This window comes from Pseudomonas sp. S3_A09 (genome assembly GCF_054668065.1).
In genome coordinates this window covers 4,903,670-4,958,523 of the sequence record NZ_CP162752.1, presented here as the reverse complement: position 1 = coordinate 4,958,523, position 54,854 = coordinate 4,903,670, and the positions used below count along the sequence as shown (strand labels likewise).

At 62.6% G+C, this 54,854-nt stretch carries 54 protein-coding genes and 1 pseudogene (2 of these 55 running past the window's edge); 19 read left to right on the top strand and 36 right to left on the bottom strand.

The window, feature by feature from the left end:
• The 3 genes in view from gspL to gspG are tightly spaced (at most 8 nt apart) and all read right to left on the bottom strand, a layout consistent with a single transcriptional unit that may run on beyond the window.
• On the bottom strand, window positions 1–1,032 hold the 5' portion of the coding sequence (gene gspL, locus AB4N92_RS23340; protein ID WP_042571537.1) for a type II secretion system protein GspL. It extends 30 nt beyond the left edge of the window; only the first 1,032 of its 1,062 coding nucleotides appear in the window; it begins with the start codon at window positions 1,030–1,032; its stop codon lies off the left edge, out of view.
• On the bottom strand, window positions 1,029–1,898 hold the full coding sequence (gene gspK / locus AB4N92_RS23335) for a type II secretion system minor pseudopilin GspK (protein ID WP_029529173.1): 870 nt from the start codon (window positions 1,896–1,898) through the stop codon (window positions 1,029–1,031). The genes gspL and gspK overlap by 4 nt, the downstream gene beginning before the upstream one ends.
• Window positions 1,899–1,906: 8 nt before the next feature.
• Window positions 1,907–2,356, bottom strand: a complete 450-nt coding sequence (gspG, locus tag AB4N92_RS23330; protein WP_010211155.1) for a type II secretion system major pseudopilin GspG — start codon at window positions 2,354–2,356, stop codon at window positions 1,907–1,909.
• 148 nt (window positions 2,357–2,504) lie between these two features.
• Between gspG and gspI the strand changes: the two genes are divergently transcribed.
• Window positions 2,505–2,870 (top strand): type II secretion system minor pseudopilin GspI, encoded by a 366-nt coding sequence (gspI, locus tag AB4N92_RS23325; RefSeq protein ID WP_069672682.1) that lies wholly within the window; start codon window positions 2,505–2,507, stop codon window positions 2,868–2,870.
• On the opposite strand, the gene AB4N92_RS23320 is transcribed toward gspI, so the two are convergent.
• Complete coding sequence (locus tag AB4N92_RS23320; protein ID WP_010211157.1) at window positions 2,857–3,288, bottom strand: type II secretion system protein N; 432 nt, start codon at window positions 3,286–3,288, stop codon at window positions 2,857–2,859. The genes gspI and AB4N92_RS23320 overlap by 14 nt on opposite strands.
• A 93-nt stretch (window positions 3,289–3,381) precedes the next feature.
• Between AB4N92_RS23320 and gspH the strand changes: the two genes are divergently transcribed.
• Together gspH and AB4N92_RS23310 are read left to right on the top strand one after the other, a co-directional pair.
• A complete protein-coding gene (gspH, locus tag AB4N92_RS23315; protein WP_010211158.1) occupies window positions 3,382–3,834 on the top strand; it encodes a type II secretion system minor pseudopilin GspH in 453 nt (150 codons plus the stop codon).
• Window positions 3,831–4,442, top strand: coding sequence for a type II secretion system protein GspJ (locus tag AB4N92_RS23310; protein ID WP_010211159.1), 612 nt, complete (start codon window positions 3,831–3,833; stop codon window positions 4,440–4,442). The genes gspH and AB4N92_RS23310 overlap by 4 nt, the downstream gene beginning before the upstream one ends.
• Here the strand turns inward: AB4N92_RS23310 and AB4N92_RS23305 are convergent.
• Genes AB4N92_RS23305 through AB4N92_RS23295 form a run of 3 tightly spaced genes read right to left on the bottom strand, consistent with a single transcriptional unit; the run spans window position 4,439 to window position 6,589 of the window.
• Window positions 4,439–5,365 (bottom strand): FecR family protein, encoded by a 927-nt coding sequence (locus AB4N92_RS23305; protein ID WP_154973654.1) that lies wholly within the window; start codon window positions 5,363–5,365, stop codon window positions 4,439–4,441. The two genes, AB4N92_RS23310 and AB4N92_RS23305, sit on opposite strands and share 4 nt — an antisense overlap.
• Before the next feature lie 37 nt (window positions 5,366–5,402).
• Window positions 5,403–5,948, bottom strand: coding sequence for an RNA polymerase sigma factor (locus AB4N92_RS23300; protein ID WP_010211161.1), 546 nt, complete (start codon window positions 5,946–5,948; stop codon window positions 5,403–5,405).
• Window positions 5,945–6,589, bottom strand: coding sequence for a TonB family protein (locus AB4N92_RS23295; RefSeq protein WP_154973684.1), 645 nt, complete (start codon window positions 6,587–6,589; stop codon window positions 5,945–5,947). Before AB4N92_RS23295 ends, AB4N92_RS23300 begins: the two co-directional genes overlap by 4 nt.
• A 217-nt stretch (window positions 6,590–6,806) precedes the next feature.
• Here AB4N92_RS23295 and AB4N92_RS23290 point away from each other — a divergent pair, with 217 nt between their 5' ends.
• Window positions 6,807–7,106, top strand: a complete 300-nt coding sequence (locus tag AB4N92_RS23290; protein WP_047542697.1) for a hypothetical protein — start codon at window positions 6,807–6,809, stop codon at window positions 7,104–7,106.
• 131 nt (window positions 7,107–7,237) lie between these two features.
• Here the strand turns inward: AB4N92_RS23290 and AB4N92_RS23285 are convergent, their stop codons facing one another.
• Complete coding sequence (locus tag AB4N92_RS23285; RefSeq protein ID WP_236266780.1) at window positions 7,238–8,305, bottom strand: NAD(P)-dependent alcohol dehydrogenase; 1,068 nt, start codon at window positions 8,303–8,305, stop codon at window positions 7,238–7,240.
• 147 nt (window positions 8,306–8,452) lie between these two features.
• Here AB4N92_RS23285 and AB4N92_RS23280 point away from each other — a divergent pair.
• From AB4N92_RS23280 to AB4N92_RS23270, 3 genes and pseudogenes are all read left to right on the top strand, one after another.
• Window positions 8,453–9,348: pseudogene (locus tag AB4N92_RS23280) on the top strand (VOC family protein).
• Window positions 9,345–10,736: an alginate export family protein gene (locus AB4N92_RS23275; RefSeq protein ID WP_044286993.1), complete on the top strand. Its 1,392-nt coding sequence runs from the start codon at window positions 9,345–9,347 to the stop codon at window positions 10,734–10,736. The pseudogene AB4N92_RS23280 and the gene AB4N92_RS23275 overlap by 4 nt, the downstream one beginning before the upstream one ends.
• A gap of 87 nt (window positions 10,737–10,823) precedes the next feature.
• Window positions 10,824–11,642 carry an alpha/beta fold hydrolase gene (locus tag AB4N92_RS23270; protein ID WP_010211168.1) on the top strand — a complete coding sequence of 273 codons (819 nt, stop codon included), beginning with the start codon at window positions 10,824–10,826 and terminating at the stop codon, window positions 11,640–11,642.
• A 55-nt stretch (window positions 11,643–11,697) separates the two neighbouring features.
• Here the strand turns inward: AB4N92_RS23270 and AB4N92_RS23265 are convergent, their stop codons facing one another.
• Both AB4N92_RS23265 and AB4N92_RS23260 read right to left on the bottom strand, forming a co-directional pair.
• Window positions 11,698–12,084 (bottom strand): DoxX family protein, encoded by a 387-nt coding sequence (locus tag AB4N92_RS23265; protein WP_021493319.1) that lies wholly within the window; start codon window positions 12,082–12,084, stop codon window positions 11,698–11,700.
• Between the two features lie 101 nt (window positions 12,085–12,185).
• Window positions 12,186–13,061: a LysR family transcriptional regulator gene (locus AB4N92_RS23260; RefSeq protein WP_010211170.1), complete on the bottom strand. Its 876-nt coding sequence runs from the start codon at window positions 13,059–13,061 to the stop codon at window positions 12,186–12,188.
• A 112-nt stretch (window positions 13,062–13,173) separates the two neighbouring features.
• Between AB4N92_RS23260 and AB4N92_RS23255 the strand changes: the two genes are divergently transcribed.
• Together AB4N92_RS23255 and AB4N92_RS23250 are read left to right on the top strand one after the other, a co-directional pair.
• Window positions 13,174–14,406, top strand: coding sequence for a YbfB/YjiJ family MFS transporter (locus tag AB4N92_RS23255; protein ID WP_236266781.1), 1,233 nt, complete (start codon window positions 13,174–13,176; stop codon window positions 14,404–14,406).
• Window positions 14,403–15,401 (top strand): NAD(P)H-quinone oxidoreductase, encoded by a 999-nt coding sequence (locus tag AB4N92_RS23250; RefSeq protein ID WP_021493320.1) that lies wholly within the window; start codon window positions 14,403–14,405, stop codon window positions 15,399–15,401. The genes AB4N92_RS23255 and AB4N92_RS23250 overlap by 4 nt, the downstream gene beginning before the upstream one ends.
• Window positions 15,402–15,475: 74 nt before the next feature.
• Here the strand turns inward: AB4N92_RS23250 and AB4N92_RS23245 are convergent, their stop codons facing one another.
• From AB4N92_RS23245 to AB4N92_RS23235, 3 genes are all read right to left on the bottom strand, one after another.
• Window positions 15,476–16,600, bottom strand: coding sequence for an alkene reductase (locus AB4N92_RS23245; RefSeq protein WP_236266782.1), 1,125 nt, complete (start codon window positions 16,598–16,600; stop codon window positions 15,476–15,478).
• A gap of 79 nt (window positions 16,601–16,679) precedes the next feature.
• Entirely contained in the window at window positions 16,680–17,357 is a 678-nt protein-coding gene (locus AB4N92_RS23240; protein WP_010211175.1) for a type 1 glutamine amidotransferase domain-containing protein, read from the bottom strand.
• Complete coding sequence (locus AB4N92_RS23235; RefSeq protein WP_236266783.1) at window positions 17,354–17,983, bottom strand: TetR/AcrR family transcriptional regulator; 630 nt, start codon at window positions 17,981–17,983, stop codon at window positions 17,354–17,356. Before AB4N92_RS23235 ends, AB4N92_RS23240 begins: the two co-directional genes overlap by 4 nt.
• A gap of 173 nt (window positions 17,984–18,156) precedes the next feature.
• Between AB4N92_RS23235 and AB4N92_RS23230 the strand changes: the two genes are divergently transcribed.
• A complete protein-coding gene (locus AB4N92_RS23230; protein ID WP_010211178.1) occupies window positions 18,157–19,095 on the top strand; it encodes a GlxA family transcriptional regulator in 939 nt (312 codons plus the stop codon).
• On the opposite strand, the gene AB4N92_RS23225 is transcribed toward AB4N92_RS23230, so the two are convergent.
• The 3 genes from AB4N92_RS23225 to AB4N92_RS23215 are packed head-to-tail and all read right to left on the bottom strand — an operon-like array spanning window position 19,082 to window position 23,313.
• Entirely contained in the window at window positions 19,082–20,503 is a 1,422-nt protein-coding gene (locus tag AB4N92_RS23225; RefSeq protein ID WP_021493322.1) for an aldehyde dehydrogenase family protein, read from the bottom strand. The genes AB4N92_RS23230 and AB4N92_RS23225 overlap by 14 nt on opposite strands.
• Window positions 20,500–21,795, bottom strand: coding sequence for an omega-aminotransferase AptA (aptA, locus tag AB4N92_RS23220; RefSeq protein ID WP_045792289.1), 1,296 nt, complete (start codon window positions 21,793–21,795; stop codon window positions 20,500–20,502). Before aptA ends, AB4N92_RS23225 begins: the two co-directional genes overlap by 4 nt.
• 12 nt (window positions 21,796–21,807) lie before the next feature.
• Window positions 21,808–23,313 carry a serine hydrolase domain-containing protein gene (locus tag AB4N92_RS23215; RefSeq protein WP_010211182.1) on the bottom strand — a complete coding sequence of 502 codons (1,506 nt, stop codon included), beginning with the start codon at window positions 23,311–23,313 and terminating at the stop codon, window positions 21,808–21,810.
• 141 nt (window positions 23,314–23,454) lie between these two features.
• Between AB4N92_RS23215 and AB4N92_RS23210 the strand changes: the two genes are divergently transcribed.
• A complete protein-coding gene (locus tag AB4N92_RS23210; RefSeq protein WP_010211184.1) occupies window positions 23,455–24,333 on the top strand; it encodes a GntR family transcriptional regulator in 879 nt (292 codons plus the stop codon).
• A gap of 170 nt (window positions 24,334–24,503) precedes the next feature.
• Here AB4N92_RS23210 and AB4N92_RS23205 read toward each other — a convergent pair whose 3' ends face one another.
• The 6 genes from AB4N92_RS23205 to AB4N92_RS23180 form a co-directional block, all read right to left on the bottom strand.
• Window positions 24,504–25,742, bottom strand: a complete 1,239-nt coding sequence (locus tag AB4N92_RS23205; RefSeq protein WP_370737453.1) for an OprD family porin — start codon at window positions 25,740–25,742, stop codon at window positions 24,504–24,506.
• A 155-nt stretch (window positions 25,743–25,897) separates the two neighbouring features.
• Window positions 25,898–27,526, bottom strand: coding sequence for an ABC transporter ATP-binding protein (locus tag AB4N92_RS23200; protein ID WP_176332109.1), 1,629 nt, complete (start codon window positions 27,524–27,526; stop codon window positions 25,898–25,900).
• A gap of 2 nt (window positions 27,527–27,528) precedes the next feature.
• The gene (locus AB4N92_RS23195) at window positions 27,529–28,383 is read right to left on the bottom strand and encodes an ABC transporter permease (protein WP_010211188.1); all 855 of its coding nucleotides are present in this window, start codon (window positions 28,381–28,383) and stop codon (window positions 27,529–27,531) included.
• A complete protein-coding gene (locus AB4N92_RS23190) occupies window positions 28,380–29,321 on the bottom strand; it encodes an ABC transporter permease (protein ID WP_010211189.1) in 942 nt (313 codons plus the stop codon). The genes AB4N92_RS23195 and AB4N92_RS23190 overlap by 4 nt, the downstream gene beginning before the upstream one ends.
• A 13-nt stretch (window positions 29,322–29,334) precedes the next feature.
• Window positions 29,335–30,891 (bottom strand): ABC transporter substrate-binding protein, encoded by a 1,557-nt coding sequence (locus AB4N92_RS23185; protein ID WP_010211190.1) that lies wholly within the window; start codon window positions 30,889–30,891, stop codon window positions 29,335–29,337.
• Between the two features lie 256 nt (window positions 30,892–31,147).
• Window positions 31,148–31,654 carry a GNAT family N-acetyltransferase gene (locus AB4N92_RS23180; RefSeq protein WP_010211191.1) on the bottom strand — a complete coding sequence of 169 codons (507 nt, stop codon included), beginning with the start codon at window positions 31,652–31,654 and terminating at the stop codon, window positions 31,148–31,150.
• A 180-nt stretch (window positions 31,655–31,834) separates the two neighbouring features.
• Between AB4N92_RS23180 and AB4N92_RS23175 the strand changes: the two genes are divergently transcribed.
• Window positions 31,835–32,704, top strand: coding sequence for an undecaprenyl-diphosphate phosphatase (locus AB4N92_RS23175; RefSeq protein ID WP_236266784.1), 870 nt, complete (start codon window positions 31,835–31,837; stop codon window positions 32,702–32,704).
• A 74-nt stretch (window positions 32,705–32,778) separates the two neighbouring features.
• Here AB4N92_RS23175 and AB4N92_RS23170 read toward each other — a convergent pair whose 3' ends face one another.
• The 5 genes from AB4N92_RS23170 to AB4N92_RS23150 all read right to left on the bottom strand — a co-directional run bounded on the left by AB4N92_RS23170 (window position 32,779) and on the right by AB4N92_RS23150 (window position 37,316).
• Complete coding sequence (locus tag AB4N92_RS23170; RefSeq protein WP_029529177.1) at window positions 32,779–33,735, bottom strand: Dyp-type peroxidase; 957 nt, start codon at window positions 33,733–33,735, stop codon at window positions 32,779–32,781.
• 50 nt (window positions 33,736–33,785) lie between these two features.
• Entirely contained in the window at window positions 33,786–34,604 is an 819-nt protein-coding gene (locus AB4N92_RS23165; RefSeq protein WP_021493329.1) for a sugar phosphate isomerase/epimerase family protein, read from the bottom strand.
• Window position 34,605: 1 nt separating this feature from the next.
• Window positions 34,606–35,805, bottom strand: coding sequence for an NAD(P)/FAD-dependent oxidoreductase (locus tag AB4N92_RS23160; RefSeq protein WP_176332107.1), 1,200 nt, complete (start codon window positions 35,803–35,805; stop codon window positions 34,606–34,608).
• Between the two features lie 2 nt (window positions 35,806–35,807).
• A complete protein-coding gene (locus AB4N92_RS23155) occupies window positions 35,808–36,128 on the bottom strand; it encodes a MocE family 2Fe-2S type ferredoxin (RefSeq protein ID WP_010211196.1) in 321 nt (106 codons plus the stop codon).
• Window positions 36,129–36,221: 93 nt separating this feature from the next.
• Window positions 36,222–37,316, bottom strand: a complete 1,095-nt coding sequence (locus AB4N92_RS23150) for a fatty acid desaturase family protein (protein WP_010211197.1) — start codon at window positions 37,314–37,316, stop codon at window positions 36,222–36,224.
• A gap of 162 nt (window positions 37,317–37,478) precedes the next feature.
• On the opposite strand from AB4N92_RS23150, the gene AB4N92_RS23145 reads away from it, so the two are divergent.
• Window positions 37,479–38,528 carry a LacI family DNA-binding transcriptional regulator gene (locus AB4N92_RS23145; protein WP_010211198.1) on the top strand — a complete coding sequence of 350 codons (1,050 nt, stop codon included), beginning with the start codon at window positions 37,479–37,481 and terminating at the stop codon, window positions 38,526–38,528.
• Window positions 38,529–38,538: 10 nt separating this feature from the next.
• Here the strand turns inward: AB4N92_RS23145 and AB4N92_RS23140 are convergent, their stop codons facing one another.
• On the bottom strand, window positions 38,539–40,503 hold the full coding sequence (locus AB4N92_RS23140; RefSeq protein ID WP_010211199.1) for a sigma-54 interaction domain-containing protein: 1,965 nt from the start codon (window positions 40,501–40,503) through the stop codon (window positions 38,539–38,541).
• A 186-nt stretch (window positions 40,504–40,689) separates the two neighbouring features.
• On the opposite strand from AB4N92_RS23140, the gene AB4N92_RS23135 reads away from it, so the two are divergent.
• From AB4N92_RS23135 to AB4N92_RS23125, 3 genes are read left to right on the top strand one after another with little or no spacing between them, the layout of a single operon-like run.
• A complete protein-coding gene (locus AB4N92_RS23135; RefSeq protein WP_460128340.1) occupies window positions 40,690–41,694 on the top strand; it encodes a Gfo/Idh/MocA family oxidoreductase in 1,005 nt (334 codons plus the stop codon).
• Window positions 41,691–42,470 (top strand): TIM barrel protein, encoded by a 780-nt coding sequence (locus tag AB4N92_RS23130; RefSeq protein WP_047542720.1) that lies wholly within the window; start codon window positions 41,691–41,693, stop codon window positions 42,468–42,470. Before AB4N92_RS23135 ends, AB4N92_RS23130 begins: the two co-directional genes overlap by 4 nt.
• Window positions 42,471–42,489: 19 nt before the next feature.
• Window positions 42,490–43,416: a sugar ABC transporter substrate-binding protein gene (locus AB4N92_RS23125; protein ID WP_010211202.1), complete on the top strand. Its 927-nt coding sequence runs from the start codon at window positions 42,490–42,492 to the stop codon at window positions 43,414–43,416.
• A 114-nt stretch (window positions 43,417–43,530) separates the two neighbouring features.
• On the opposite strand, the gene yghU is transcribed toward AB4N92_RS23125, so the two are convergent.
• Together yghU and AB4N92_RS23115 are read right to left on the bottom strand one after the other, a co-directional pair.
• Window positions 43,531–44,364 carry a glutathione-dependent disulfide-bond oxidoreductase gene (gene yghU / locus AB4N92_RS23120; protein ID WP_021493334.1) on the bottom strand — a complete coding sequence of 278 codons (834 nt, stop codon included), beginning with the start codon at window positions 44,362–44,364 and terminating at the stop codon, window positions 43,531–43,533.
• Window positions 44,365–44,455: 91 nt separating this feature from the next.
• Window positions 44,456–45,679: an MFS transporter gene (locus AB4N92_RS23115; protein WP_029529179.1), complete on the bottom strand. Its 1,224-nt coding sequence runs from the start codon at window positions 45,677–45,679 to the stop codon at window positions 44,456–44,458.
• Between the two features lie 65 nt (window positions 45,680–45,744).
• On the opposite strand from AB4N92_RS23115, the gene AB4N92_RS23110 reads away from it, so the two are divergent.
• Together AB4N92_RS23110 and AB4N92_RS23105 are read left to right on the top strand one after the other, a co-directional pair.
• Entirely contained in the window at window positions 45,745–46,743 is a 999-nt protein-coding gene (locus AB4N92_RS23110) for an AraC family transcriptional regulator (RefSeq protein ID WP_010211206.1), read from the top strand.
• A gap of 140 nt (window positions 46,744–46,883) precedes the next feature.
• Window positions 46,884–47,480: a glutathione S-transferase gene (locus AB4N92_RS23105; RefSeq protein ID WP_021493337.1), complete on the top strand. Its 597-nt coding sequence runs from the start codon at window positions 46,884–46,886 to the stop codon at window positions 47,478–47,480.
• Between the two features lie 143 nt (window positions 47,481–47,623).
• Here AB4N92_RS23105 and AB4N92_RS23100 read toward each other — a convergent pair whose 3' ends face one another.
• Window positions 47,624–48,391, bottom strand: a complete 768-nt coding sequence (locus AB4N92_RS23100; RefSeq protein WP_010211208.1) for an SDR family NAD(P)-dependent oxidoreductase — start codon at window positions 48,389–48,391, stop codon at window positions 47,624–47,626.
• A gap of 137 nt (window positions 48,392–48,528) precedes the next feature.
• Here AB4N92_RS23100 and AB4N92_RS23095 point away from each other — a divergent pair, with 137 nt between their 5' ends.
• Window positions 48,529–49,677 carry an aldose epimerase family protein gene (locus AB4N92_RS23095; protein WP_010211209.1) on the top strand — a complete coding sequence of 383 codons (1,149 nt, stop codon included), beginning with the start codon at window positions 48,529–48,531 and terminating at the stop codon, window positions 49,675–49,677.
• Window positions 49,678–49,730: 53 nt separating this feature from the next.
• On the opposite strand, the gene araH is transcribed toward AB4N92_RS23095, so the two are convergent.
• The 5 genes in view from araH to AB4N92_RS23070 are tightly spaced (at most 37 nt apart) and all read right to left on the bottom strand, a layout consistent with a single transcriptional unit that may run on beyond the window.
• Window positions 49,731–50,699 carry an L-arabinose ABC transporter permease AraH gene (araH, locus tag AB4N92_RS23090; RefSeq protein ID WP_010211211.1) on the bottom strand — a complete coding sequence of 323 codons (969 nt, stop codon included), beginning with the start codon at window positions 50,697–50,699 and terminating at the stop codon, window positions 49,731–49,733.
• A gap of 9 nt (window positions 50,700–50,708) precedes the next feature.
• The gene (gene araG, locus AB4N92_RS23085; RefSeq protein ID WP_044286982.1) at window positions 50,709–52,211 is read right to left on the bottom strand and encodes an L-arabinose ABC transporter ATP-binding protein AraG; all 1,503 of its coding nucleotides are present in this window, start codon (window positions 52,209–52,211) and stop codon (window positions 50,709–50,711) included.
• The gene (locus AB4N92_RS23080) at window positions 52,208–53,212 is read right to left on the bottom strand and encodes a substrate-binding domain-containing protein (protein WP_010211214.1); all 1,005 of its coding nucleotides are present in this window, start codon (window positions 53,210–53,212) and stop codon (window positions 52,208–52,210) included. The genes araG and AB4N92_RS23080 overlap by 4 nt, the downstream gene beginning before the upstream one ends.
• Before the next feature lie 37 nt (window positions 53,213–53,249).
• Window positions 53,250–54,113 carry an SMP-30/gluconolactonase/LRE family protein gene (locus AB4N92_RS23075; RefSeq protein ID WP_236266785.1) on the bottom strand — a complete coding sequence of 288 codons (864 nt, stop codon included), beginning with the start codon at window positions 54,111–54,113 and terminating at the stop codon, window positions 53,250–53,252.
• 36 nt (window positions 54,114–54,149) lie between these two features.
• Window positions 54,150–54,854, bottom strand: partial view of an aldehyde dehydrogenase (NADP(+)) gene (locus AB4N92_RS23070; protein ID WP_236266786.1) — the end only. It continues 876 nt past the right edge of the window; the window shows 705 of its 1,581 coding nt (coding positions 877–1,581); the start codon falls outside the window, past its right edge — the gene reads right to left on this strand; the stop codon is at window positions 54,150–54,152.

Genomic DNA, 54,854 nt, shown 5'->3' with positions numbered 1-54,854 from the left:
CGCAGCCTGCGCCGGGCCAAGGGTCCAGGCATGGCCATCGCGGCTGGCAGTGAAGCCGGCCTGGGCCAGTGCGGCCTGCCATTCACCCTCGGCCGTCGGGTTACGACTGTCGGCGAGCAATTCCACGTGCAAACGGCCCTGTTCAAAGCTCAGGTTGTCGACACTGCCCACCATGAACGGCAGGTTGCTGCCAGCCAGTTGCAACAGGCTGGTGAAGCGTTGGCCTGGATCGGCGGCAGCGCCGGTCTGGCGGGCGGCCACCTGTTGTCGGGCTTGTTGCAAAGGGTTGAGCACCACCGGCAATTGTGGAAATGCCTGACGCACCTGCTGGCTCATCAAGGCCTTGAGTCGCTGGCCTTCCTCCACCTGACGTGCGGCGTACAGGTTGAGGCCGAGGGTCCAAAGGGCGGTGGCGAACGCAACACAGGCGAGCGCCCTGCCCCATCCAACGGTCGAGGGTCGCCGCAGACGCCCGTGCAAACCCCAATGGGGAACACCCCCACTCCAACGCTGCGCCGCGTCTACCAGTTGCACATCCAGCGCCTGCAAGCCGAGCGGATGCACCGCGCCTTGTTGCAGGCTGTCGCGCGTCAACAGATAGCCGTCATCCAGCGCCGCGGCGCCCACCGGCAAGGCGAAGGGTGCCGGGTACAGACCGCGCAGCTTGAGTGGCAGCTGCGCGAGCCGCTCCAACCCGACCTTGGGCACCCAGGCGACCTGCACACGCCCATCGCTTTCGCGCGGGCCGTGAGCCACCTGCATCTGTTCCACTGGTCCCAAGATCAACGCCTGCGCAGCGCAGGCCACGGCGGCTGCGGTTTTCGCGGCGGGCAGCGGCGGCAACTCCAGGCTGGTGAGCAGGCTGTCGCGAGGGTGTAGAAAACACTCTACTGCCTGACGGTTCCTACCCACCTGCGCCAAGCTTTCATAACCCTCTTCAATCACCACACCACGGTCCAGCCAGGCAAATTTGACCTGGCTCTCAGCGGTCAATTGATCAAGCGGCGGCAAGCCTATGCGCAAGCGTTTCATACGCCCACCCGCGACCAGATCACCCGAGGCTCGCGGTCTTCGGGGCGATGCAACAACGCATCAACCGTCACCCGCCGCTGCTCACGGCGAGCCTGGCCCTGCAGGCGAAACCACTCACTGGTAATGCCCACCTGCACCGCGTCCACCGCCACCTGCGGCAAGCGCAGGCGATTGACGAAATCCCCCCGGTTGATAAACCAATGCCCGCTGTCACGCTCGGCCACCAGCCCATGGGCCTGGGACAGGCTGAGCTGCGGCACCACCGCACTGAGCACTTCGGCGCTGGCGGTGTTGCCGTTGACCCAGGTAGGACCGGGCAATACGCTGATATAGGCCTGCATGCGCTGCAACAGGTTGGGGTCGAGGCCTTCGATCCCGCTCAAGTCATCCAGGCTGCGCAGCATCGGGTATTTGGCGGGCGGTTCATAGGAGGCGATCACCCGCTGGCTGATACGCCGGCTCACCGTCGGATCGACACCTATCAGTCGGCACAGTCGCTCAAAACTCTGCAATTGCTCGCTGTCCACCTGCTGGCGATTGACCAGATTGCGCAGGTTGAACTTGCCCTGCTCGTCCACAATCCGCCCCTCAAATGCGCCACCCTGGGCACGCGCCCAGGGTTGATCGAGGCGGGTCAGCACGTCCTTCTGGCGCGCGTCCCAGAGCATCTGGCGGCTGCGTTCAAGGCCACCCTGCAACAGCCACTGGCCCTGGATGCGCAACTGCTCGGCTTCCAGGCTGCGGGTGAACACGGTCTGGCGCGTGAGCATGGCACCGGCCAGCACCGCCACCACCGCGGCGATCAGCAAGGCGCTGATTATCGCCATGCCGCGCTGCTTCGCCGCTGGGGGCGAATACCGTTTCATGGCCGGCCTTACAACTGCCAGGAGCCGATATCGGCATTTACGCCATCGCCATCCGGCTGGCCGTCGGCGCCCAGCGAGAACACATCCACTTCGCCGTTGGCGCCTGGGTTGAGGTAATGATAGGGCTTGCCCCAAGGGTCGTTGGGCAAGCGCTCCAAGTAAGCGCGCCAGTTGCTGTTCTTCGCATCCGCCGGGCGCTCCACCAAGACTTTCAACCCCTGGTTCATGCTCGGATAAGTGCCGTGGTCAAGGCGATAGAGCTTCAACGCCTGCATCAACCCGCCGATATCCTGTTTCGCTGCGGTGGCCCGTGCCTGGTCCGGCCGATCAAGCACCTTGGGCACCACCATTGCCGCGAGGATTCCGAGGATGACCACCACCACCATGATCTCGATCAAGGTAAAGCCACGCTGCCCGCGAGGGCCTGGCAATGGGGACGTTAGGCGCGCGATATCCATCTCGACATTCCTTGGCTTGAGTGCAATTCGTGGCGCAGTGTTGCAAGAACACATGTCAGTCGTATTGAAAATCCTCGGGAGTTTCGGTCGCCAATCGGTCAACTGCCGGCGCTAGTCTGCGGGCCTGTTTCCCGGCTTTGAGAGCGCCATGTACGGCCGTCGCAAGGAGCAAGGTTTTACCCTGATTGAAGTGCTGGTGGCGCTGGCGATCATCGCCGTGGCCATGGCCGCTGCCGTGCGCGTGGCGGGGCTGATGACCCAGAGCAACGGCTTGTTGCGCGACAAATCCATCGCGTTGCTGGCGGCGCAGAGTCGCCTGGCGGAATTGCGCCTGGAGGGGCACCTGCGCAGCGGCAAGCGGACCTTCGAGTGCGACCAGGGCCGCTTGAAACTGCGTTGTGAGCAGAGCATCAACGCCGATGGCCGCCTGTTTCAAGTCAACCTGCAGGTGCTCGACGCCCGCCGCGAAGCGCCACCCCTGGCCCGCCTGGACACCCAGGTCATGGCCGAGTGAGGCGCGGCAACGCGGGCCCCTCCGGCAACGTGTCGAGGTTGACGTGCAGCTTCTCGCCACCGCGCTCGATCTCCACACCGTCGCCTCTGATGGCCGTCAGCCGTACGCCTGGGCTGAGGCGTTCACCCAGCAGAAAGCTGCGCGGCGGGCCGTCATTCAGGCTGAGGATCGCCACCGCACCCCGGGCACCAGCCAGCACGCCAGTGACTTTGACCTGCAGCGCCGTCGGCGTATTGGAAAACCATTGCAACGCCGGGTTATCGCTGCGTGCCGCCAATGCCTGGGGGGTCGCTTGGGGCGTGTGGGATTCGGCGCTGGTGAGGAGCAGCGGCGTCCAGACCGCCACACCCGCCAAGGCGGCCAACACACCCAGCGCCTGCACGCCATGAGCCAGGGTGAAACGATGGGCGAATGTCATCGGAGGGACCTCCTGTTTGTCCGTGGCACCAGCCTACAGGTCAATTCGCACGCTTTTATTTCACAGACTCGCCAGTTCTCCAGGAAGCCCGTGATGAAACAGCAAGGTTTTACCCTGATCGAGTTGATGGTGGTGCTGGTGATTATCGGCATCGCCAGCGCCGCCATCAGCCTCACGATCAAACCTGACCCACTGCACCTGCTGCGCAAGGACGCCGAGCGCCTGAGCCAACTGCTGCAAGTGGCCCAGGCCGAAGCCCACGCCGATGGTCGCCCCATCACCTGGCGCGCCGACGCCAAGGGCTTTCGCTTCAACCGTCGCAGTGATGATGGGGTGCATGTGGAATCCTTCCAGGGCGACAGTCAACTGCGCCCGCGCCTCTGGGAAAGCACACCGATGCAGATCAACATCGAACCGCGCCAGACCCTGGTACTGAATGCCGAATGGATCAGCCCGCCGCTGCGGGTAGTGCTCTCCGATGGGCAACACAGTCTCAGCCTGCAACGCGACGCCGCCGGTTTGATGCGCGTGGAGCGCCTGCCATGAATCAGTCCCAGCAGGGCTTCACGCTGATAGAAGTGATGGTGGCGATCATGCTCATGGCATTGGTCAGCTTGATCGCCTGGCGCGGCCTGGACAGCGTTACCCGCGCCGATCAGCACTTGCAGGCCAGTACGGAACAGACCGAGGTGCTGCTGAGGGCATTGAACCAGATGCAGCGGGACATCAGTTTACGGGCCAGTGTCGAACTCACCCTCCCCAGCGCGCCGGAAGACGGGGCGGCTAAAACCGAGGGGCTGGCGGCAGTCACGGTGCGCAGTTCCGACAGTAAGGGTTTTCGACTGGACGTGATCCGCAGCGCCCCGGTCGCAGGCGATGGGCTGCAACGGGTGCGGTGGTGGCTCAAGGGCGATTCGCTGTATCGGGCAGCGGCCCCAGCGCGGGACCGCTTTCCTCTGCCGGCGGCAAAGGATGGGGTGGTGGTGTTAACCGGCGTCAGTGATTTGCAGGTGCGGGTTTGGGAAGCCGATAAGGGGTGGCGACAGTTGAGCGGTAACCGTCGCGAGGATCCACTGGGATTGGAGATCAGCCTGGTGCGACAGACGCCGCAGGGGGTGGAACGGTATCGACAGGTGGTGGGGCCGTTGAACTAACTCAACAACACCACCCCACCCGGCAATTCCGTACACTTGGCGCCATACGCATCGCGAATCAACAACGCCACCCCGGCCAGCTGTTGCAGGCTGAACCGCGCCTGCACGCGGCGCTGGCCCAGCTCGTTGTTCAGCAACACAAGCATCCCCGGCCGGTAGCGATTGATCTCATCCACCACCTTCGCCAGCGTGGCGTTGTTGAACACCAGCACCTGCTCACGCCAGGCCACCACTGCCTGGGTATCCACCGTGATCACTTCACTGACCCCGGCGCTGCCATAGGTCAGTTGTCGACCACTGCCCAGGCTCACACTGTTGCCGGCAACGTCCACCGACAGCGAACCCTCGATACAGGTGACACAGACCGTGTGATCGGTATGACGCACATTGAACCGCGCCTGCGCCGCACTCACCCAGCCCTCGCCGGCCTGGACCTTGAGCGGTTGTGCAACGTGGGTAACCACCTCGACTTCACCTTCGAGCAATTCAATGCCCTGCCCCACCCGACTGATGCGGGTCTGGGTATTGAGTTCCAGGCTGATCCCTTCGCTCAACACCACTTGGCGTTGCTCGCCGACTTCGGTGCGGTAGTCCGCCGTAAGCCCGGCAAAGCCACCGGGTACGCCGACTCGCACCATCACCACGGCCGCCGATGCGGCGATCGCACCGCCCAGGAAGGCGCGACGACCAAAGCTGCGCGGTGGCGAGACGTGCTCCAGAGCCGGGGCCAATTGCTGCCACAGCGCCTTGGCCTGCTCGAATGCCTGGGCATGTTCCGGGCTCTGCGCGCACCAGGCTTTGAGCGCCTTGGCATCAGCCACGGTGGCACGCCCCGAGGTCAACAGGACCAGCCACTCGCGGGCTTCATCGTGCAGGGGGCTGGCGGCGGATGGCCGGGCGGTGGAGAGGTTAAAAATATTCAAGCGCGCACGTACTCACGGATTTATCAGGGACTCGACACTAAGACGGTTTTCCGGCACCGGGACCGAACCGCTGAATCACTTTTCTTTCCAGGCGCTTGGCACAGTGGCCCAGGGCGGCCTTGATTTCCTTCTCGACCATACGCGTGGAAATGCCAAAACGCTGGGAGATTTCCAGGTGCGGCGCCTCTTCCAGGCGGGCGGCGATGAGGATTTTGCGGCGGCGTGCCGGCAGTTCATACAGCGCCTTGACCAGGGATTGGATTTCTTTCTGGCCGCCCACCACGCGTGACGGGTCCTGGGCTTCGTCGGCGCTTTGCAGCAGTTCTTCGACCTCGCTGCCAGTGAGCAAACGCGCGTCGGCCTGGCGGCGGTCGGCGGCGATGTTCAAGGCCATGCGGTACAGGTACGCGTTGGGTTGCGCCAGGTTTGGCGGCACTTCCATACGATCGACCCGCAGGTAGGTCTCGTGCAATACGTCATTGGCCAGGTCCTCCGAGCCCAGGCGCTTGCGCAAACGCACCTTGAAGTCTTCGTAGGACGCCAGGAACAAGCTGACCATCGTACTGTGCCCGGTGTCTTTCATCCGCCCCAGGCTCCTTTTGCTGCTCTGCATTCCATGCGCGTTCCTGTTGTGTCAGGCATCAAAAGTAAAGTCACCGGTTGGCGCAGCGAGCTGGGTGCCGGGCGTTCGACCCGGGCCGCACTCAGGCTGCGCACCAGTGCTTCATCGCGTTGTTCATCGCCGGAGGAACTGACCAGCCGACTGTGTTCGATCACTCCGTCCGGGTTGACCCAGACCTGCACCAGCGCACGAAAACTGCCGGGCCGGGTCAGCGGCGAACGGCACAAGCTGGTCTCAATGGCTTGCTGTAACGCCGACGCGTAGCTGTTGTTGATCCGCGCGGCGCTGCGTGCCGCCGCACCACGTGAAGTGGTCGGCGGGCTGACTTGCGGTGCCTGCAAGGTAAACGCATCGCTGCGTGCATAACGTGCCATCAGGCCACTCCCTGTCAGCAACATCGCCAATGCCTCTTGCGCGGTAAAGCGCCCGCGCACCCCGATGGAACGCCGGCCCCGCGTCAACTCACGGTCCACCAGCACTGCCATCCCGGTGGCGCGGCTGTAGGCTTGCAGTGCGTGTTCCAGGTCTTGCGCCGGCAGATTCAACGACAGCAGCGGTGACTCTGCCTGCGCCGGACGACCGCCGGCCAGCAGCAACAGCAAGACCAGGGCGCACGCGACGCGCCTCCAGGCCCCCTGTTCACCCCCTGCTTTGCATCGCTGCACGGCCGACGCGCCCTAGAAAACCGTCATCCTGAGGCCAGTTTATGAATCTGATGTTACGGTGATAGCAAAAAAAACATCACGGTGATGAGAAGCCTGCTGCACTACACTTTGCAGCCTTATCGGCCCACTCCTTCGGGCCCGCCAGGAGGCCCTGATGAAAGCGTTACCGTCCCTTGTCAGCCTGTTGCTGTGCGCCGCTCTGCCCTTGCTCGCCCATGCCGACAATTGCGCAGAGGTCACGGTGGATGGCTATAAGGCGCCCGACTATGGCTGCCTTAGCCAACAGATGGGTAATGACACGAATGCCACAAAGGCGACGCAGAAAAACCGCGAGGCGCAGAATATTTCCATCGAGAAGCGCCCGCCCAATAAGGTCGGTTTAGCCACCCCGGCGGCGACCAGCGTGCGTATGGGCAACACGTTCGGTACGTCGGTGAAGCCGCAGCGGCCTTGAGCCGTGAATAGACATATAAAAAATATGGGAGGGAGCTTGCTCGCGAATGCGGTGGGTCAGTTACACATACGTTAACTGACACCCACCCTTCGCGAGCAAGCCCGCTCCCACCTTTGGACACGCAGTGTGTATCAGGCCGCGTGGCTTTCCTTCTTCAAGCTGTCCATATCAATCACAAACCGATACTTCACATCGCCCTTGAGCATCCGCTCATACGCCTCGTTGATGCCCTGGATGTAGATCATTTCGATGTCCGAGACAATCCCGTGCCTGGCGCAAAAGTCCAGCATGTCCTGGGTTTCCTGGATGCCGCCAATCAGCGACCCGGCCAGGCTGCGGCGCTTGAAGATCAGGTTGAACACCGTCGGCGACGGGTGCGGGCTGTCGGGGGCGCCGACCAGGGTCATGGTGCCGTCACGCTTAAGCAGGTTGAGGAAGGCATCGAGGTTGTGCGGAGCGGCGACAGTGTTGAGGATGAAATCCAGGCTGTTGGCGACCTTGGCCATTTCGTCCGGGTTCTTTGACACCACCACTTGATCGGCGCCCAGGCGCAGGCCGTCTTCACGTTTGTTCGGCGACGTGGTGAACAGCGTGACGTGCGCGCCCATCGCATGGGCGATCTTCACGGCCATATGCCCAAGCCCACCAAGGCCTACCACCCCGACCTTTTTGCCGGGGCCGACCTTCCAGTGATGCAACGGCGAATAGGTGGTGATACCCGCGCACAGCAACGGCGCCACGGCGGCCAGGTTGGAATCATCGTGGGAGATGCGCAGCACGAACTTCTCCTTGACCACGATGCTGTCCGAATAGCCGCCAAAGGTATTTTCACCGCCGAACACCGGGCCGTTGTAGGTGCCGGTAAAGCCGTTCTCGCAGTATTGCTCCTCGCCCTCGGCGCAGGACGCGCAGTGCTGGCAGCTGTCGACCATGCAGCCGACACCGGCCAAATCACCGACTTTGAACGTGCTGACATTGGTGCCCACCGCCGTGACACGGCCGACGATTTCATGGCCGGGCACAGAGGGGTACAGGGTGTTGTTCCATTCGTTGCGGGCGGTGTGCAGATCGGAGTGGCACACGCCGCAATAGAGAATATCGATTTGTACGTCATCCGCCCCCGGCGCACGGCGCTCGAAGGTAAAGGGCTTGAGGGAATCCTTGGCATTCTGGGCGGCGTAGCTGTAAGTCTTGGCCATTACGTTCACCTGTGTAATCGGATGCTTGAAGTCAGATGACTAGCATAGACGCTGAATCGTTCAATCAAGCACGCCTGTACAATTCGCACCGCCGCCTCGTCCCTAAGCTCATGGCTTCGATCCGATAGACAGTGCTGGAGAGTGGGCATGTGTAAACGAGTGATGAAGGTTTCCCTGGCACTGACGCTGCTGGCCGGCCAAATGATGGGCAGTGCGTTCGCGGCAACGCCCGCAGTGGCCGTGGCACCGCAATACGACACCAGCCATGTTTACGTAGCGCCGGCCGATGTCGACCGTTTTGCCCAGAGTTTCCTGGCCACCTTCGGCGGCAAAAGCACCCCCAGGTGGTAGTAAATGTACTGCCGGTGCCGAGCAGCACCACCTCGCAATTGCTGCAAACCCCGGCGGGCACGGTGTCGTTGTTTGGTTTCACTACGCCGATCCCGCACCCGTTCGGCCAGGAGCGCAACGGTTACCTGGTCAAGGACATGGACCTGGCACTCAAGGCGGCCCGGGAAAACGGTGCGGCGGTGATCGTCAGCGACTTCCCGGATCCGATCGGGCGTGACGCGGTGGTGCAGTGGCCAGGCGGCGTGAACATGCAGCTCTACTGGCACACCAAGACCCCGGATTACGCCGCGTTCCAGACCGTGCCGGAAAACCGCGTGTACCTCAGCCCCGACCGTGCCGACAGCTTTATCAAGTCGTTCCTGGGCTTCTCCCACGGCAAAGTCCTGGCCGATGACAAACACGCGCGTGGCGTGGATATCGGTCAAGCCAGCGGCAGCTATCGTCGTGTCGACATCGAGTCGCCGTTCGGGCGCATGGCAGTGCTGGTCACCAACGGGCAACTGCCCTACCCGTTCGGCCATGAAACCACCGGCTATCAAGTGGCTGACCTGACGGCCACCTTGGGCAAGGCCACCGGCTCCGGCGCCAAAGTGGTGGTGCCCGCCTTCGACAGTAAAGACCGTCGCAGTGCGTTGGTCGAGTTCCCGGGCGGTTACGTCGCCGAGATCCATCAACTCAACGCGGCAAAATGACCCGTCGCACAGGCTGGGGCCTGGCCGTGCTGTGGCCGCTGCTCGCCGGCAGCGTCCACGCCGATGAGCAAGCGACACGCCCGGCCATCAAGGCCAATCGCTGGCAGGAAGACTGGTCGGTACTGCAAAACCCGGCGCTGCGCACGCAACCGCTGGACAGCTTGAAGTACATCCCGTTGTCAGGTGCCAACCCGTTTACCTACCTGTCTCTGGGCGCGACCCTGCGCGAGCGCTTCGAGATGAACGATGCCAGTGGTTTCGGCGTGCGCGATGTGAAGCGTGATCGCTACCTGATCCAACGCTTCCAGGTGCATGCCGACCTGCATCTGAACGAAAACTGGCGAGTGTTCACCCAGCTCGAAGATGTGCGTGCGTATGACAAGACGACGATCGGCGGCGCCGACCAGAATCGCGTCGACCTGCGCCTGGCCTTTGCCGAGTACGTCAATGCCTTCAGCAGCGGCATGCTGAAGGCACGTGTCGGGCGTCAGGATTTCGCCTTCGACCTGCAGCGCTTCATCTCATCGCGGGACGGCCCGAATGTGCGGCAATCCTTCGACGCGCTGTGGGCCGACTGGGAGACATCCAACTGGCGCTTTATCGGGATTGCCAGCCAGCCGGTGCAGTATCAGGACGGGCGGCATTTCGACGACAAGTCCAACAGCGACGCGCGCTTCCACATGGTGCGGGTCGAGCGCCTGGTGGGCGGCAAGAACGAGTTGTCGGCCTACTACGGCGTGTATGAACGCAGCGCGGCGCATTACCTGGACGCAGACGGCGACGAAACCCGCCACCTGTTCGACGCACGCCTGGGCGGCGCGGCCATGGGCTTTGACTGGGACGTCGAAGCGATGCTGCAAAGTGGTTCGGTGGGCAACAAGGATATCCGCGCCTGGGCCGGCGGCAGTCGCACCGGCTATACCTTCGACAGCCTGGCCTGGAAACCGCGCCTGGGCCTGCAACTGGACATCGCCTCGGGCGACCGTAAGACCGGGGATGGCACTGTCGGTACGTTCAACCCGCTGTTCCCCAACGGCTACTACTTTTCCCTGGCGGGCTACACGGGCTACAGCAACCTGATTCACGTCAAGCCGTCGATCACCGTCAAGCCGATCGACAAGCTCAGCGTGCAAACCGCCATCGGCCTGCTCTGGCGCCAAACCACCAGCGATGCGGTGTACACCCAGCCCAACTTGCCGGTGGCCGGCACCGCAGGCCAGGGTGATCGCTGGACCGGTGCCTACGCGCAATTGCGCACCGACTATGTGTTCAGCCCCAACCTCACCGGCGCCGTCGAGGCCGTGCACTACGACGTCGGCCAGACCCTGCGTGATGCCGGTGGTGATGACAGCAATTACCTGGGGGTCGAGCTGAAATTCAGCTGGTAGGCCCAACCAAGCACACCCGTACAAGCCCCGCGTACGGTTTACACCAATAGTGACGCTGAGCTTTTTTCGCTACCCAAGGAGTTTTCCATGAGCACTTTTGTTGCCAAAGACGGTACCCAGATCTACTTCAAGGACTGGGGCAGCGGTAAGCCCGTGCTGTTCAGCCACGGCTGGCCACTGGACGCCGACATGTGGGAATACCAGATGGAATACCTCAGCAGCCGTGGCTTTCGCACCATCGCGTTCGACCGCCGTGGCTTCGGCCGCTCTGACCAGCCGTGGACCGGTAACGACTACAACACCTTCGCCGACGATATCGCGCAGTTGATCGAACACCTGGACCTCAAGGACGTGACCCTGGTGGGCTTCTCCATGGGCGGCGGCGACGTGGCGCGTTATATCGCGCGCCACGGCAGTGCTCGCGTTGCCGGCCTGGTGCTGCTGGGTGCGGTCACGCCGATCTTCGGCCAGAAACCAGACTACCCGCAAGGCGTGCCCAAAGACGTGTTCGACGGCATCAAGGCCGGCCTGCTGAAGGACCGTGCGCAATTTATCAGCGATTTCAACACACCGTTCTTCGGCATCAACAAGGGCCAGACGGTCTCTGAAGGCGTACTGACCCAAACGCTGCAAATCGCGATGCTGGCGTCCCTCAAATCGACCGTGGATTGCGTCACCGCCTTCTCCGAGACCGACTTCCGCCCGGACATGGCCAAGATCGACGTACCGACCCTGGTCATCCACGGGGACGGCGACCAGATCGTACCGTTCGAGACCACCGGCAAAGTCGCCGCGGCCTCGATCAAAGGCGCCGAACTGAAAGTCTACAAAGAGGCGCCACACGGATTCGCCGTGACCCATGCCCAGGCCTTGAATGAAGACCTGCTGGCGTTCCTGAACCGCTGAAATACCTGTACCACCCTCTCCTTATTTCGGCCGGGCTTGCCCGGCCTTTTTTTGCTCAAGAGAAACGTTGGCTCAGTACCAGCCGCCCCGGCCCGGCAATCAGTACACTGGTGAAGATGATCAACAGCAACCAGCCGAATTGCCCCTCAAACAACGTCCACTCCGGGTGCACCACCAGCATGGCGATCAACAGCACCGCCAGGATCGGCAGGCACGCCAGGCGCACCATCACCCCCGCAACGATCAACAAAGGGCACAGCACTTCGGCGAAAATCGCCAGCAACAGCGTGACGTGCGCCCCCAAGTGAAACGGGTCTTCGATCACCTTCAGCTGTTCGCTGTAGTTCAACACCTTGGGCAAACCGTGTACCCAAAGCAGGAACAGCGCCCCGCTGCCCCGCAGAAACAACAGCCCAATATCCTGAGTTTTTGATTCGTTCATAAGCGACCTGCCTGGGTGAACACCGCCGGCACCTGCGCGACGGTGATATCGGAGGCGATTGTGGGCCCGCCACACCACAGGAAATTGCAAGCCTGTGCTGACTACTCCCCCGTGCCCGCAAATGCCGCGACAATTTCATCGATCACCACCCGCACCCGTGCGGTATGGCGCAGGTCGGCGTGGGTCACCAGCCACACGTCATACGGCAAGGGCCGCGTGCGCTCGGGCCACAGACGCACCAGCCCATCACGTTCGCCGGTGTACACCGGGATCTCGCCGACGCCGATGCCGGCCGCAATGGAGCGGCGCACCAGCAGGCTGGAACTCAAGGCCGCGACAATGCGCCCGCGCCCCGGGGGTTCAGCGACCAGGGTCATGTCCTTCTGGCTTTGCAGGTAGGGTTGGTAGACGACCAGGTCATGGCCTTCGAACAGGCTTCCCTGCTCCGGCACGCCGTGGCGGTCGATGTAGTCCTGAGAGGCAAACAGCCCTACCGGCCAGCGTGCAATGCGCCGGGCGATCAGGTCGGGGTTGTCCGGGCGGGTGTTGCGCACGGCGATATCGGCTTCGCGCTTGGCCAGGCTGAGGATCTGGGTGGAGGCATCCAGTTGCACGCGCACGTCGGGGTGTTTGTCGTGCAGGCGTGCAATCGACGGAATCAGGAAGTCGATGGCCAGGGAGTCGGTGGTGCTGACCCGCACGGTGCCGGTCAGGCGGTCATCCAGGCCCTGGATCTGGCGCTCCAGGTCGAGGGCTGAGCGTTCCATTTTCTCCACCGAGAGCAACGCGGCTTCGCCTACTGCCGTGAGTGCGTAACCTTCGGACGTGCGCAGAAACAAGGTGGCGCTCAAGGACTTTTCCAGCGCGTTGACCCGCCGACCCACCGTGGCCTGATCCACGCCCAACACCCGTGCGGCGCCGCGCAGTGTGGATTCGCGGCAGACCGCCAGAAAGACCCGTGCATCATCCCAATTCATGCCTGCTCCTCGTGATGCATATATGCATCGGTGGGCCGTTTAATCGCAGCATTATTGCATCAGAAAACCCGGATATGCTGGGCGCCAGAGAAAAATACCCGGGACCGCCATCATGCTCGACACACACGCCCCACCCCGCAGCTCAGTCTGGCTGCCCATCTTTGCCGGCCTCTGCGCCAGCCTGGTCAGTATCGGCCTGGCGCGGTTCGCCTATACGCCGTTGATCCCGACCTTGATCCAGGCGCAGTGGTTTTCCGCCAATGATGTGGTCTACCTCGGCGCCGCCAACCTGGTGGGTTACCTGATCGGCGCGCTGCTCGGCCGCCCCATCGCCCAGCGCACCTCGAACAAGACCGCGCTGCGCATGATGATGGTGGCGGTGACCCTGGCGTTCTTCGCCTGTGGCTTCCCGTTTTCGGTGGTGTGGTTCTTCGCCTGGCGGCTGCTGTCGGGGATTGCCGGTGGCGCGATCATGGTGTTGGTGGCGGCGACCGTGTTGCCCCACGTACCGGCGGCACGCCGTGGCTTGGCCAGCGGCGCGATCTTCCTCGGTATCGGCCTGGGCATTGCTGGCTCCGGCACCCTCGTACCGCCCTTGTTGAACCTGGGTTTGCAACAGACCTGGTTTGGCCTGGGCCTATTGGCGCTGGTGTTGACGGGCGCCAGCTGGTTCGCCTGGCCCACCGGCACACTGCATGAAGCAGCGGCCCCCACGGGCACTTCAGCGCGGACACCCTCCGGCGTGTACCTGCTGTTTGCCCAGTACGCCTTCATGGCCGCGGGCCTGGTGCCGGCGATGGTGTTCCTGGTCGACTACGTGGCCCGAGGCCTGGGTGACGGTGCGCATATCGGCGCAATGATCTGGGTAATGTACGGCCTGGGCGCGATTGTGGGGCCGGTGACCTATGGGTTCCTCGCCGACAAACTCGGTGCCCGCTTGAGTATCCGCGTGGTGCTGGTGGTGCAGGCGATTGCGGTCGGCCTGTTGCCGTTTACCGGCTCCTTTACCGCCCTGGCGGTGCTCGCGGTGGTCCTCGGTTCCTTCCCGCCAGGTATCGTGCCGCTGGCACTGGCGCGGGTGCATGAACTGCTGCCCAACCATCATCAGCAACACGTGGCGTGGAGCCGCGCCACGGTGTCCTTCGCGACGTTCCAGGCGCTGTCCGGGTTTGCCTACTCGGCGCTGTTCAACAGCAGCGGCGGCCAGCATGCGCTGTTGTTCATGATCGCTGCCGGGGCCATTGTGGTCGCATTGGCACTGGAACTCGGCATGATTGTGCTGAACCGTCGGCCGCTCGACACGGTCCCAACCCATACGCTCATCGCTGCAGGTAATCTGAAATGACGCTTCCTCAAGAAATGACCCTGATCGAAATCACCACCCCCGGCGGGCCTGAGGTGCTGCAACCACGCCACGCCGAGGTGCCTGTCGCAGGCCCCGGCGAGATCCTGATCCGCGTGCATGCCGCCGGGGTCAACCGGCCTGACGCCCTGCAACGCGCCGGCAAGTACCCGATGAAACCGGGCTTCAGTCCGATTCCAGGGTTGGAAGTAGCCGGTGAAGTCGTGGCGCTGGGCGAAGGCGTGAGCGAATACCAGTTGGGCGACAAAGTCTGTGCTCTGACCAACGGCGGTGGCTACGCGCAGTTTTGCAGCGTGCCGGCCAGTCAGGCCCTGCCCATTCCTGAAGGCATGGATTGGATTCAAGCTGCTGCGGTACCGGAAACGTTCTTCACCGTATGGGCCAACCTGTTCGGCCTCGGCGATGCGCACACCGGCCAGCGCGTGCTGATCCATGGCGGCACCAGCGGTATCGGCACCACCGCACTGATGCTGTGCCGCGAGTTCGGCATCCAGGCCTTCGCCACCGCTGGCAGCGCCGATAAGTGTGCAGCGATTGCCAAGCTGGGCGCCGAGCCCATCAATTATCGCGAGCAGGATTTTGCCGACGTCATTGCGCAGCAGACCGACAATCAGGGCGTCGATGTGATCCTCGACATCATGGGCGCCTCGTACTTCAACAACAACCTCAAGGCCCTGGCCATGGACGGTCACCTGGTGATGCTGGGGTTCCTGGGAGGCGGCAAGGCCAATGATGTCGACCTGCTGAGCATCCTCGCCAAACGTGCGGTGATTACTGGCTCACTCCTGCGGGCACGCAGCAAAGACGAAAAAGCCGCCATCGCCGAGCAACTGCGCGAATACATCTGGCCGGTGCTGGCCGCCGGGCGTTGCTTGCCGATTATCGACAAGGTGTACGCCTACACCGACGCCGCCCAGGCCCATGCACGGATGGAGGGTGGGGATCATATTGGGAAGATTGTGTTGCGGGTGGAGTAACGCTGATCGTGGCCTTGTGAAGATCCAGTGTGGGAGCAGGCAAGCCAGCTCCCACATGGGTCAGCTTTGCGGGACTACTCGGCGTATACCGGGTAATCGATGTACCCCGCTGCCGTCCCGCCATATAAACCCTCGGCCTTCAGCGGATTCAACGGCCATCCGTTGAAAATCCGCTGCGGCAGGTCTGGGTTGGCAATGAACGGCCGCCCGAACGCGATCAAGTCCGCCAGCCCGGCTTCGACCAAATCAGCGCCGCGTTCAGCGGTGTAGCGGCCGGCATAGATGATGCGCCCACTGAAGGTTTCGCGCACTGCGCGGCGGAACGATTCGGGCAATACCGGGGCGTTATCCCAGTCGGCTTCGGCAATGGACACATAGGCGATGCCCGACGCCTCCAGCACCTTGATCGCTTCGAGGTAGGTGTGGTGCGGGTCGTCTTCCACCAGGCCGATATACACCCGGTCCTGATCAGTGCCGCTGAACAGCGGTGAGAAACGCACCCCCAGGCGCTCTGGCCCGACCACTGCGCTGACGGCTTCGACGATCTCGCGCAGAAAGCGCAGGCGGTTGTGCAGCGAGCCACCGTATTCATCGTCACGCTGATTGGCGTGGGCCGAGATGAACTGGTTGACCAGGTAACCATTCGCCGAATGGATCTCGACCCCATCGAACCCGGCATCCAGCGCATTGCGCGCCGCCTGGGCGTAGTGCCAAACCAGTTCCTCGATCTCCAGGGTGGTCAAGGCACGCGGCACAGGCGGTTGCTTCAACTCACCCTCGCCCGGTGCCGTTTCGATGAAGGCCTTGGCCTGCAGCGCCTGGATTGCCGACGGTGCGACAGGTGCCGCGCCGTCTGGCTGCAAGGCGTTATGGGACACCCGGCCAACGTGCCACAGCTGGGCGAAGATCACCCCGCCTTCGGCGTGCACCGCGTCGGTGACCTTGCGCCAGCCGTCAATCTGCGCCGGGGTGTAGATGCCTGGCGTCCAGGCATAACCCTGGCCACGCGGTTCAATCTGTGTGCCTTCGCTGACCATGAAACCGGCACTGGCACGCTGGCGGTAATAGTCAGCCATCAAGTCGGTGGCGATATCACCCGGCTGGGCACTGCGCTGGCGTGTCAACGGCGGCAACACAATACGGTTGTTCAGCGTATGGTGACCCAGCTTTACTGGGGTATTAAGCACATTGTCAGTCATTCAATAATTTCCAAATTCTGGACGTGCTAAAGCATTGGCGACTTATAAAAGTCGCCAATGCCGTAAGCGGTTAGTTAAGTTAAGCGGTGAGTGTCAGCAGGGCTTTGGCGACGTCACTGGAACTACCAGGGTTTTGCCCGGTTACCAATAAACCATCGGTAATGACAAAGGATTGCCAGTCAGCACCTTTCTCATAAAGGCCGCCCAACCGCTTGAATTCATCTTCAACCAGGAACGGCACTACATCGGTCAGTTCCACCGCTGCCTCTTCCGAGTTGGAGAACCCGGTAACGCGACGCCCCTTGACCAACGGTTGACCATTGACCGCCTTGACGTGACGCAAGGCGCCCGGTGCATGGCAGACAAAGCCGATCGGCTTGCCAGCGCGCTCGAAGGACTCGATCAGGGCGATCGACACCGGCGACTCCGCCAGGTCCCACAGCGGGCCGTGGCCGCCTGGGTAGAACACGGTGTCGAAGTCATCGGCGTTGACCGAATCCAGCTTCAGCGTGGTCGCCAGGGCCTGTTGCGCAGCCGTATCGGCGGCGAAGCGGTGGGTCTGTTCGGTCTGGAAGTCCGGCTGGTCGCTTACCGGATCCAGAGGCGGCTGGCCGCCGGCCGGTGAAGCCAGCACAATCTCGGCACCGGCGTCCTTGAACGCGTAATAGGGGGCGGCAAACTCTTCGAGCCAGAAGCCGGTCTTGCGCCCGGTATCGCCGAGCTGGTCGTGAGAGGTCAGTACCATTAATACTTTCATTTTCCAGTGCCTCGATAAGTGTGGTTGTCAGTCTGTTCAGGCTGCCCCAACAACTGCCGGGTCAACCCCAGTGCCTCGTCGAAAGGCGCCGCTGTGCGGGTGATCTTGCTCATGACGCTGGTCCCCAGCCACAACGCATACAGGCGCTGGGCCAGGCTTTCGGGGTGTTGCGTAATGATGACCGAACCGTCGTCGACGCCCTGCTGCAAGGCCTCGGCGAGCAAGCCGATGGTGCGTGCGGTGCCGCGCTGCAGGGCCAGGCGCATCGGCTCTGAAAGGTCTGACACCTCGGCACCGAGTTTGACGGCAAGGCATTTGCCTGCATCGGTACAGCCGGTCTGGTTGTCGATCCAAGACTGCCAATAACGCATCAACTTGGCGTGAAGGGTTAAACCCGGCTGGTCGAACAATTGCTGCATGCCGTGCACGTAGTGGTCGAAGTAGTGGTCGAGCAATACGACGCCGAACGCATCTTTGGAGGTGAAGTAGTGATAAAACGAACCTTTGGGTACTTGGGCGGCTTGCAATATTTCGTTCAGGCCTACCGCAGAAAATCCTTTGCGACCGACAAGACGTTGCGCGGTATCCAGAATGGTCTGTTTTGCACTTTTGGTTTCGCTGTTCATGCTTCATCCCGTCCGATTAGACCAGTCGTCTAGTTCGTTGAGGGAATCTTAGGAGGCTGTCCAGACCCGCACAATGTCAGATCCGCAAGGATTCCGGACATGACGCGAAGGCAGTTGCCGTTTACCCGGCACGCGCCGACAATCCCCCTTCCCGCGCCCTTTGGAGAATGACGATGCACAGCGTTGCGCTGATGGTTTACCCGAACTTCCAATCCCTGAGCCTCAGCCTGGGTTCGGTGTTCGAGTGCGCGAACCTGCTGCGCGGCGAGCCGGCCTATGAATTTCATCTGGTCTCGGAGAGCGGCGGCGCGGTGATGACGTCCCAAGGGTTCTCGGTGAACACCACGCCGATCCGGCCGGAGGGTTACGACACCCTGATCGTCAGCGGCTACCTGGAATTCCGCCTGCCGGAAGCCAACCTGCTGGAACTGGTCAAGGCCGCCTCGGCCCAGTCGCGGCGCGTCGCCTCATTGTGCATGGGCATTTTCGTGCTGGCCGAAGCCGGCCTGCTGGAAGGCAAGCGCACCACCACCCACTGGATTCACGCCCCGGCCTTTCGCAAGCGCTACCCGGACATTCGCCTGGAAGAAGACAAGCTGTTTATCGTCGACGGCCACGTGTGGACCGGCGCCGGCATGAGTGCCGGCGTCGACCTGGCCTTGGCCATGGTGGAGAACGACTTGGGCAGCGACCTGGCACGCCGCATCGCGCGCAAGCTGGTGATCGCCCAGCGGCGCGGCAGTGAGCAATCGCAGTTGTCGGCGCTATTGGAACTGGACCCGAAATCGGACCGCGTACAACTGGCCCTGGCCTACGCCCGCGAGAACCTGACCCACGATCTGTCCGTGGAAGCCCTGGCCGATGTCGCCCGCCTGAGTCCGCGCCAGTTCAGCCGAGTGTTCCGTGAAGAAACCGGGCAAACGCCGGCCAAGGCCATCGAGTCCCTTCGGGTAGAAGCCGCACGGGCGATGATGGAGACCAGTCGCCACCCGGTTGAGGTGGTGGCCCGCGAAACCGGGTTTGGGGATCGCGAGCGCATGCGTCAGGCGTTTTTAAGGGCGTTTGGGCAGCCGCCGCAGGTGATGCAGCAGGCGCTGTTTATCCCAGGTTAGGCTGATAGCCAAACAGCGATTTCACTTCCAGATAGTCCTCCAGGCCAAATACCCCCCACTCACGGCCATTACCGGACTGCTTGTACCCGCCAAAGGGCGCGCCGTTATCCGCCTTGCTGCCATTGAGATGGACCATCCCCGTGCGCAGACGGCGGGCGACCCTGCGCGCGCCTTCCAGCGTGCCGGCCGTGACGTAACCCGACAGGCCATAGGGGCTGTCATTGGCGATGGCAATCGCCTGTTCTTCGCTGTCGTAGGGAATGATCACCAACACCGGCCCGAACACCTCTTCGCGGGCAATCGGCAGGTCGGGGTGGACATCGGCAAAGACCGTGGGCCTCACGTAGAAGCCGCGGTTGATGCCTTGCGGCCGCCCTGCACCACCGCATACCGGTGGGATGTCCACGGCCGCCAACAGCGCCTGCACCCGTTCGAACTGCGCCTGGTTGGCCAGGGGGCCCATGGCAGTCGCTGGATTGCTATCGTCAAAGCAGACCTGCGCGGCAATCTCCTGGGCGATCGCCACCGCCCGCGCTTGCAAGGCCCGGGGCACCAGCAGGCGCGTCGGCGCATTGCAGGACTGGCCGCTGTTGCGAAAACAGCTGCTCACACCGTGTCGCACGGCAGCGTCCAGGTCCGCATCGGCAAGAATCAGGTTGGCCGACTTGCCGCCCAGCTCCTGAGAGACACGCTTGACCGTGTCCGCTGCCGCCTTGGCCACAGCGATGCCCGCGCCGGTGGAACCGGTAAACGAGACCATATCGATCCCGGCATGCCGGGCGATGCCGTCGCCCATCGTAGGACCGTCGCCATTGACCAGGTTGAACACGCCCTTGGGCACCCCGGCATGGTCCAGGATATCGGCCAGCAGCATCGCCGACAGCGGCGCCTTTTCACTGGGCTTGAGCACCATCGTGCAGCCCGCGACCAGGGCCGGCGCGAGCTTGCAGGTGAGTTGGTTGAGTGGCCAGTTCCACGGTGTGATCAGGCCGCACACCCCTATCGGTTCGCGGCTGATCAGGGTGCTGGCGTGGGCGTATTCGAAGGCATATGTCTTGAGCACGTCATACGCACGCTGCAAGTGGCCCAACCCCGCGGGCACATGGGCACTGCGCGCCAGCGAGAGCGGCGCGCCCATTTCCTGGTGCACGCATTGCGCCAGGGCTTCGCTGTGCTGGCGATAGCCATCGATGATCGCCGCCAGCAGTTCCAGGCGTTGCTCGCGCGTCCATTGCCCATAGCTGTCGAAGGCCCGCCTGGCCGCGGTGACGGCGCGGTCGAGGTCGGCCAGGGTGCCGAGGCTGATGGTGGCGACGGTTCGCTCCGTCGTCGGGTCGACCACCGGCAAGGTGTCGCCGCCGAGGGGCTTGACCCACTGCCCGTCGATGTAAAAATCCAGGTGATTCATCGCGTCGCCTCAAGTGCCTTGCCCAAGGTGCTGAACACCTGCGCGACCTGTTCCTGGTTGATGATGAGTGGCGGCGACAGCACAATATTTTCGCCGGAGGCGCGCACCAGCACGCCCGCCTCGAAACACCGCTGGGCCACCTCTGCCGCCCGCGCTCCGGGGGCGCCCTCGCGGGGCTTGAGCTCGACCGCGCAAAGCAGGCCGATGGCACGCACATCCAGCACCAGCGCCTGCTCACGCAAGGCCAGCGCGGTGTTCTGCCACAACGGCGCAATCTGCCGCACATGCGCATTGAGGCCCAGCTCTTCGTGCACCTCCAGGGTCGCCAAACCGGCGGCGCAGGCCAGTGGATGGGCCGAATAGGTGTAACCGTGCATCAGCTCGATGGCCTGCTCCGGGCCTTGCATGAACGCCTCGTACACCGCGCCGCTGACCAGCACGCCGCCCATGGGCACCGCGCCGTTGGTGAGGCCCTTGGCCAAGGTCATCAAGTCCGGGGTGACGCCAAAGGCCTCGGCGGCGAATCCATGGCCCACGCGGCCGAAGCCAGTGATGACTTCATCGAAGATCAACAGCAGGCCGTGCCGATCACAGATCTCGCGCAGCTTTTGCAGGTAGCCCAGGGGCGGCGCGTAGACCCCACCCGAGCCGGTGACCGGTTCGACAATCACTGCCGCCACCGTAGCCGGGTCGTGTATTTCCAGTAAGTGCAGCAACGCATCCGCGTAATGCGCACCCTGCTCCGGCTGGCCGAGGCTGAAACGCGAGCCCGCGTCATAGGGCAGCGGCAAGTGCGCCACGTCGCCGAGCAACGGCCCGAAGTCACGCTTCTGCCGGCCGATGCCCGACACCGACAGACCGCCAAACCCCATGCCGTGGTAACCCTTGGCGCGGCCGATCAGCTTGGTGCGCCGGCTATCGCCTCGGGCCTGATGATAGGCGCGCGCGATCTTCAAAGCGGTGTCCACGGCCTCGGAACCGGAGTTGGTAAAGAACACCTTGTCCAGGTTGGCCGGCGCTTTGGCAACCAACTGATCCGCCAGGGTCAGCGCCGCCGGGTGGCTCATTTTGAACGAGGACACAAAGTCCAGGCGCCCTGCCGCTTCGCGAATGGCCTCGACGATACGGGGCTGGCCATGCCCGGCATTGACGCACCACAACCCGGCCATCGCATCGAGCACATCGCGCCCTTCGGTGGTGGTGTAGTGCATGCCGGCGGCGCGGTCGAACAGCATCGGTTGGCGGTTGAAGGGGCGCATCGCGGTAAAGGGTGCCCACAGGGAAGAGGTCATCGGTTGTACTCCTTAAAGCGGGATTCGTGAGCCGATCAGGGTCGGGCGTTGCAGGGCACCGGCGTTGGTGTTGACGCCCCGGTCGAAACGCAGGCGCCCGTCTTGCACGCGGCCGGTAACGTGGTCGCCAAAGGCGGTTTCGACGAAGCGCCAGTCCATACGTAACTCACCTTCCGTGGACCAGCAGGCCTGCGCGACCACGGCGGTCTGTTCAGGCTGATACTGGTGGTGCAAGTAATTGCCGGTGAGGCTGGTGAGGGTCTCGATCGGCTGTCGGAAACCGGCGCGCACGTGATGAGTGCCGCGATGATCCACCAGGGTGAAATCGCAGTAATCCGCCTGGAAATCGAAGGCCACTTCGCGCACGCCATCCTCATTCGGTTCAATGGCGAAACGGCCCTGCAGTGCACGGCTGGCGGGCGAGCTTTGCAAACCCTGCAGCGTCGGCAGGCGCAGGCCGTCGATCAGCGCATCCAGTTGCGCCTGGCTGGCATTGGCATCAACGGCGGTACGCCCCAGCGCCGGGAACAGGTGCTGCCACAGCGCCGCGTGCAAGCGCTTTTCCCCCAGGCGCAGGCCGCAGGTGAAGACAATCACCGTGTCCTGTTCCGGCAGCACCATGCACTGCTGGCCGAACACGCCCGAGGCGTAATAACCGCCGTGTTCGGTCATCCACCATTGGTAGCCATAGCCTTCACGCTGGGCTTCATTGGCTTTGTTCTTGTCGCGCGGCAGGTACTGCTTGCCGTCGAACTCACCCATCCACACGTCCTGCACCTGATTGCGCGTGGCCTCACTGACCCACTCTGGCGACAGCAACTGGCGCCCTTGCCATTGGCCGTGGTTGAGGTGCAACACGCCAAACTTCAACGAATCTTCGCTGGTGCAACTCAAGCCATTGCCTCCAGAGTTGAACCCACCGGGAGCCAGGTCCCACTCCAGGTGATCGAGGCCCAGATAGTCGAGGACGCGCGCCTGCAACAACGCGTGCATCGTCTGCCCAGTGACCTGGGTGACGATGGCCGACAACATGAAACTTGACGCACTGCTATAGATAAACGACTGCCCAGGTGGCTCGTCCACCGGCTCATTGAGAAAGGCTTCGACCCAGCTGCTTTGCAGGTTGCGCCAATCGCCGCCAGAAATGCCACGGGTGTGACCGGTGCGCATGGTCAGCAGGTCTTCCACGGTCATGGCCGCCAGGTTGGCGCTGATGGGTTGCGGGCACAGCTCGGGAAAAAAGCTCACCACCTTGGCATCGAGGCTCAAGCGACCGTCGTCGATCAACAGGCCGATCGCCGTGGCCGTCCAGCTCTTGGTGGCCGAATGCTGCACGTGCAGGCGATGCGCCGAATAGGGCTGCCAGTACGCCTCGGCCACCACCGCACCCTGGCGATACAGCAGGAAACTGTGCAGCTCTAGGCCTTGCTCGGTCACGGCCTGGAGGAAGTCAACAACGCCGGCCGGGTCGACGCCGCGCTCATGGGGCAAGGCTCTGGGCAGCGGGATGTAGGTCATGATGGGTCCTCAATGATGTTTTTATATTTCAAATAGTGCAGATAAAGTTTTATTCGCTGCGGACCTGATGTATTTGAGGCCCCTATAATTCAGTTTTTCCGGGTATCCTTGCCTCCCCTGTCACAGGAACGACCTCGCACCATGTCCCAACTCACCTCGCTGCAGACCAAAGTCGCCGGCCAGATCCTTGCCGCCATCGCCAGCGGCGACCTGCAACCCGGTCTGCACCTCAAGGAAGTGGAACTGGCCCAACGCCTGGGCGTCTCGCGCTCGCCCATTCGCAGCGCACTGGCGTACCTGGCCGAACAAAAAGCCATTGAGCCGCTGCCGCAACAGGGCTATCGCGTACCGCTGGAAACCACCGAAGGCTTGGCGCAGCACTTCACCGAGCTGCACAACGAAGAGGACGAGCTGTACACGCGGCTGATCGACGACCGTCTGAACCAGGTGCTGCCCGACCAGATCTCCGAGAGCGACCTGCTGCGCCGCTATGGGGTCGGCAAAAGCGTGCTGCGCCGCTGCCTGTTGCGCCTTTCCGACGAAGGCGTGATGCAACGCAAGCACGGGCACGGCTGGCAGTTCCTGCCGACGCTGAATAGCCCGCAGACTCGCTTCGAGAGCTACCGCTTCCGCATGCTGCTGGAGCCAGCCGGGTTGCTGGAGCCGACCTTCAAGATCAACCCCGAACAATTCCGTCGTTGCCGCGAACGCCAGATGGAACTGCTGGAAGGCAAAGTCGATGGGCAACGCTTTATCGAATACAACGCCGAATTCCACGAACTGTTGGCGGCGGCATCGGGCAACGGCTACATCCTGCAGGCGATCCAGCAGCAGAACCGGTTGCGTCGACTGACCGAGTTCCACACCGTGAACAATCAGGAAAGGGTCAAGGTCTCGTGCTGTGAACACCTGGCGATTCTGGATGCCCTGGAGCAAGGCGATAACGAATGGGCGTCGACGCTGCTGCATCGACACCTGGATGTGGCGAGCAAGTTGCGCGTGGCACGCAACAAGGGATGAGGGGCGCGCCCCCATGCCCCTGACGGGCCCGACCCGGCCTCGAAGCACGCTCGAAACCGGCCAGACCTTAACCACACACGCAACCCCTGTCGCAATGGACATGTACACCGACAGACCGCCATCGCAGGCAAGCCAGCTCCCACACTCACACCACGTCGCCCCCACTTTCATTACCAAAGCGCCACGGTATAACCGACAATCACCCGGTTCTCATTCATATCCCGTAAATAGTTAGCCTTGCTCAACCCATTGCGCCAACGCAACGACACCCCTTTCAGCGTTCCAGACTGAAACACATACCCCAAATCGATATCCCGCTCCCACTCACGTCCCTCCCCCGCAAACCCCTTCACCTGCGCCTGATCACCCTTGGCCCAACGCGTTGAAAACGTCAGCCCCGGTACACCCAGCGCCGCAAAATCAAAGTCATAGCGCGCATGCCAGACCCGCTCATTGGTCTGCGAGAAATTACTCAACTGATACTCGGAAAACAGATAGGTATTGGTCCCGTCCACATAAGTAAACGGGGTGTCCCCATATTGCTCCTGATACCCCCCACCCAGACTGTGTCCCTTGTAGCTGAACATCGCCCGCGTACTCAGCGCACGGTTATCCACCTTGCCCGCCAAGCCAGCACCGGACTTGTCCGCATCGAAATAACGGATATCCGTCTTGAGCGTGCCACCGCCCAGGGCGAAGCTGTTTTTCAGCCCTACGAAATGCTGCTGGTAGATATCCTCCAACTGCGCAAAGTGGTAGCTCAACGTCATCCCCGGCGTGAGCTTGTAATCGCCACCGGCAAAGCGGAAACGATCACTCTTGGCGGTGCTTTTGTAGGCACCGCTCTGGCTGGTCAGCCCCATGTCTTCGTATTCGGTGGATTCGCGCTGCTTGGTCTGGTCGATCTGCCCGCCGATCAACGCCAGCCCGGCGATGTCCGTGGACGTCACCTGAGTGCCCCGGAAGGTCTGCGGGAACAGTCGGCTGGTGTTGGGCTGCAAAGTCGGCAGGTCCGGCAGCAGGTAACCGCTGCGCAGCTCGCTCTGGGCGAAGCGCACCTTGCCGGTCACGCCGTACTTGGAATACTCGTCATGGGCGCGCTTGGAATAGCTCGGCTTGCCCGGCGTGGCATCGTTGTCCCTGGACAACAGGCCGGAGCCGGAGCGGTCCGGGCTGGAATCGAGCTTGAGGCCGAGCATGCCTACCACGTCCACACCAAAGCCGACGGTGCCTTCGGTAAAGCCAGACTTGAGGTTGAGGATAAATCCCTGGGCCCATTCCTCACGCTTGGATTGCCCGGCGTCTTCACGGTAATCGCGGTTGAAGTAGTAGTTCTTGAGGTCCAGATCTGCCTTGCTGTCCTTGATGAAGTCAGCCTGGGCCGGGGCACACAGCAGCCCCCCGCTCATGAGGCCGACGCCCTTCAAGATCAGGTTGAGAGTGTTGTTGTGCATGTTCTTGGCTCCTGGCAGTCGTTATGGTGAGTAGGTCTTATTGTTTTTCTGGGCACGACATTCCCCATCGCGCAGACGTGAGGGTCTGCGCGCCGGGTGAAATCAGGGGTTTAAATGGCCGGTCGTATTCGGTAGCCACCGTCCGGCAGTTGCTCCAGCGGGCTGGCGGCGGCCAGCAGTTGCCGGGTGTACGGGTGCTGCGGGTGATCGAAGATCTGCTCGCGCGCGCCCACTTCCACCACATTGCCCTGATGCATCACCGCAACCCGATGGGCAATGCGCTCCACCGCCGCCAGGTCATGGGAAATGAACAGGCAGGCAAAACCGTACTGCGCCTGCAGACGTTCGAACAGTTCGAGGATCTGTTTCTGGATAGTCATGTCCAGCGCCGAGATCGGTTCGTCGGCAATCACCAGTTGCGGGTGTCGCACCAATGCCCGGCCAATGGCGACGCGCTGGCGCTGGCCGCCGGAGAGCTGGTGGGGGAAACGCTCGACAAACTGCTCGCCCAGGCCGATGTCCTTGAGGGTTTGCGTTACCCGTTCACGGCGCTCGGCGGCATTCAGGCCGGGTTCGTGGCGCAACGGTTCGGCGAGGATTTCTCCGATTTTCATCCGCGGGTTCAGGGACGAATAGGGGTCCTGGAAGATCATCTGGCATTGCAGGCGATGGGTACGGTTGGCGGCCTTGAGGATGTCCACGCCTTTGAAGCGGATCGAGCCGGCACAGGGTTTGATCAGGCCCACCAGGGAACGCCCGAGGGTGGTCTTGCCCGAGCCGCTGCCGCCCACCAGCGCCAGGGTTTCGCCGGGGGCGATCACCAGGCTGGCGGAATGCACCACGCGGGTGTGCTGACGCTTGCCCCAGAACGTGGTCGGCCCAGGGTGCTCGATGCACACCTGATCCACTTCAACCAAAGGCTCGTTGCTGACCGGCAAAGGCGCCAGCACGCCCCGACGCGGCAACGCTTCCAACAGCTGGCGGGTGTACTCGGCCTTGGGCGCGAGCAGGATGTCTTCGATGCTGCCCTGCTCCACCGCCTTGCCGTGACGCATCACCACCACCTTGTGGGCGTACCGCGCTACCAGCGACAGGTCATGGCTGATAAACAGGATCGCGGTGCCCTGCTCGCGGGTCAGTTCGAGCATCAACTCGATCACGTCCAGTTGCGCCAGGCAGTCGAGGGCCGTGGTCGGTTCGTCGGCGATCAGCAAGGCCGGGCGCAGCAGCATCACCGAGGCCAACATGATGCGCTGGCGCATGCCACCGGAGAATTGGTGCGGATAGGACTCCAGGCAGCGCTCGGCGGCCTTGATGCCGATACGGCGCAACATGGTCAGGCAACGTTCGCGGATTTGTGGAGGGTCGAGGTCGGTGTGCAGCTTGAGCGCTTCGCTCATCTGTTGGCCGATTTTCAATGCCGGGTTGAGCGACACCATCGGTTCCTGGAACACCATGCCGATGCTGGCGCCGCGAATCGCACGCAGCGCTTCAGTGCTGACACTCGCCAGGTCACGCCCCTGGAAATCCAGACGTCCGCCGCACACTTGCATCGGCAACGGCAGCAGGCCGATGGCCGCGCGGGCAGCCATGGTCTTGCCGCTGCCGGACTCCCCCACCAGCGCCACGATCTCACCCGGCGCGATGCTGAAACTCAGGTCATCCACCGCCAATGGGCCGTGTTCGCCCACACGGATCTTCAGGTGTTCGACGTTCAACAAAACAGGATCGGCGGACATGTTCACTTCCTCATCCGGGGGTCAAGACGATCACGCAGGGCGTCGCCAAACAGGTTGATCGCCAGCAATGTCAGGCAGATAAACAGCCCGGGGAACACCCCCAGCCAGGGTGCCGAAGCGATGTACGGCCGGCTGCTGGCAAGCATGTTGCCCCAGGTCGCCGCCGGCGGCGGTACGCCCAGGCCGAGGAAGCTCAGGGCGCTTTCCGACAGCAGCGCCCAGCCGAACATGCTGGTGGCCAGCACGCATAATGGCGCCAGGCAGTTCGGCGCGATGTGCCGCAGCATGGTGTACAGCTCGGAGTTGCCGATCACCCGCGAGGCTTCGATGTACTCCAGCTCACGCAGGGACAGTACGGTGCCGCGCACCACGCGCACCACCGACGGCGTGTAGGCGATGCCCAGGGCCAGCACGATGCCGTACTTGCTTGCGCCGATGATCGCCATGATGCCCAGCGCCATGAGGATGCCGGGAAAAGCCAGCAGCGCGTCGTTGAACATCATCAACACGCGGTCAGTCCAGCCGCGCAGGTAACCGGCAAGCATGCCAATCAAGGTGCCTGCCAGCACGGCAACGCTGACCGTCAACAGGCTCACCCACAAGCTGGTGCGCGCGCCGATCAACAGACGGCTGAACACATCGCGGCCAAATTCGTCGGTGCCCAGCCAGTGGGCAGCCGACGGGGCCTGGAAGCGCGACATCAGGTCGATCTTCAGCGGGTCGAACGGTGACCACACCAGCCCCATCAACGCCAGCGCAATCAACACCACCAGCAGCCCGCCACCGATCAAGGCGTTGGCCGGCGCCCACACGCGCCGACGCTTGGCCGCTACGGGCACGGCAATAGTCGAACTCATAACTTCACCCTTGGATCGAACAGCGGATAGAGCAGATCCACACACAGGTTGACCAGCACGTAGATAAAGGTGATCAGCAGCAAGCAGCCCTGCAGCACCGGATAATCGCGGGCGAAAATCGCGTCCACCATCAGCCGGCCGATGCCTGGCAGGGTGAACACGGTTTCGAGTACCGCAATGCCACCCAGCAGGTTGCCGAGAATCAGCCCCACCAGGGTCCAGGTCGGCGCGAAGGCGTTGGGCAACGCGTGTTTCCACAACACCGCGCGCTCCGACAAGCCCTTGGCCCGGGCATGGGCGATGTATTCCAGGCGCAGCACTTCGATGGTGCTGGCCCGCGCCATGCGGGTGATCGCGCCGACTTCCACCAGGGTCAAGGTCACCACCGGCAGCACCATGTAGCTCATGGCTTGCCACGGCGCCTGGGAGAAACTGACGTAGCCCACCACCGGCAACCAGCCGAGCTGGATGCCGAACGCGTGCAGCAACAGCAACCCGAGCCAGAAGCTGGGGATCGACAGCAGCAAGGTCGCGATGGACACCAGCCCCAGGTCGAGCGCGCTGTTCTGTTTCCACGCGGCAATCAGGCCAATGGGCACCGCGATCAGCGTGGCGAACAGCACAGCCACCAGCACGATGGTCGCGCTGACGCTGAAGCGGTCGAGAATCAGCGGCAACACAGCCTGCTTGGTGCTGATGGAAAACCCCAGGTCAAAGCTCAACACGGCCTTGAACCAGATCAGAAACTGCGTCACCAGCGAGTGATCCAGGCCGAGGGTGTGGCGCATGTCAGCCAGGCTTTGCGGGTCGGCCATGTCGCCGAGCATCAGCAGCGCCGGGTCACCCGGAATCAGACGGATCAGCGCGAACACCATCACTGAGATCAGCAACAGGGTGGGGACCGCCATGGCCAGTTTTTGCAGGATAAAACGCAACATGCTGGAGGCCCCGTTATTGCGCCGCGAGGCTGACGCCCCACAGCCGTGGCGACGACACCGGCCACGAATGGAAGCCCTTGACGCTGTCACGCAGCGCTGCGGCGACCGTGCCGTTGTAGATGATCACCATCGGCGTGTCGTGGATCATCATGGTGTGCAACTGGTCGAACAGCGCCTGGCGCTTGGCCGTGTCACTCTCGCGCACCGCGTCACGCAGCACCGCCTGGGCCTGTGGGTTGTCCCAGACCTTGCGCGGTTCCTTGGTCTTGTCGCCCATCAGCGAGTCGAAGCTGGTGGCCGGGTCCAGGCGCGAGGAGTAAGAGAACGCCATCATCTGGTAGTTGCCACTCTGGTAGCGTTCCAGTTGGGTGCCCCATTCCAGGGTTTCCATCTGGATGTTCAAGCCGCTGGCCACGGCCATCGCCTGGCTCAGCAGGCCCATGTCGAACATTTGCGAATAGCGTTTGTTGACGATCATCTTGATCGGCTGGCCGTGGTAGCCGGCCTCTTTCAACAGGCGCTGGGCTTCCTGCGGGTCATAGCGATAACCCTGCTTGGCGGTGGCGCTGTAGAACGGACTGGTTTGCGGGATCGCCGAGTTGTTCGGCTCGGAGGTGCCGTTGGAGAGCGCAGTGACCATCTGCCCGTAGTCGAGGGAATGGGCGATGGCCTGACGGATGCGCACATCCTTGAGCAGCGGGTCGTTGGTCTGGAACAGCAGGCCGCAGATGGCCATGATCGGGCTGAACGAGATCTGCACACCCGGCGTGGATTTCAGCTCTTGGGCGTCGCTGGCGCTGACGTTGGGCAACAGGTCGATGTTGTTGGACATCAAGGCGGCCTTGGCCGACGAAGGATCGGGAATCACCATGAAGCGCACGGCGTCGACCAGGGCGGTCTTCTTGCCGGTAAAGCCGTCCGGCCCGGCGTCATCGCGCGGGCTGTAGTCCTTGAAGCGCGACAGCACTACGTACTGTCCGGGCTTCCATTCGCCGAGGCTGAACGGGCCGGTGCCAATCGGCGCTTTCCAGCTGCCGTCCGCCGCCAGCGAGTCGGGGTGCAGGATGCCGCTGCCACCACAATCGGGGCGCGCCATCGAGGCCAGGAACAGGCCGCTGGGCTGGTCGAGATGGAAGACAACCGTGAGGGGGTCCGGGGTGTCGATGCCGGTGATTTTCGCCCCACCGCGGCCATCGAACTCTGCCAGGCAGCGCCATTGGGTCTTGGGGTTGAGGTAGCGCTCCCACGTCCACTTGACGTCCTGGGCGGTCAGCGTCGCACCGTTCTGGAAGTGCACCCTGTCGCGCAATGTGAAGGTGTAGGTCATGCCGTCGTCAGAGCGTTTGACCTCGCGGGCCAGCAACGGGCCGACGGAGGCGTCTTCACGGTGGGCCACCAGGCCCTCGACGATGTGCAGCATCACCGTGTCGGTATTTTCGTCACGGTTGACGCCGGGTTCGGTGCTACGGATATCGGCGTTCAGGCCGACACGCAAGGCGGTCTCGGCCTGCGCAAGGCCGGCGCCCAATGCAAGGGTGACGCACAGCGTTCCATTGAGTAAGCGATTCACGGGAGATGTTCTCCTTCGCTGAAAAGACCGGCCAGGGGCAGGAGCCGGCTTCAAGCCTGTGTTAGGTCGTTGTTGTTATGGCCTGATCGAAATCAGTACCGCGGATGTTTTTGTTTTTTTAAATTCGCCTGAACATATTCACAGCAAGCATCATCCTTGTAAATGTTTTTTTAAGCATATAAAAACATTGATAGCTAAATCACAGGCAAAAAAAAGAGGCCGAAGCCTCTTTCAGGGATGAGCCGGCGCGCGTCAATCAGTGCAACGCCGCCCGCGTAATCAGGTAACTCACCAACTGCGGGTCATCCTCCAGCTCAATCGTCTGCACCGGACGCGGCAGGTTATCCAGCACCGTGCGCCAGAACGCCTGGGACACTTCGTCCTGATCATAGAAGCGCACCAGCCAATCGGCTTCGCCGCTGCACAGCACCTGGCTGGCGATGGCGCGGCCGATGCCTTTGCGGCGATAGCGCTTGAGGACGAACACGTCGGCCAGCTCCAGGGCGTCGATGCCCGGCAGCTCGCTGCCTTCGATCAACAGGAAACCAGCGATATAGCCATCCACCAGCAGCAGGTTGGCGCTCCATTGCGGGTCCTGCCAGTAACGGCTCAGGTGTTCGTCATGGATATAGAAACGGCCATCGGCCTCGACATCCTCCTGTTCCCAGTCAGAAGATTCATAGGCGTAGTACTGGTAAAGATTGCGGATCAGCTCGGCGTGCTCCGGGCCGGTCTGGATCAATTCGACGGTGACTTCGGGCATGAGACTCTCGGTGAAAAAACACAGGGCGCCATTGTTCACAAAACCTGGGGGCAGGCCAATAGAGCGACCAACCTTTCTACTTGCTGAACCGATTGCAAATAGGTGTTGCCTGCCCCAACCCCCTGAAACATTTCGAATAAACTCCGCGAAATTGCCTCCCCTCTTTCAAGGACACGTATTGTGAGCAACGTCTGTTCCGCCGGCCTGGATGTAGGTTTTGCCTCCCTGGATTACCTGCAGATCTTCATCCTGGGCGTGATCCAGGGCATTACCGAGCTGCTGCCGGTGTCGTCCACCGCCCATATGCGCGTAGTACCCGCCCTGCTCGGCTGGCAGGACCCCGGCTCGGCGTTTTCCGCGGCCATGCAATTGGCGGCGCTGGCGGCGGTGGTCAGTTATTTCTGGCGCGATGTGCGCCAAGTGACCACCGGCAGCATCGGCGCGGTACGCCGAGGTGACTACAACGACCGCTGGTTCAAGCTGGCGGTGGCGATTGTGCTGGCGACCATCCCTATCGGCATTGCCGGCCTGGTGCTGTCTTCGACCCTGAATGCGTGCAACTCGCCGTTGCGCGGGCTGATGGTGATCGGCATTTCCTGCGTGGTCATGGCCGTGCTGCTGGCGGTGGCCGAAGTGCGCGCACGCCATACCCGAGAGGTTAGTGAGATGCGCCTGCGGGATGCGTTGATCGTGGGCATCGCACAGATTGGTGCGCTGATTCCGGGCGTCTCACGTTCCGGCTCCACCCTCACCGCCGCGCTGTTCCTCAACTTCAAGCGTGAAGAGGCCGCGCGGTTCTCGTTCCTGCTCGGCCTACCGGCCATCGCCCTCGCCGGCCTGAAGGAGCTGTGGGTGCTGTTGCATGCCGATATGCCCGCCCATACCTGGCCCCATTTGCTGTTCGGCCTGGTGGTCGCGAGCATCTCGGCGTTCTTTGCGATCTGGGGCCTGATGAAGTTCCTGGAGCGGTTCTCCACCTGGCCGTTCGTAATCTATCGCGCGTTGCTGGGGATCTTCCTGATCGTGGCAGTCAGCACCGGCTTGCTGTAGGAGCGAGCTTGCCCGCGAAGCACACAAGGGCGGCGCCGCGTTATCGTTGACGACCTTCGCGAGCAAGCTCGCGCCTACAGTTTGCGCTCGGCCAGTTCCTCCAGAAGGTCGGCCGAAGGCACGAAAAACAGGCCGCCGGTGACCGCCGTGCTGAAGTCCAGCAGGCGGTCATAGTTACCGACCGGACGGCCGACGAACATGTTTTCCAGCATCAATTCCAGAGGCTCCGGCGAGCGCGCATAGCCGATGAAGTAGGTGCCGAACTCGCCTGCGCCCGGCCGGCCGAAAGGCATGTTGTCCCGCAGGATCTTCACTTCCTCGCCGTTCTTGTCGGTGATGACCGTCAGCGCGCTGTGGGAATTGCTGGGCTTGGTCTCTTCGTCCAATTCGATATCCGACAGCTTGGTACGCCCGATCACCTTCTCTTGGGCCTCCACTGTCAGGCTGTTCCAGGCGGTCATGTTATGCAGGTACTTCTGCACCAGTACGTAGCTGCCGCCTCGGAATTCGTTGTCTTCATCACCGACGATGGTGAACCCCACGGCCTTGCGCCCCACCGGGTTCTCGGTGCCGTCGACAAAGCCGATGATGCTGCGCATATCGAAATAGCGGAAACCCTGGACCTCATCCACCACCTTCACGCTGTCGCCCAGGGCCGCCATCACGTGGGTGGCCAGTTCGAAGCACAGGTCCATCTGTTCGGCGCGGATATGCAGCAGGATATCCCCCGGTGTCGACACGGCTTTGCGCCCTTCCACACCGAACTCGCGAAATGGGTGCAGCGCCGCCGGGCGCGGTGCACCGAACAGTCGGTCCCACGCGTCCGAGCCAAACCCGCAGACGCAGGTCAGGTTGCCCGCTGGCACCCGCTTGCCCACCGAGCGCACCAGCCCGGCGAGGTCCGCGCACCAGCCACGCACCTGGTCTTCACCGCCGGGGGCGACGGTGGCAACCATGAAAATCGCGCTACTGGTGATGGGATGGCAGACAGATTGCGGCTCAAGGGGCGGCTGAACGGAGGATGGCGTCATGGTGAAAGTCCAGGCTAAAGGGCGAGATTGAACCCGCGCAGATTAGCAGATCATTTCCGACAGCTTTCCCACACTTCACGAATCAACGCCTGCATCTTCAGCGCTTCTGCCCAGCGCGCACTGATTTCGCGACCGTCCGCGCCGGTAATCGCATAGGGCGGCGGGCCCAGTTCGCAAGTAAAGGCCAGGCTCTGCGGTGTGTCGGGCCGGGTCAGCCAGTCTTCGATCCCGTAGCGCCACCACTCGGTAAAACGCCGTACCCAGGCTTGATGCTGGGGAAAGTCCAGGGAGACCTGCACCTGTTCGCTGCTGGCGACGCGGCCGTGGAAACCCCAGCTGTGGCGCAGAATTTGGCGAATCTGCTCGTCGTCCTCAGCGGCGCCAGGCTCGGGCAGTTCACGCCCGACCACGTAGTGGGACAGGTCGGCCAGCAGTTTCAAGTCGGGCATCTGTGCCAGCAAGTCGAGGGTGAACAGCAGGTCATTGGTGAGCCGATAACGGTGGGTTTCCAGCAGCACCGGATAGTCCACCTGCTCGGCCAGGCGCTGCCAGCCTTCGACCAATCGGGCCGCCTCGGATTGGGTACGCGGGCGTACGTCGGCTTGCAGGGTGAGGTGGTGGCAGCCGTAGCCGCTGATCACATCCAGCGCGGCCGCCAGGTCGTCCACCGTTTGCGGAAACAACTGGCCTTCGATCTGCAGGCCCCTGGCCGTGGCGGCGGCGTGCAGGCGCGCGACCTCAGCGGGCTTGAAGTAATGGTCGGTAATGCCGTCGAAACCGGCGGCCTTGATGCGGTCGAGTTGGGCATCGAGCGAACCGGGTTCAGTTTGCATGGCCCACAGGGATTGGAACACCAGGAATTGGCGCATATCAGCCTCGCAGCAGGTGTTTGAGGGACAGCTCGGGGTCGGCCAGGCTGGCGGGGGCTAGCGACAGGTGTGCGCTGATCAGGCGTTCGCAGAGCTTTATGTCCTTGGCCACGCTGTTGCCCGGTGCCCAGCCGCAGGCACCTTGCAAGCGCTGATCGGCATCCACGTAGAACAGCAGCATGCCACCGCTCGCCAATGGGCGGCTGACCATCAAGGGTGTAATCACACCCACGGTCTGCACGCCCCAGTCGTACTGGTCGGACCAGAAACCGGGGAGTGCCTCGAACGGCAGCTCGCGACCCAGCAGGTTCAGCGCCGCATGCCGCCCCTGGGCCTCGGCGTTGCGCCAGGTTTCCTGGCGCTGGTATTCGCCACCCAAGCGAAACTCGCACACGTCACCGGCGGCATAAATGCCCGGCGCGCTGGTGCGCAGGTGGCTATCGACGCGAATGCCCTGCCCTACTTCCAACCCCGCCGCTGCGGCCAATTCGATATTGGGTTGCATGCCGATGCCAACCACCACCAGGTCGCAGGGCAAGCGTTGCCCGTCCACCAGCCACACGGCGTCGGCCTGGATGGATTCCAAGGCCATATTCAAGCGAACGTCGACCCCGTGCTGACGATGCAGCGTCAGCAGCGCCTCGCTGATGACCGGCGGCAACACCCGCCCCGCCAGGCGCGGGCCGGCTTCGAGCAGCGTCACCTCGCAGCCCAGGCCACGTGCCGTCGCTGCCACTTCCAGGCCGATAAAGCCACCACCGACCACCACCAGCCGCGTACCAGCCTTCAACGCACTGCGCAGGGCCAGCGCCTCGTCATGGGTGCGCAGGTAAAGCACATGGGCCTGCTCCTGGGGCAAGCGTCGCGCCCGGCCACCAGTGGCCAGCAGCAGACCGGCATACGGCAGCCACTGGCCGTCGGCGAGTTGCAGGCGATGCTGCTGCGGCTGCAGATGCGTCACTGGGTTACCCGCAATGTGCTCGATGCCCAGTTCGGCCAGGCGTGCGCGGTCGCACAAGCTGTATCCGGCCAGGTCCGCTGTGCCCTGCAACAGGCCTTTGGACAACGGCGGCCGCTCGTAGGGCAAGTGCGGTTCATCGCCTATCAGAATCAGGCGCCCGGTGTAGCCTTCTTCACGCAAGGTCAGTGCCGCACGGCCACCGGCATGGCCGGCGCCGACGATGATCAGAGGGGCGTTCATCATCACACCGTGACGGCGAGCAACACCCGCCCCGCTTCGACCCGCACCGGATAGGTCTTGAGGTTGACGCACACCGGCGCGCCGAGGGCCTTGCCCGAGCGGTAGTCAAAGCGCCCGTTGTGCTTGGGGCACTCGATCACGTGGTCCATCACTAGGCCGTCGGCCAGGTGGATGTTCTCGTGGGTGCACAGGCCGGCGGTGGCGAAAAACTCATTCTCGGCCGAACGGTACACCGCGTAGGTATGCGGGCCGTGGTCGAAGCGCAGCACGTCTTCCGCGTCTATTTCGCCCACGGCGCAGACGTCGATCCATTGATCGTTCATGGTGTTTTTACCTTGTAGTGAGCGAGCTCGCGCTGGGCTGCGAAGCGGCCCCACGATCGAGCGTTCAGGTTTGTCTGAAAATAAGCGCTGGGTTTATTGGGGCTGCTGCGCAGCCCAGCGCGAGCAAGCTCCCTCGCCACGGGGGTTGTGTGCCAGTGGGCGCTGGATGAAGTAGGTCGGGTCGCTGCGCTGCTTCCAGATCGTCGGCAAGATTTCCTTGTACGCCTCGAACAGGTTGGCGTAAGGCGGCGGGCAGTCGCTGCGGATTTCTTCGTGCAATTGCGCGAGCGCGTGGTACGGCACCATCGGGTACATGTGGTGTTCGAGGTGGTAGTTCATGTCCATGTAGATAAAACGCAGCACGCGGTTCATGTAGATGGTGCGGCAGTTGCTGCGGTGGTCCAGCACGTCTTCGGCCAAGCCGACATGCTGGGTGAGGCCGAACAGGTAACCTAGCCAGGCGCCGTAGAGGCTGGGCAGGCCAACCAGCATCAGCGGCAGCCAGCTGTGCAGGTACAACGCGGTGCCGATCACCACGGCATAAATACCGACCCAGATGCGCGCCGCACGAAACACTTTGGGCCATTCGGATTCGGGAATGAAGTCCGCCTCCTGGGCACTCATCTTGCCAATGGCATGGCGCGCCACGCCACTGAACGTCTTCCAGGCCAGGGGCAGGTTGAACAGGCTCAAGAACATCATCAAGAAGCTCGGCGGGCGCGGTTCGACGATCTCCGGGTCGCGGCCAACCACGATGGTGTCGGTGTGATGGCGGGCATGGCTCCAGCGCCACACATGGGGTTCGAAGATGCACATGAAGCTGGCGACCTGATACAGCACGTCGTTCATCCAGCGGGTCTTGAACGCGGTGCCGTGACCGGTTTCATGCCAGCGCGGGTTGGACGCGGTGCCGTACAGCACGCCGTAGGCGAGGAAGAACGGCACACAGGCCCAGGTGCCCCAGAACCAGTAGCCACCAAAACCGGTGGCAAACAGCGCGCTCACCCAAATAGCGGTGTCGAGCAGGGCCGGGCCGTCGCGGCGCTGCATCAGTTCTTTCATGCGCTTACGTGAGATGGGGGATTGGTACCAACTGGCCGAGACCAGGCCTTTATCAAAGGCGCGGGCGGCTTCGGGGCCGGTGAGGCTGTAGTCGCGACGCGAGATAGGAGCGGTGTGTTCAGGCATTGTTATTGTTCTCCACAAGCGGGTGGTTTCTGGTGCTGTGTGAAACCCACCATAGAGAACGGGTAATTCACCCTCAAGGCCTTGAATCCATTCCCTATCAAGCTATCATCCAGGCCCAGCGGGGCTTGATAGTTTTCTATCAAGACGCTCAAGGGGCCTGTCATGAACAACAAAAAACGCCCAACCATCGCCACCGTTGCCGCCCATGCCGGGCTCAGTGTGGCCACCGTTGACCGCGTGTTGAATGCACGCGCGCCGGTCAATCCTGAAACCGCCGAGCAGGTGTTCCAGGCGGCCGAAGCCGTGGGGTATTTCGCGGCGCGGTTGATCGGCCAGCGTATCCGCGAACGCCGGCCAACCTATCGCTTCGGCATCCTGTTACTGGCTACCGCCCAGGCGTTCTATGCCAGCCTGGCGCACGCGATCAGCGCCGCCGCCGAGCAGCATGCGGGCGCCAACCTGACGTGCCAGTTCGACTACATCGTTGATCGCACGCCCGCCGCCATCGTTGCGCAAATCGAACAGCTGGCCGTGCAGTGCGATGGCCTCGCGGTGGTCAGCTTTGCCCACCCGCTGATCAACGCCTGCCTGAAGCAGATTCGCGAAGCCGGCGTGCCGGTGGTTGCCCTGCTATCGGACATTCACGAACAGGCCGAAGAACCCTATGTAGGCCAGGACAACCATGTGGTCGGCCGCACCATGGGCTGGCTGCTCGCGCGCACCTGTGGCGCGCGCAAAGGCAGCGTGGGGATTCTGCTCGGCGGCCATCGTTTTCTCGGCCACCAGGCGCGGGTCGAAGGCCTGCACAGCTACCTGGCCGAGCACGCGCCGGGGCTCAAGCCGTTGGAGCCGCTGATCAACCTCGACAACTGCGATATCACCGAAGAAGCCACCCTCGACCTGCTCAGCCGCCACAGCGACCTGCGCGGGTTATGCGTGGTGGGCGGCGGCGGTGACGGCATCATCAGCGCCCTGGCACAGTTGCCCAAGCGGCCGGCGTTGTGTTGCATCTTGCAGGAGTCGACCGAGCTGTCACGCCACGCACTGCGCCAGGGGTTGATTGATGTGGTGATGGATTCGCAGCCGGGGCAGACAGCAATAGCGCTGGTGCAGTTGATGGTGCAGTTGCAGAGCACTGAGGCGTTCGATCCGGTACAGCAGCGGGTGTATATCCCGCCGCAGATCGTGACGTCGGAAAACATGGGTCACTGACACACAGCGCCTACAAGGGGCTGCGGAAATCTGCGGCATTCAGCCCAAACCGACTCATCTTGTTGTACAGCCCACCCCGCGACACGTTCAGTTGTCGCGCAGCCAGGCGGATGTTGCCGCCAGTGTTTGTGAGTGCGGCGACGATGGCGTGCCTTTCGTGGCTGCTGAGGTCCTGGGCGGCTTGCGGTTCGTAGGCGCGCAGCGGGGCGCGTTGGCGGTTTTCCAGCGGCAGATCCACCGGTTCGATCAGCGCCCCCATCGCCAGGTTGGTCGCCCGTTCGATGCTGTTTTCCAACTCGCGCACATTGCCCGGCCAGCCATAGGCCGACAGCAATGCCATCGCCTCCGGCGAAAAGCCCTGCACCGATTTACGCAGCGAGCGTGCGCAGCGGGCCAGGAAGTGCCGCGCCAGCAGTGGAATGTCTTCGCGGCGCATGCGCAGCGGCGGCACGGTCAGGTTCAGCACGTTCAGGCGGTAGTAGAGGTCTTCGCGAAACGCGCCCTGCGCAACCGCCTGGCTGAGGTTGCGGTGGGTGGCGGCGATGATGCGCACGTCCACTTGCCGCGAATTTTTCGCGCCCACCCGAGTGATTTCACCTTCCTGCAACACCCGCAGCAGGCTGACCTGGGCATCGAAGGACATGTCGCCAATCTCATCGAGAAAGATGGTGCCGCCATCCGCCAGTTCGAACTTGCCCGCCGAGCCGCCACGGGCCGAGCCGGTGAACGCACCTTCGACGTGGCCAAACAGCTCGCTTTGCACCAGGTCTCGTGGAATCGCGCCGCAGTTGACCGCCACGAACGGGCCGTTGCAGCGGTCGCTGCCATTGTGGATGGCCTGGGCGAACAGCTCCTTGCCGGTGCCGCTTTCGCCAAGGATCAGGGTGGTAGAATCACTGCGGCTGGCGATGCGCCCCAGGTGCAGCGCGTCCTGGATCGCCCGCGAGCTGCCCTGAATGGTGTCGAAGGTGTAGCTGGCCTGGGTGCCGATAATGCGCCGGGTGATTTCGCGGATGCGGCGGTTCTCTCGCAGTGACACGATCACCCCGCCCTGCTCCAGCGGGCACACCGAGACCAGGCAGGCGAGTTGACTGCGGTTGTGCAGGTGGAAGGTGCAGTCGCGGTCGCGAACGGCCTCACCCATCGAGTCGCTTAATTCGCTACGGCCCAGTTGCTGGAACGGCCGACCGATCAGCTCCAGCCCCACCCCGAACAGTTGCCGCGCATAGCGGTTGAGCGCCTTGATACACCCTCGCTCATCCAGCACCACCAGGCCTTCGTTGAGCACTTCGAGGACGGTTTGCTGTTCTTCCAACAAACCATGCAGCGCCATCTGCCGCGATACGGCTTCGGCTGCGGCCTGCACCGTGCCGAGGGTATGGAAGTGAAACCAGCCGGGTTCAGCGGTGAGGGTCAGCATGGCCACGGTCTGGCCTTGGGTATTCTTGATCGGTGCGGCGGCGCAGTGCATGCGGCGCTGGCGCAGGCCGATGCCGAAATTCTCCTCGGCCAGCACGTACACCAGGTGATCCTCGGCCAGCGCCAGGCCGGTGCAGTTGGTGCCTTGCACCGATTCCAGCAGGCGACTGCCCACGGGGGTGATGTCCAGCCCGCAGAAATACAGGGTGGTGCCATCGGCGTCGGTGAGGTTGATATGACCGCGCGGGTTGTAGGCCAGCAAACCGTGCATGACTTGCGCGGCGGCGGCGATCAGCACGCGGTGGTCGGCCTGGGTGGCGGCCAGGGTGTCCGCGGCGACGAAGCGGTACGCGTTGTCTGCCGGGTCAATACCCGCCTCGACACTGCGCCGCCACGACGCCCAGATCACTTGGCGCACGTGCGCCGGGCGCTCGACCTGGCCGGCCAGGCAGTCGTGCCATGCCTGCTCAAGCGCGGGAACCGGGCCATCATTCAACGCGGCAGGCCCCAGGGCCGTCAGGTAATCAAGGTCTTGCACGCTGAACGCCATGCTCATGAGGGCCGTTTCCATGTTCACGTTTTTGACATGCCAGTATAGACATGTCATCAGAATGAACACTTTTTGTTTTCACATAAACATTAACCCTTTTTTATCAATGAGTTATGAATTGGCATATCCCTTGCTCATGTGCATTTGCCCATCAGGACCGTCCTGGGGCCAATAACAACAAGGGGTTATTTCATGAGTACACAGAACATCCGCCTGGGTTTGATCGGTGCCGGTCGCATGGGCAGTTTCCACGGCTTGACCGCAGCTCGGCATATCCCCGGTGCCAGCCTGGCGGCAATTGCCGACCCGACGCCTGGCCAGGCCGCTCGCCTTGCCGCTGAATTAGGCGTGAGCAAGGTCTATACCGACCCGCAGCAGTTACTCGACGACCCGGATATCGACGGCGTACTCATCGCCGCCCCTGCCCGCAGCCACGCCGAGCTGGTGATCAGCTCCGCCCGCGCCGGCAAGGGCATCTTTTGCGAAAAGCCCATGGCCATCACCCTCGATGAAGCCGATCGCGCCATCGCTGCCGCCGCCGATGCGCGGGTGCCGCTGCAGGTCGGCTTCAACCGGCGTTTCGCCAAGAGCTTTCGCACCGCGCACCTCGACGTCGCCGCCGGCCGCATCGGGACTCCGCAGTTGCTGCGCTCGCTGACCCGCGACCCGGCGCTGAACAACCCGGCCAATTCGCCGCAATGGGTGATCTTTCTCGAAACCCTGATCCACGACTTCGATACCCTGCGCTACCTCAACCCCGGCGCCGAGGCTGTGCAGGTCTACGTGATGGCGGACGCACTGATTGCCCCGGAATACAAAAGCAAAGGCTTCCTCGACACCGCCGTGGTTGCGATCCGCTTCGACAACGGCGCCATCGCCACCGCCGAGGCCAATTTCCAGGCCGTGTATGGCTACGACGTACGCGGCGAAGTGTTCGGCAGCGCCGGCATGCTGAGCATGGGCAGCCTCAACGATTCCGACCTTTTGCGCTACCTGGCCCAAGGCATTCAGGCCGACACCCAGCGCCTGGACACCGACCTGTTGCGCGACGCTTACATCGCCGAGCTCAACCACTTTGTCGACTGCCTGCGCAGCGGCGCCAAGCCGATGGCAAGCGGAGAGGATGCGCGGGCGGCCCTGGCGATTGCCCGTGCCTGCATCGAGTCGTTCGAAACCGGCAAGGCGGTGGCCATATGAGCCCATTCAAACTGGCGATCAGTGCCGAGATGGTGTTTCTCGACCTGCCCTTCATCGAGCGCGTAAAACGTATTCACGCGCTAGGGTTCAGCGCGGAAATCTGGAACTGGACCAATAAGGACATCGCCGCCCTGGCCGCCACCGGCGTCGATTTCACCTCCATGACGGGCTATATCAGCGGCACCCTCACCGACCCCGACGGCATCCGCCAATTGCTCGACAGCGCCCGTGAGTCTTTGAGCGTCGCCGAACACTTGAACTGCCCCAGCCTCAACCTGCACGGCACCGGCCTGGGTGACGGCGGCCTGCCCGTTCAACCCGTGAGCCAGACCACCGGTCGCATGTGGCTGAGCGCCTGCAAAACCCTGGAAAAAATCGCCCGCCTGGGGGAAGACGCCGGCCGTGTGTTCCTGCTGGAAAACCTCAACACCGACGTCGACCACCCCGGTACGCCCTTCGCCCGCGCCGACGATACCCTGGCGCTGATCGAGGCCGTGGGCAGCCCCCACTTGAAGATGAACCTGGACCTGTACCACGCGCAGATCGGCGAAGGAAACCTGATCGAGCTGATCCAGCGCGCCGGCAGCGCCATCGGTGAAATCCAGGTGGCCGACGTGCCGGGACGCCAGGAGCCCGGCACCGGTGAAATTCACTACCCTGCCATTGCCAGGGCCCTGCACGCCATGGGCTACAGCGGCGTGGTCGCCCTGGAGGGCTGGGCCAGCGGCGACAGCGAGTTGGCCCTGGAGCGTTTCCGCCAGGCATTCACCCTATAACAATAAAAGGATCACCTTTATGAATCGCTATTCATTGTTTGCTGCCACGCTGTTGCTGTTGTTCAGCCAATGGAGCTTCGCCGCCTATCGCATCGGCGTGAGCATTGCTCGGGTCGACGATAACTTCATGACCTACGTGCGCACCGGCCTGGAAGCCGCTGCCAGGCAGCAGGACGTGCAGATCCAATTCGAAGACGCCCAGGGCGATGTGGTGCGTCAGCTCAATCAGGTTGAAGGTTTCCTCAACCAGAAGGTCGACGCGGTGATCGTACTGCCGGTGGACACCGCCGCCACCGCCAACATGACCCGCGCCGCCGTGGCAGCCAAGACGCCACTGGTGTACGTCAACCGTCACCCGGACGAGCGCACCCTGCCCAAAGGCGTGGTTACCGTGGCCTCCAACGACATCGAGGCCGGGCAACTGCAAATGCGCTACCTGGCGGAAAAACTCGCTGGCAAGGGCAATGTGGCGATCATCATGGGCGACCTTGCACAAAACGCCACCCATGACCGCACCGAGGGCGCCAAACAGGTGCTCAAGGACTTTCCCGGTATCAAGGTGGTCGAGCAGCAAAGCGCCGACTGGCAACGCAGCAAAGGCATGGACCTGACCAGTAACTGGCTGCTGGCGGGTACGCAGTTCGATGCCATCGTGGCCAATAACGATGAAATGGCGATAGGTGCCGCCATGGCGTTGCAGCAAGCGGGTAAAGCCAAGGGCGATGTGGCGATTGTGGGTATCGATGGCTTGCCCGACGGGCTGGCGGCGATCAAGCGGGGCTTGCTGACGGCGTCGGTGTTCCAGGACCCGAAGGCCCAGGCGACCCAGGCAGTGCAGGCGGCGGTGCGGATGATCAAGGGTGAGGCGATTGAGCCGGAGGTGTGGGTGCCGTTCGAACTGATCAAGCCTGAACAGGTGGCAGTGTTCGAGCAGCGCTACAAATAGCTCGGAGTACACAAATCCAACTGCGTGAGCGGGCTTGCTCGCGAATGTGATGGATCAGCCAATGAATCGGTTGACTGACACACCGCATTCGCGAGCAAGCCCGCTCCTACGGTTTTAATCCAGGTCGCTTGCAGAATGGCGCTCGGCCAACTGCTCGGCAGGCTCCCCGGACACCCGATTCACCCGCCGCCCCCGCTGCACCGCCGGTCGCGCTTCAATCGCATCCGCCCAGCGCAGCACATGCTTGTACTCATGCACCGCCAAAAACTCCGCCGCGCCATACAAGCGACCTTTGACCAACCCGCCATACCACGGCCAGATCGCGATATCGGCGATGGTGTATTCATCGCCCGCGATGTATTCGCTCACTGCCAGGCGCTGGTCGAGTACGTCGAGCTGACGCTTGGTTTCCATGGCAAAGCGGTTGATCGCGTACTCCATCTTGCTCGGCGCATAGGCATAAAAATGCCCGAAACCACCGCCCAGGTACGGCGCGCTGCCCATCTGCCAGAACAGCCACGACAAGCATTCGGCACGGGCCGCAGGTTCGGTGGGGAAGAACGCACCGAATTTCTCGGCCAGGTACTGCAGGATCGCGCCCGACTCAAATAAACGGATCGGCGTGGCGCCGCTGCGGTCCAGCAGCGCCGGGATCTTCGAGTTGGGGTTGACTCCGACAAAGCCGCTGCCGAACTGGTCGCCGTCGCCGATCTTGATCAGCCAGGCATCGTATTCCGCACCGCTGTGACCCAGCGCAAGCAGCTCCTCCAGCAGGATCGTGACCTTCTGACCGTTAGGCGTGGCCAGGGAATACAGCTGCAGTGGGTGCTTGCCTACCGGCAGTTCCTTGTCATGGGTCGCGCCGGCAATCGGTCGGTTGATGCTGGCGAAGGTGCCGCCATTCTCGGTGTCCCAGGTCCACACTTTTGGGGGTACGTAATCGGTCATGCTTACTGCTCCAGAGGCGTTAGCGATCAGCGAAGCGCTCCAGACTAAACCAAAGGTTGATGGCGCGTCACACACTGATCCCAAGACCGCTTCAAAGATGCAACGGCACGCCCAGGGCTCCACTGCGCGGCACGCTTACCCGCAGCGCAATCAACAAGGCGGCCAGCACCATCAACACACCGGCACCGAGAAACACCCCGCCGATGCCGCTGAGACTGAACATCACGCCCCCACCGGCCGCACCCGCCGCAATGGCCGATTGCACGGACGCCACCACCATGCCACCGGCACTTTCCGCTTGATCCGGCACGGCGCGGGCCACCCAGTTCGACCACGCCACCGGCACCCCGCCAAAGGCCATGCCCCACAACGCCAGCAGCAATGCCTGGCCTGGCAGCGAGGCTGGCAGCAACACCAGGGCAAGTGCCGCGAGGCCCACCAATACCGGCATCAGCACCAACGTGCCGAGTGGATAACGTACCAGCATCCAACCGGCCAGCAGCGTGCCAACAAAGTTGGCTGCACCGAACCCCAGCAGCATCAAGGCCAACCCTTCGGTGCCCACCCCCGTGGTGCTTTCCAGAAAAGGCCGGATGTAGGTGAACAGCGCGAAGTGCCCGGTGTGTACCAGCACACAGCCAAACATGCCGATGGCGATGCCCGGGCGCAACAGCACGTCCAGCACCGTGCGCAGGCGTGCGGTGCCCGTCGGGGCCAGGCGTGGCAGCGTGAACAGCTGGAATGCCAGCGTCACCCCACCGACGGCCGCTGCGGCCACAAACGCACTGCGCCAGCCGTACATACCACCGAGGTAGCTGCCCAGTGGCACGGCAACCACCGTGCCTACCGCAATGCCACTGAAGATGATCGACAGCGCACGGGGCAGCAGCGCGGCCGGCACCAGGCGCATCGCCACCGCCGCCGCCATGCTCCAGAAACCGCCCAGGGCGACACCCAGCAAAATGCGCATCAACAAAAGCACCGCCAGGCTGGAAGAGAACGCCACCAACAGGTTCGAGGCAATCATCAGCAGGGAGAACCCCAGCAGCACCACGCGCCGGTCGATACCACGCGTGAGGCCGGGTACCAGCAGCCCGGCGAACAACGCCACCACTGCCGTCACCGTCACGGCCTGGCCGGCCAGCGCCTCGGACACCCCAAGGTCCACCGCCATTGGCGTCAACAGGCTGGCTGGCAGGTATTCCGCCGTCAACAACCCGAACACCCCCATGGCCAGGGAAAACACCGCCATCCAGGCTGGGGTGGCGGGCTCTGCCTGCGAACGGACAGAGGCTTGAGCTACACAATCATTCATCACACGACATCCTCGGGAAATTAGCGCGACGGCCAGTCTAGGTAGGTCAATCCGGATGATCTATGATGCAAACCCTTGAGTTTTTGACTGAAACCCCGACCATGACCCCAGCGGCCCCGTTCAACCTGTCCTCCGGCCTCATCGACGAGCTGCTGCGCGGCATGCGCCTGAGTGGGGTGCAATACCGGCGTATCCAGGCCGGGCCGAGCTTCGGCATGGGCTTTGAGGCCAAACCCGGACATGCCTACTTTCACTTCCTTGCCGCCGGGACGGCGACCTTGCGTACCGACGACGGCAGCCTGTTCGAGTTGTCGGCGGGTAATGCCGTGTTCATCTCCCATGGCGGCGCCCATGCGCTGTCATCCACGGCGGATCGGCCGGTGCAGGACATCAACGGCTTTGACGCGACCTCCCTGGGCGATACCGTGTGCGCCGTGGATGCCTCGCCCGACACGCCGCCCAGTACGTTGCTGTTCAGCGCCTGCATGGCGTTCGAACTTGGCAGTATCCAGGGACTCGGCAGCCTGATGCCGGCCTTGATGCTGATCGATGCCCAGGGCCAGCGTTATCCCGGCCTGATGCCGATCCTGGCGGTGATGGAACGTGAAGTATCCGCTGCGCGCATCGGCTACTCCGGCATCCTCGCGCGCCTGGCCGACGTGGTCGCCGCCATGATCGTGCGAGGCTGGGTGGAATGTGCCTGCGGTAACGCATCGGGACTGGTGGCGGCGTTGCGCGACACGCGATTGGCCGGTGCCCTGCTCGCTTTGCACCAGCAACCTGGACGCGATTGGAGCGTGGCGGAATTGGCTGCGCATTGTCATACCTCCCGGTCGGTGTTTGCCGAGCGCTTCCAGGCCACCCTGGGGATCCCGCCACTGCGCTACGTGACGGAGTTGCGCATGCGCCTGGCCAGCCAATGGCTAACCCTGGAGCGGTTGCCTATCGAAGAAGTCGCGCTGCGCCTGGGTTATACCTCCCAGGCGGCATTCAGCCGCGCGTTCAAGCGCATTACCGGCCAGCCACCTGGCGCCAGCCGCCAGAACCTGCGGAGCCCGGCATGAACGACCGCCGCGCAGACATCATGACCCATCCTGTGAAGACAACTGGCGGTCGCCTATCAGCAATGATGGGGGGCCATTGCGCACGCCGATCCTCAGCCCTTACTCTCTTGAGCCATCACCTTGTTAGCAATGGAGGCTTCATGAAACTGATCGGCATGCTGGACTCGCCTTACGTACGCCGCGTGGCGATTTCCCTGGACGTGTACGGGATGGATTTTGTGCATGAACCGCTGTCCGTATTCCGCACCTTCAACGAGTTCGCCCAGATCAACCCGGTGGTGAAGGCGCCTACCCTGGTGCTGGACGATGGCACGGTGTTGATGGACTCCAGCCTGATCCTGGACTACCTGGAAGCCCTGGCCCCGCTGGATAAAAAGCTGCTCGCGCAGCAACCCAACGCACGCGCCCAGGACCTGCAAACACTCGGGCTGGCCCTGGCGGCCTGTGAGAAAAGCGTGCAAATCGTCTACGAACACAACCTGCGTCCAGCCGAGAAGCAACATGCGCCCTGGCTGGATCGCGTCAGCGGGCAATTGCTCGCGGCCTACTCGCTGCTGGAAAAGCACCTGCCTGAGAGCGAGGCGCTGACCCAGGCCTCGATTACGGCGGCGGTGGCCTGGTCGTTCAGCCAGTTCACCGTGGCGTCGGTTGTGAAGGCAGATGCGTTTCCCAACCTCAAGCGCCATGCCGAGCGGCTGGAGCAGCACCCGGCGTTCAAGCGTTACCCTATCGAATAAACGATGCAGAGCGGTGTGTGGGAGCGGGCTTGCCCGCGAAAACGGTGTGTCCAGTTGGTACATGTGCCGACTGACGCTCTGCCTTCGCGGGCAAGCCCGCTCCCCCATAAGCTCTCTGCCACCGTGAGTCGAACGGGGCCGACTCAGACCCACCCACCATCCACGATAAAGTTCTGCGCCGAACACATCGCCGATGCATCAGAGGCAAGGAACAACGCCATGTTGGCGATGTGTTCCGGCAGCACGCTGCCCGGCAAACATTGACTGCGGCTGATCAGTTCCTTGGCGGCATCGTCGACCCACATCGCCAGTTGTTTTTCCGTCATCACCCAACCCGGCACCAGCGTATTCACGCGGATGCGGCTCGGTCCCAGTTCACGAGCCAGCGCACGGGTCATGCCGTGGGCGGCGGCTTTGCTGGCGGCGTACACCGGGTAGCCAGCGGAGGCCATCATCCAGCCGACGGAGCCGAGGTTGATGATCGCCCCGCCGCCCGCGCTTTTCATCATTGGCACCACGGCCTTGGCGGCGAAGAAAGCGTGCTTGAGGTTGACGGCGATGAGCCGGTCGAACATCTCCGAGTCGACTTCCTCCAAGGTGTGGCGCGCGTCATTGGCGGCGTTGTTCACCAGCACGGAGATCGGTCCCAGGGAGTGTTCGAAGCGCCCAATGGCAGCCTTGTAGGCGATCTCATCGGTGATGTCGCAATTCACGAACTCAACGGTGTGCCCGCGCGAACTCAATAGCGCCGCCAGGCGCTCGCCCTGACTTTGGGCGCGGTCGACAAAGCCGACCTTGGCACCCTGGGCGGCGAAGGCGCGCACCATGAATTCGCCAATACCCGAGGCGCCACCGGAGATCAGGACAGTCTTGCCTTCAAGGTCGGGGTAAACCGCATGCTGAGTGTTCATATAGAGGTGCCTCGCTTAATTAGTCTTATTTTATTTTGCAAAAACGGCGTTAAAGGCTATAAATTCGCTGTCCAACCGACAAAATATCGCACATTAGTAGAACTATTCCACCCAAAACAACAAAAGGAAGTTCGACCATGAAGCACCCTCGTTACCTGCTCTCCGGCCTCGCCCTGTCCATGCTGGTCGCCAGTGGCGGCGCCCAGGCTGCAGGCCTTACCAGCGAGCACAAACCTTTCGGTAAAACCAACGACGGCACCGCCGTCGAACAGTACGTGTTGCGCAACAGCCATGGCATGCAAGCCACGGTGATTACCTACGGCGGCGTGTTGCAGTCGCTGAAGGTGCCGGACAAGCACGGCAAGGTCGAGGACGTGGTGCTGGGCTTCGACGACGTGCAGGGCTATCAAAGCGGTACGGCGTTTTTCGGCGCGACCATCGGGCGCTTCGGCAATCGCCTCGCGGGCGGTGCCTTCGAGCTCGACGGCAAGCGTTACCAGGTTCCGCTCAACGATGGCCCCAACTCGCTGCATGGCGGCGCCCAGGGCTTCGACAAGCACGTATGGAAAGCCACGCCCGTCAAGGCCAAGGACTCCGTGGGCGTGACCCTCACCTACCTGTCCAAGGACGGTGAAATGGGCTTCCCCGGCAACCTGAAGACCGAGGTCACCTACCGCCTCAACGACAACAACGAACTGCACATCGATTACACCGCCACCACCGACAAACCCACGGTGCTCAACCTCACCAACCACAGCTACTTCAACCTCGCCGGTGCGGGCAATGGCGACATCCTCAAGCAAGTCGCTACCTTGCATGCCAGTCATTACACGCCGGTGAATGCCACCTTGATCCCTACCGGCGAACTGGCACCTGTCAAAGGCACGCCGATGGACTTCCTCAAGCCCACGCCGATCGGCCAGCACATCAAGGACGATCACCCGCAGCTCAAATTCGCCGAGCCGAAACAGGGTGGGTTCGACTTCAACTGGGCGCTGGATACCAAAGGTGATGTGAAACAGCTTGCGGCCGAGGTGCATGATCCTGAGTCCGGACGGCGTTTGCAGCTGTTTACCACGGAGCCTGGGGTGCAGTTCTACACCAGCAACTTCCTGGATGGGTCGGTGAAGGGCAAGGCTGGGAAGACCTACCTGCACTGGAGCGGGTTCACGCTGGAGACCCAGCATTTTCCAGATGCGCCCAACCAACCCAAGTTTGCCTCGACCCGCCTGAACCCAGGGCAGACTTACACCCAGAACACCGTCTTCAAATTCTCCGCCGATTAAACCTTAGGGAGCGGGCTTGCCCGCTCCCACATCTAGTCTTCACAGGGCATGACTCAGCGTTGCTTCATGCGGTCGATGACGACGGCCAGGAGCAGGATCGAGCCGCGGATCACATACTGATAAAAGGTGTCGATGTTCTTCAGGTTCATCGCATTCTCAATGATCGCCAAAATCAACACACCGGCGATCACGTGGCGGATCATCCCAACCCCGCCGCTCAGCGACACCCCGCCCAATACGCACGCCGAAATCACCGTCAGCTCGAAACCCTGGCCAATCATCGGCTGGCCGGAAGTCATGCGCGACGCCAATATCACTCCGGCCAACGCCCCGATCACCCCATGCACGGCAAAGATCAGGATCTTGGTGCGGTCCACATTCACGCCCGCCAGCAACGCGGCTTCCGGATTGCCGCCGATGGCCATGGTGTTGCGCCCGTAAGTGGTGTAGTTGAGCAGCCAGCCGAAGAACAGAAAGCACAGGATAGTGATCAGGATCGGCACCGGCACGCCCATCAGTTGGCCATTGCCGAAGACAAAGAATTGATCCTGGGACACCCCCACCGCCTTGCCGTTGGCAAAAATGTAGGCCAGGCCACGCACGATCTGCATGGTCGCCAAGGTGGTGATCAGCGCATTGACCCGCAGCTTGGCGATGACGATGCCGTTGATCAGCCCTACCATCAGGCCCATCAGCAGCGCAGCGCCAATGCCGAGCATGACGCTGTCGGTGTCGCGCATCACAATCGCCGCCACCACGCCGGCGCAGGCGATCACCGAGCCTACGGACAGGTCAAAGTGCCCCGACGCCAGGCAAAACAGCATGGTGCAGGCGGCGATGCCCACGGTGGAAATCGCCAGACCCAGGCCGCGCATATTCAGGGGTGAGAGGAAGTTGTCGATCAGCAAGGCGCACAGCAAAAAGATGCTCACGGCGGCCAGCAGCATCGCCCAGTTGTCCAGCAAGGCGCGCAGGTCAAGCGGCTTGCGCGCGGTGGGCAGCACGTTGTGTTGAGTGGTCATAGTCGTCTCTCAGTTCGCCACGCTGCGCGGCAAGGCCAGTTGCAGCAGGTTGGATTCAGTCGCGTGCTCACGGGTTTGTTCGCCGCGCAGCGCGCCTTCGCACAGCACCAGGATGCGATCGGCGATGCCCATCACCTCCATCAAGTCGCTGGACACCACGATCACCGCAATGCCTTGGGCAGCCAGGTTATGGATGATCTGGTAGATCTCGGCCTTGGCGCCGATATCGATGCCGCGGGTGGGTTCGTCCAGCAGCAGCACCTTCATCGGCATCGACAGCCAGCGGCCGAGAATGGCCTTCTGCTGGTTGCCGCCGGAGAGGTACATGATTTTTTGCGCCGCGTTGGGTGTCTTGACCTTCATGGCGTTGATCTGCTGATCGGCGTTGCCCTTCTCCCAGCCTTCACGCAGCAACCAGCCGAACGTGGAATGGGCACCGCGTGCGCTGATATTGATGTTCTCGGCGACACTGGACAGCGGAATGATGCCCTCCTTCTTACGGTCTTCCGGGCACAGCAGCACGCCGGCGGCGATGGCGTCCCGTGGTGACTGCAAGTGCAAGGGCTCGCCGCAGAGCTCCAGTTGCCCGGCGCTGGCACGTTCCAGGCCGCTGAGCAGGCGGAACAACTCCGTCCGCCCTGCGCCTACCAGCCCGAACAGGCCAAGAATCTCGCCCTTGCGCACGTTGAAACTGACCGGCTCACGCAGACCGGGGCCCAGCAGGCCGTCGACCTTGAGCGCCACTTCGCCGTGCTCACGCGGACGGTAGTCGTAGATGTCCTGGATATCGCGACCGACCATGCACGTCACCAACTGGTCATGGGTCAGCGCGCTCATGTCCTCGAACGTGCGCACGTAGCGACCGTCCTTGAACACCGTGACCGCGTTGCAGATGCGGAATACTTCTTCCATGCGGTGCGACACGTAGAGCACCACTTTGCCCTCATCGCGCAGACGCGCGATGATCGCCATCAAGCGGTCGATTTCGCGCGCGGAGAGGCTGCTGGTGGGCTCGTCGAAGGCGATTACATGGGCGCCTCGGGACAGCGCCTTGGCGATTTCCACCAGTTGGCGCTGGCCCAGGGACAGACGCCCGAGTTTCTCGGCCGGATCGATTTCATCCGCCAGGCCCTTGAGGCAAGCGAGGGCCTGCTTGCGCAGGAGCCCCCGGTTGACCACACCGAAACGCGACGGTAAATGCCCGAGGAACAGGTTCTCGGCCACGCTCATTTCCGGCACCAGATGCAGTTCCTGATGGATCACCGCCACACCGCTGGCAATGCTGTCGGCGGCGCTTTTGAAGGCCATGACCTGCTCGCCGATCTGCAGCGTGCCGCTGTTGGGAATGTAGGCGCCGCCGAGGATCTTCAGCAGCGTCGACTTGCCCGCGCCGTTCTCGCCCATCAGCGCGTGCACCTGCCCAGGGTGGGCGCTGAAGCTGATGCCATCCAGCGCCTTGACCCCGGGGAAGGTTTTGCCAATGCCGTCAAATCGCAAGGCAGCAGCGGTCATTGCCACAGCCCGATCTTGGTCAGTTCGGCCTGGAAGTTCTCACGGGTGATCAAGGTCACCTCATCCATGGCGGTGTATTTGGCAGGCTCGGTGCCTTTGGTGACCCACTCGTACATCATCAGCGCCGTGTTATAGCCCTCGATATGGGGGCTAGGCAGCATCGAGCCGAAGAAACCACTGCTTGGCTTTTTCAGTTCGCCAATGGCGTCGGTGCCATTGATGCCGATGCCGATCACGTTGGCCGCCTTGAAGCCGGCGCTTTCGGTGGCGCGCACGCCGCCCAGCACGGTGTTGTCGTTCATGCCGCCGATGATCAGGTTTTTCGCGCCACTGGGCAGTTTCACCAGGGCCGAATTGGTGGCGTCCATGCTGCCTGGGACATCCAGGGTTTTGGCGGCAGTAAACAGGATGTGATCCTTGGGAATACCCGCTTCCTCCAGGGATTTGACCGAACCATCGGTGCGTTTTTTACCCGTGTCGAGCTCGTTGAAGGTGTTGATCACCGCATAGGTGTCCTTCCAGTCCCAGCCGCGTTTTTTCGCTTCGGCGGCCATGGCGGCGCCCTGCTTCTGGCCGACTTCGAAGGCCGCCATGCCCAGATACGGCACGTCCTCCATGAAGTTGCCCTTGGCATCCACGAATCGGTCGTCCACCGCGATGACTTTCAAGCCGTTGGCCTTGGCCTTGGCGACGATGGCCGGGCCGAGGGAAACGTCCGGCGGGCAGATCACAAAACCCTTGGCGCCGTTGGCAGCCAGGCTGTCGATGGCCGAGAGGGTTTTCTCGCCGTCGGGCACGGCGATCTTGATCACGGTGAAGCCATGTTCCTTGCCGGCTTTCTCGGCAAAGGCCCATTCGGTCTGGAACCACGGCTCCTCGGCCTGTTTGACCAGGAAACCGATTTTCACTTCCTCAGCGGCCAGCAGCAGCCCGCTCAAACTCATGGCCGAGACCGCCACAGCGGCGCAGCACAGGGAACGCAAACCACGACGACGATTCATACGGGTGACTCCTTGTTGTTGTTTTAAGTCTTGGGTTTTATCCAGCAAAGCGATGACAGGGTTTTCCAGGGACATCAACTTCCATGGCCAACACCGCACCGTCCAAGGGGTGATCCAAGGGACTGGCGGCGCTGGTGATGTACAGGGTGGTGAGGTTCGGGCCACCCAATACGCAACTGGTGGGACGGCTGACGGGCAGTTCGACGATGCGGTCCACTTCGCCGTCGGGCGTGAGGCGCAGCAGGCAACTGCCGTCCCAGCGGGCGTTCCAGATGTAGCCGTCAACGTCCATGGCCGAGCCGTCCGGCCCGCCGCGCTCGTGTGGGCCGAACCAGGTCTGCGCTGGGGCGAGTTGGCCGTCGGGTTGGATAGCGTGCCGGTACAGCGTGCCGTCCAGGCTGTCGCCGAAATGCACGTGGCGGCCGTCATCACTCCACAGCAAGGTGTTGGGAATGCCCAGGCCGCTGAGTAACGGCGTGACCTGCGCATCTGCATCTACGCGAAACAGGCCACCGGAACGTCGGGTGATGGGCAGGTCTTCACCCTGCTCGCCAATGTTGTTCTGCATGGTGCCCAGCCACAGGCGGCCGCTGGCATCGCAGCGCGCTTCGTTGCCGCGGTTACCCGGTTGCGGGTCCGCTACGCACAGCAGCGTCAGGGCTTCAGTGGCCAGGTCGAGCCGATAGACGCCACTGCTCAGGGTCACCAAGGCATCGCCGCTTTCACACGGGATGAACGCCGAGACATGCTCGGGCAACTGCCACACTTGCAATTGCCCGCCCATCAGGCGCAGCGCCTGTTTGCCGGCGATATTGACCCAGTACAGCGCCTGGGTCGGCGCATCCCAGAACGGCCCCTCGCCCAATTGCGCACGGTGCGGGGTAACGGCGATACACGACATGATGCCTCCTGAATTTTTATTGTTCTCAGGTGTGCGTTACAGCGGGTCGCGAGATGGCGTGCCATCCACCAGCCGCTGGATACGCAACGGGTTGGCGTTTTTCAACGCGTCGGGCAGCAGGCTATCAGGGTAATTCTGGAAGCACACGGGGCGCAGGAAACGGTCGATGGCCAAGGTGCCGACCGAAGTGCCACGGGCGTCCGACGTCGCCGGGTACGGCCCACCGTGCACCATCGAATCGCAGACCTCCACACCGGTCGGGTAACCGTTGAGCAGGATGCGGCCGACCTTCTGCTCCAGCAGGGGAGTGAGTTCGGCGAACTGTTGCAGGTCGGCCGGCTCGCCAATGATCGTTGCTGTGAGCTGGCCGTGCAGGCCGTGCAACGCGGCGCTGAGTTGGGCCTGGTCGGCGACTTCGACGAACACCGTGGTGGGGCCGAAGACTTCTTCCTGCAGCACTTCATCGCCGTCGATCAATAGGCGTACATCGGCCTTGAACAACTGCGGTTGCGCTTGGTTACCGGCCTGTTGGCTGCCCGCCAGGTGCTGGATACCCGGATGAGCCAGGAGTTTCTCCAGTCCTTTGCCGTAGCTGCTCAGGGTGCCGGCGTTGAGCATGGTCTGTGCCGGTTGGTCGCCGATCAATTGGGCGACTTGTTGGGTGAACGCGGTGAATTCAGGCGATGCGACACCGATCACCAGACCAGGGTTGGTGCAGAACTGGCCGCAGCCCTGGACGAC

What these genes read in the sequence shown, in the direction of transcription:
- AB4N92_RS23265 (WP_021493319.1), bottom strand. Translation starts at nt 12,084, where the DNA reads ATGAACGAATCAAAAACTCAGGATATTGGGCTGTTGTTTCTGCGGGGC.
- AB4N92_RS23200 (WP_176332109.1), bottom strand. Translation starts at nt 27,526, where the DNA reads ATGTCCGCCGATCCTGTTTTGTTGAACGTCGAACACCTGAAGATCCGT.
- araH (WP_010211211.1), bottom strand. Translation starts at nt 50,699, where the DNA reads ATGACCACTCAACACAACGTGCTGCCCACCGCGCGCAAGCCGCTTGAC.
- AB4N92_RS23205 (WP_370737453.1), bottom strand. Translation starts at nt 25,742, where the DNA reads ATGAGCGGGGGGCTGCTGTGTGCCCCGGCCCAGGCTGACTTCATCAAG.
- AB4N92_RS23150 (WP_010211197.1), bottom strand. Translation starts at nt 37,316, where the DNA reads ATGCCTGAACACACCGCTCCTATCTCGCGTCGCGACTACAGCCTCACC.
- AB4N92_RS23255 (WP_236266781.1), top strand. Translation starts at nt 13,174, where the DNA reads ATGCTCGACACACACGCCCCACCCCGCAGCTCAGTCTGGCTGCCCATC.
- AB4N92_RS23075 (WP_236266785.1), bottom strand. Translation starts at nt 54,113, where the DNA reads ATGTCGTGTATCGCCGTTACCCCGCACCGTGCGCAATTGGGCGAGGGG.
- AB4N92_RS23155 (WP_010211196.1), bottom strand. Translation starts at nt 36,128, where the DNA reads ATGAACGATCAATGGATCGACGTCTGCGCCGTGGGCGAAATAGACGCG.
- AB4N92_RS23095 (WP_010211209.1), top strand. Translation starts at nt 48,529, where the DNA reads ATGAAGCACCCTCGTTACCTGCTCTCCGGCCTCGCCCTGTCCATGCTG.
- gspG (WP_010211155.1), bottom strand. Translation starts at nt 2,356, where the DNA reads ATGGATATCGCGCGCCTAACGTCCCCATTGCCAGGCCCTCGCGGGCAG.
- AB4N92_RS23190 (WP_010211189.1), bottom strand. Translation starts at nt 29,321, where the DNA reads ATGTTGCGTTTTATCCTGCAAAAACTGGCCATGGCGGTCCCCACCCTG.
- AB4N92_RS23290 (WP_047542697.1), top strand. Translation starts at nt 6,807, where the DNA reads ATGAAAGCGTTACCGTCCCTTGTCAGCCTGTTGCTGTGCGCCGCTCTG.
- AB4N92_RS23170 (WP_029529177.1), bottom strand. Translation starts at nt 33,735, where the DNA reads ATGACGCCATCCTCCGTTCAGCCGCCCCTTGAGCCGCAATCTGTCTGC.
- AB4N92_RS23275 (WP_044286993.1), top strand. Translation starts at nt 9,345, where the DNA reads ATGACCCGTCGCACAGGCTGGGGCCTGGCCGTGCTGTGGCCGCTGCTC.
- AB4N92_RS23100 (WP_010211208.1), bottom strand. Translation starts at nt 48,391, where the DNA reads ATGAACACTCAGCATGCGGTTTACCCCGACCTTGAAGGCAAGACTGTC.
- AB4N92_RS23225 (WP_021493322.1), bottom strand. Translation starts at nt 20,503, where the DNA reads ATGAATCACCTGGATTTTTACATCGACGGGCAGTGGGTCAAGCCCCTC.
- gspK (WP_029529173.1), bottom strand. Translation starts at nt 1,898, where the DNA reads ATGAAACGGTATTCGCCCCCAGCGGCGAAGCAGCGCGGCATGGCGATA.
- araG (WP_044286982.1), bottom strand. Translation starts at nt 52,211, where the DNA reads ATGACCGCTGCTGCCTTGCGATTTGACGGCATTGGCAAAACCTTCCCC.
- AB4N92_RS23215 (WP_010211182.1), bottom strand. Translation starts at nt 23,313, where the DNA reads ATGACCTACATCCCGCTGCCCAGAGCCTTGCCCCATGAGCGCGGCGTC.
- AB4N92_RS23245 (WP_236266782.1), bottom strand. Translation starts at nt 16,600, where the DNA reads ATGACTGACAATGTGCTTAATACCCCAGTAAAGCTGGGTCACCATACG.
- AB4N92_RS23135 (WP_460128340.1), top strand. Translation starts at nt 40,690, where the DNA reads ATGAGTACACAGAACATCCGCCTGGGTTTGATCGGTGCCGGTCGCATG.
- AB4N92_RS23125 (WP_010211202.1), top strand. Translation starts at nt 42,490, where the DNA reads ATGAATCGCTATTCATTGTTTGCTGCCACGCTGTTGCTGTTGTTCAGC.
- gspI (WP_069672682.1), top strand. Translation starts at nt 2,505, where the DNA reads ATGTACGGCCGTCGCAAGGAGCAAGGTTTTACCCTGATTGAAGTGCTG.
- AB4N92_RS23115 (WP_029529179.1), bottom strand. Translation starts at nt 45,679, where the DNA reads ATGAATGATTGTGTAGCTCAAGCCTCTGTCCGTTCGCAGGCAGAGCCC.
- AB4N92_RS23130 (WP_047542720.1), top strand. Translation starts at nt 41,691, where the DNA reads ATGAGCCCATTCAAACTGGCGATCAGTGCCGAGATGGTGTTTCTCGAC.
- AB4N92_RS23235 (WP_236266783.1), bottom strand. Translation starts at nt 17,983, where the DNA reads ATGAACAGCGAAACCAAAAGTGCAAAACAGACCATTCTGGATACCGCG.
- AB4N92_RS23240 (WP_010211175.1), bottom strand. Translation starts at nt 17,357, where the DNA reads ATGAAAGTATTAATGGTACTGACCTCTCACGACCAGCTCGGCGATACC.
- AB4N92_RS23285 (WP_236266780.1), bottom strand. Translation starts at nt 8,305, where the DNA reads ATGGCCAAGACTTACAGCTACGCCGCCCAGAATGCCAAGGATTCCCTC.
- AB4N92_RS23180 (WP_010211191.1), bottom strand. Translation starts at nt 31,654, where the DNA reads ATGCCCGAAGTCACCGTCGAATTGATCCAGACCGGCCCGGAGCACGCC.
- yghU (WP_021493334.1), bottom strand. Translation starts at nt 44,364, where the DNA reads ATGACCGATTACGTACCCCCAAAAGTGTGGACCTGGGACACCGAGAAT.
- AB4N92_RS23110 (WP_010211206.1), top strand. Translation starts at nt 45,745, where the DNA reads ATGCAAACCCTTGAGTTTTTGACTGAAACCCCGACCATGACCCCAGCG.
- AB4N92_RS23320 (WP_010211157.1), bottom strand. Translation starts at nt 3,288, where the DNA reads ATGACATTCGCCCATCGTTTCACCCTGGCTCATGGCGTGCAGGCGCTG.
- AB4N92_RS23105 (WP_021493337.1), top strand. Translation starts at nt 46,884, where the DNA reads ATGAAACTGATCGGCATGCTGGACTCGCCTTACGTACGCCGCGTGGCG.
- AB4N92_RS23165 (WP_021493329.1), bottom strand. Translation starts at nt 34,604, where the DNA reads ATGCGCCAATTCCTGGTGTTCCAATCCCTGTGGGCCATGCAAACTGAA.
- aptA (WP_045792289.1), bottom strand. Translation starts at nt 21,795, where the DNA reads ATGACCTCTTCCCTGTGGGCACCCTTTACCGCGATGCGCCCCTTCAAC.
- gspH (WP_010211158.1), top strand. Translation starts at nt 3,382, where the DNA reads ATGAAACAGCAAGGTTTTACCCTGATCGAGTTGATGGTGGTGCTGGTG.
- AB4N92_RS23195 (WP_010211188.1), bottom strand. Translation starts at nt 28,383, where the DNA reads ATGAGTTCGACTATTGCCGTGCCCGTAGCGGCCAAGCGTCGGCGCGTG.
- AB4N92_RS23145 (WP_010211198.1), top strand. Translation starts at nt 37,479, where the DNA reads ATGAACAACAAAAAACGCCCAACCATCGCCACCGTTGCCGCCCATGCC.
- AB4N92_RS23270 (WP_010211168.1), top strand. Translation starts at nt 10,824, where the DNA reads ATGAGCACTTTTGTTGCCAAAGACGGTACCCAGATCTACTTCAAGGAC.
- AB4N92_RS23250 (WP_021493320.1), top strand. Translation starts at nt 14,403, where the DNA reads ATGACGCTTCCTCAAGAAATGACCCTGATCGAAATCACCACCCCCGGC.
- AB4N92_RS23140 (WP_010211199.1), bottom strand. Translation starts at nt 40,503, where the DNA reads ATGAGCATGGCGTTCAGCGTGCAAGACCTTGATTACCTGACGGCCCTG.
- AB4N92_RS23260 (WP_010211170.1), bottom strand. Translation starts at nt 13,061, where the DNA reads ATGAATTGGGATGATGCACGGGTCTTTCTGGCGGTCTGCCGCGAATCC.
- AB4N92_RS23230 (WP_010211178.1), top strand. Translation starts at nt 18,157, where the DNA reads ATGCACAGCGTTGCGCTGATGGTTTACCCGAACTTCCAATCCCTGAGC.
- AB4N92_RS23310 (WP_010211159.1), top strand. Translation starts at nt 3,831, where the DNA reads ATGAATCAGTCCCAGCAGGGCTTCACGCTGATAGAAGTGATGGTGGCG.
- AB4N92_RS23080 (WP_010211214.1), bottom strand. Translation starts at nt 53,212, where the DNA reads ATGAATCGTCGTCGTGGTTTGCGTTCCCTGTGCTGCGCCGCTGTGGCG.
- AB4N92_RS23160 (WP_176332107.1), bottom strand. Translation starts at nt 35,805, where the DNA reads ATGAACGCCCCTCTGATCATCGTCGGCGCCGGCCATGCCGGTGGCCGT.
- AB4N92_RS23300 (WP_010211161.1), bottom strand. Translation starts at nt 5,948, where the DNA reads ATGAAAGACACCGGGCACAGTACGATGGTCAGCTTGTTCCTGGCGTCC.
- AB4N92_RS23210 (WP_010211184.1), top strand. Translation starts at nt 23,455, where the DNA reads ATGTCCCAACTCACCTCGCTGCAGACCAAAGTCGCCGGCCAGATCCTT.